The following is a 57,671-nucleotide window of genomic DNA, read 5'->3' as shown; positions in this document are numbered from 1 at the left end:
TCAGTTGTTGCCATTTTTCCACAACGGCGACAAATGTATCAATACATTCTCACATTCGGGCCTTGAAACCCATTAAGGGCCAGGCTATCGCCGTTGGTATCTGACGAGTTTGAAGCTGTCGCAGGGTGTCTCACTGATGGCGCCTTACGCGTCCTCCTCACCACCCTTCTGCCCACTTCCCTCCCCACGCATCATGCTTGAAGAAATTAGTACCTGTATGACTACCAATGCTAGCCGTACACAACCACTCTGCGATAACCTCATGCCATTTCATGAATATACGAAAACCGAAAGAGAGGTGCCATGAGTCTGGCCATTTTTGACCTGGATAATACGTTGCTGTCCACCGACAGTGATCACGCTTGGGGGGAGTTTCTGCTCGAACAAGGTGTTGTCGACTCGGTTGAGTATCACCAAGCCAACGAGCGCTTTATGGCCGATTACAATGCCGGCACGCTAGACATTAACGCCTTTCTTACCGTGGCATTAAAGCCGCTGGCAGAAAATACGCCTGAGCAGCTCGCCGCTTGGCACCAACAATTTATGGCCAGTAAAATTGAGCCCCATATTCTACCTAAAGCGGAAGAGTTGATCGCTCGTCACCGCACACGGGGCGATACGTTACTGATTATTACCGCAACCAACCGTTTCATCACCGGCCCCATCGCTGAGCGTTTGGGTATTGACCACTTGATTGCCGTTGAGCCCGAAATGGTGGATGGCCACTACACCGGCAAGGTGTCGGGTGTGCCGAGCTACCGCGAGGGCAAAGTCACGCGCTTAAAGGCATGGTTGGAAGATCAGGAAATCACACTGGACGGTGCTTGGTTTTACAGCGATTCCCACAACGACATTCCGCTTCTGGAAAAAATCGATAACCCAGTTGCGGTTGACCCCGATGACACGCTGCGAGAAGTCGCCGAAAAGCGCGATTGGCGAATTATGAGCCTACGGGAATAAGCCAGCGCGAACGCATTAGCTCTTAAACGTCTTAGCTTTAACGCAGAAAACCCCGCCGTGGCGGGGTTTTCACGTTTCGCGGCAAAACGCGACTGCTTAGCCAAGCAGGTGCTCAACCGCCGCACGCTCTTCGCGTAGCTCTTTCTCGGTGGCTTGCATCTTCTCTTTGCTGAAGTCGTCAAGCTCAAAGCCTTGCACGATTTCGTACTTACCGCCCTGACAACGGACCGGATAAGAATAAATGATGCCTTCCTCAATGCCGTAGCTGCCGTCGGACGGAATCGCCATGCTGACGATGCCGTCGCAACCCAGCGCCCAGTCGCGCATGTGATCAATCGCGGAAGACGCCGCCGACGCCGCTGAAGACGCACCGCGTGCTTTGATGATCGCCGCGCCGCGCTGCTGCACGGTGGGAATGAAGTCGTTTTCGTACCAGTCACGCTCAACCAGATCAAACGCCGCTTTGCCATCGACCTTACACTGGGCCAAATCCGGGTATTGAGTCGCGCTGTGATTGCCCCAGATGATCAAGCCTTCCACATCCGTAACGTGCTTGTCGGTTTTTTGTGCCAGCTGCGTCAAGGCACGGTTGTGATCCAAGCGCGTCATGGCGGTGAACTGGCCAACGTTAAGGTCCGGCGCGTTACAAGACGCGATCAGCGCATTGGTGTTGGCTGGGTTGCCAACCACCAGTACGCGCACATCACGGCTAGCGTGATCATTAAGCGCTTTACCTTGAACGGAGAAAATCGCCGCGTTAGCTTCGAGCAGATCTTTACGCTCCATCCCCGGGCCACGCGGACGCGCACCGACGAGAAGGGCAAAATCGGCATCTTTAAACGCCACGTTCGGGTCATCGGTTGCCACGATGTCCTGCACCAGCGGGAAGGCACAATCGTTGACTTCCATCACCACACCGCTCAGTGCGTCCATTGCCGGTGGGATTTCCAGCAACTGTAGAATCACGGGTTGATCCGGCCCCAGCATGTCGCCAGCGGCAATGCGGAAAATGAGTGAATAGCTAATCTGGCCAGCACCGCCAGTAATTGCAATACGTACGGGATCTTTCATCGTAACTCCTTGGTTGTTTGGACTCACTATGTTTAGTAAGCCAAGAGTAGGATGCCGCAGATAGCGCGGATTGCCATCGTCGACGCAACTCAAGACGTCAAGATGGTATGCGCGCCGCAACAAAAACTCAATCAGACATGCGGCTAGTCACGATCACAACAACGTTCACAACAACATACACAGCGACAAGCAACATGGCCAAGAGCGCCATATCATCGGCACTTGCATCGTGACAGTTCTTTAGCGCACGCTTAACCGCTAGATACGTCTAAGTAGCCGCAAGGTGCCTCTAAACGCGTCGACGGAAAGGAACTCACGCCCATGTGGCCAAAGCGATTCAATCGACAAACACTCCCCGCTTCCTATCTTTTAGCCAGTTGCCTGCTGTTGGCATTAGTGCTGTGGCTTGCCTTTGGCGACATGCAGCGTTTTCGCACGGAGGCACCCGACGCGACGGAAACGGCTGAGCAGCCACTGAGGGTCGAAGTCAGTGAGCGCAAGCGTCAACCCTATGTGCCACAGCTTGTGGCTCAAGGGCAGCTAGAAGCGGCGCAGGAGGTTGATCTTCGCACCAGCATCTCCGGGTTCGTGCAGGAAAAACCGGTGCGTTTAGGGCAAAGGGTTTCAGCGGGCGAGACGCTACTCATCCTCGATAACGACGCCCTACCCAAGCGCTTAGAACAAGCACGCGCCAATCTCGCGTTGGCTCAAGCGGAACTGGCCGGGGCGGAAAATTTGCGCCGCCGCGAGTTAATTTCACAACCTGAATACCTGCGTTTACAGGCGGAACTCAGCCGCAGCGTTGCGGAAGTTGCCGAGCTTTCGCGCCAGCTAGACGATACACGTCCGGCGGCCCCCTTTGACGGCACGCTTGACCGGCTCGACGTGGCGCTTGGCGAGCTGCTTCAGCCAGGGGAAGTGTGGGGGCGTCTTATCGATGACCGCACACTCACCGGCACCGCCTGGGTCTCACAGCTACAGGTAGGCAAGCTCAGCCCCGGTCTGCCGGTAACGGCTCGACTGCTGGGAGGCGCCACACTAGAGGGAAAGCTTAGCCATATCGCCAGCCGCGCGGAAGAAGAAACGCGCAGTTTTTACATTGAAGTAACGCTTGATAACCCTGAGCACCGGCGCCTTGCGGGTGGCAGCGCTGAGTTCACCGTTACCCTGCCCCCCGAACAAGTCCATACCCTGTCGCCCGCGCTATTAACGCTCAATGCGCAAAGCAATTTGTCAGTCAAGCACCTTGATGCCAACGACACGGTGTTACAAACCCCGGTTACGCTAGTCAGCGCCGACACTGAGCGTGCTTACGTTACCGGGCTACCTGAATTAGTGCGGCTTATTACCTTAGGCGGCGGGCTAGTCGACGTTGGCCAACAAGTTAACGCTGTGGCGGCTGAGGCTTCGCCTGACGAAGCGCCCAACGATGTTCAGGGAGAGCGTTAATGCGCGCGCTCATCAATGCTGCCATGACATATTCGCGCACAACGCTCATGCTACTGGTGGGGATATTTCTTGCCGGCTTGGCTGCGTGGCAGACTATTCCTAAAGAGGCCAACCCGGATGTCACTATTCCGCTGGTGTATGTCGCGCTCTCATTGGAAGGGGTTAGCCCTGAAGATGGCGAGCGGTTATTGGTTCGCCCGATGGAGCAAGAGCTTCGCGGTATAGAGGGGCTGCGTAAGTTCACGGCGCAATCAAGCGAAGGCCAAAGCTCAATCACGCTGGAATTTGATGCGGGCTTTGACCCTGACACAGCGCTTTCCGACGTGCGTGAACGGGTCGATATCGCCCGTAGCAGCCTCCCCAGCGAAGCCGATGAACCCCGCGTTAATGAGGTAAACGTCTCTGAGTTTCCGGTACTCACCATTGGCCTCTCCGGGCAGCTCGATACCCAAGAGCGCATGGCGATTGCCCGGCGAATGCAAGAAGAGATCGAAGGCATCGCGGATGTGCTGGAAGTCGATATTGCCGGCGAGCGCGAGAACCTTTTACAGATTATTGTCGACCCGTTAGTTATCAATAGCTACGGCGTTGATTTTGACGTGTTATTCAACTTGGTAAATAGCAACAATCGCTTAGTAGCCGCGGGCAGCTTGGATACCGGTGCTGGGCGCGCTGCGCTTAAAGTTCCCGGCATCATCGAATCGCTGGACGATGTGATGAACATGCCCGTCAAAGTCGACGGCGACCGCGTGGTAACGTTTGGTGATGTCGCCTGGATTCAGCCGACGTTCAAGGACCCAGAAGGCTATGCGCGCATCGACGGCCAGCCAGCGGTGGTGCTGGAAATCTCCAAACGCGCAGGCGCCAATATCATCGCCACCATTGATGCGGTGGAAGACCTATTTGCCCAAGCCAGTAGCCGCCTCCCTGAGGCGTTAAATATCACCACGATTCTCGATCAATCCACCAACGTTGAGGATATGTTGTCGGAGCTTCTCAACAACGTACTCACCGCTGTGTTACTGGTGTTGATCGTTGTGGTAGCCGTTATGGGCTGGCGTACTGCGTTGTTGGTCGGCCTGACCATTCCCGGTGCGTTTCTCGCCGGCATCATGCTGATATGGGCATTGGGATTTACCCTTAACGTCGTCGTGTTATTTGCGCTGATTCTGGTAGCAGGGATGCTGGTTGATGGCGCCATTGTGGTCAGCGAGCTGGCGGATCGCCACCTGCGCGAGGGACAAACCCCACACAGCGCCTGGCTAAATGCCGCCAGTCGCATGAGCTGGCCGGTCATTGCCTCAACCGCCACCACGCTGGTGGTATTTCTGCCACTGCTTTTCTGGCCAGGTGTGGTAGGGCAATTTATGAAGTACCTTCCCGCCACGGTAATACTTTGCTTGCTTGCCTCCCTGGCGATGGCCCTGCTATTTCTTCCGACATTGGGCCATCTTTTTACCCGCCGTGCCAGCACAGCGCCTGTCGAATCAGCACCCGCCTCTACCACGGCTCTCGGGCGCAGTTATCGCTCACTACTCGCGGGGCTTTTGCGCCACCCGGCGTGGGTGCTACTCATTTCAGTGCTATTAATGGCAGCCGTTTACACTGGCTACGCGCGCTTTAACCATGGGGTTAATTTTTTCCCAAGCGTTGAGCCGGATAGCGCTCAGGTGCTGGTGCGTGCCCGTGGCGATCTATCCGTGGAAGAAACGGATGCCATCGTCCAGCGCGTTGAGCGCACGTTTGCCGGCATGGGCGAAGTAGAGGCGCTCTACGCTCGTTCTTTTGCCACACCCAACGAGCAACTCGGCAATGACGTCATTGGTGTCGTACAGTTTCAGTTTATTGACTGGCATCAGCGCCGCCCTGCCAGCGTGATTCTGGATGAGATGGCCGAGCGTGGCAGCCGTATCCCTGGGATAATATTAGAGTTTCGCGAACAAGAAATGGGGCCAGGCGGTGGCAAGCCTATCATGCTGGAAGTGAGTGCCAGCGACCCCGATATCACCGATAGCACGGTTGATGCGCTTAAAGAGCAGATGCGCGCCCTCGGCGGCTTTGAAGATATTCAGGACAACCGCAGTCTACCCGGTGTGGAGTGGCGCATTCAGGTCGACCGTGAAGCCGCCACCCGAATGGGCGCCGATATCACCACCATCGGGAGTGTTGTGCAGCTACTCACTACGGGCCTACAGATTGCAGAGTACCGCCCCGCCGGCGTCAGCGACGAAGTCGATATCCGCGTGCGTCTGCCTGAGAATTCGCGTTCGCTGGATCAGCTAGAGCGCCTCACCATTAATACGCCGCGCGGCCAAGTGCCTATCACGAACTTTGTGGAGATTACACCAGCCCCTAAAGTCGGCACGCTGCACCGTATTGACGGTCGCCGCGCTATTACCGTGGAAGCTGACTTAGACTCGGGCTATCAGGCGACCGAGCGGCTTAATGCTCTGTGGGAAGCAACGGACGGCGAGATTCCTGAAGGCGCCACGATCAACGTCGCCGGCGAACAGGAAGATCAACAAGAATCCATGCAATTTCTGGCCACCGCTTTTGTCATTGCCATCGCCCTGATGGCCCTGATTCTGGTCACCCAGTTCAACAGCTTCTACCAAGCAGCCCTGGTGCTATCAGCGATTATTTTTTCTACCGCGGGGGTGCTGATCGGCCTACTCGTCAACGGCCAAGCGTTTGGCGTTGTCATGGTGGGCATGGGGATTATTGCGCTGGCGGGTATCGTGGTGAACAACAATATTGTTTTGATCGACACTTATAACGAATTAAGAAAAATCGACATGGCGCCGAAAGACGCCGCTCTGGAGGCAGGCTGTTTACGCTTACGCCCTGTACTGCTCACGGCTATCACCACGGTATTAGGCCTCATGCCCATGGTGCTAGGCATTAACGTCGATCTTTTTTCCCCCTCGCTGGGGATTAACGCCCCCTCGACACAGTGGTGGACCCAAATGTCGAGTGCCATTGCCGGTGGGCTAACCTTCGCCACGGCGCTCACCTTGTTGCTCACGCCATGCATGCTGGTGTTAAACCGCCGCGGGAACTGAATCGCTGCGGGGACTGAGTCACCAAGCAAAATACGCTTTCGCGCTTAAGCAGGCGTAGGCGTTTCTTTTTGCGGGCTATGCGCCGCATGCAGCCGGGCAATCAGCTGATCCTCTAGCATAAAACGCTCGTTCAACCCTTTGGCGAGGCGGTCGATCCATGCGGGAAGACGCGCTAGGTTCCGCTGGCAGCGTATTGGCGTGGCGAAATCGGTCTCAAATTCAAGTGCCAACTGGGTCGACATCTCCAGGCGTTCCAACAGCTTTGATGCAATGACTAATGCGGGTTCATCGCCGAAGGCTTTTGCTTCCTCTGCCAACTGCGGATATACCTCAAAATGGCCAGCGCTGACGTAATCCATCAACAGCTCACTAAAGGTGTCGACTGGTTTCTTGCTCACGGCTTCAAGCTCAGCATCGCAGGTTTCTTTGAGCTCAATAAAGCTCACCAACAGCGATTTACGCTGTTCGAGCCAGCGATCAATTAGCGTATGCACGCCACCCCAACGCTCCAGGGCGTTTTTGCAATCGTCAAGCATGGGACTTCTCCTTGCTGATCAGCACTGTCGATAAAGCTAGCGTCGCTTTTCCACCTCACCCTGTCAATCCTCACAAGCGTCACTTTGACGCATAACCACACTTACGACTGAGGAATGAAATTTTCATTTGCCTGCTAAAAATAATGTTGATATTAAGTAATTTTATAGAAATTTTTATGGCACGATTGCGTAACGTGTGATTACACTGAAGACGCTTAACGTGTTTTCGACGCTCTAGGCATTAACGACCATCAATAACATTAACGGTATGAAAGGTCCCATTATGAAGCTATCTGTATTCGTGAAAAGTGCTCTCGCTACCTCCGTCGCCGCTTCTGTGCTAGCCAGCCAAGTGGCTTACGCGGATACGGTACGCTTGCGCATGCATACGTTCTACGGCACCGAAGTAGACGCAATTGCCGAAGACCTGCAAGAGCGGGTCGAAGAAGCCAGCGATGGCTCTATCCAAATTCAATTCTTCCGCGGTGGCGCACTCGTCGATAGCGACCAGTTCGTTGAGGCTGTTGCCCGCGGCAGCATCGATCTTGCTCACGGCGTCGGCAGCTACTGGCCCGGCACAGTAGGTATCGGCACGATTGAAGGTGGCCTTCCGGGTGCCTGGGTCAATGTCGAGGAAGCACGCGATATCTTTGCCAACCAAGGACTGGATGAACTGGTCGCTGAAGCCTATGAGGAGAAAGGCGTTGAGCTGATCGGCCGCGGCTTTGGCAGCGATTACGGACTGGTAACGACCGAGCCGGTCAATAGTTTAGAAGACTTGCAGGATATGCGCATTCGCGCCACCAGCTCAATTGCCACGGTGCTGGAGAAATTCGATATCCCGACCGCCTTCATCCCGGGTGAAGAGCTTTATGTTGCGCTCTCAACCGGTGTCATTGATGGCGCCGTCTACGGTGGCCCGATCGAGTATGAACAGCTACGCATCAACGAAGTCGCGGGTTACTACACCGATATGAACCTGCTCAACCCAGGCTGGACGGAAAACATAATCGTTAATCCCAACACCTGGGAGAACATGAGCGAAGAGCAACAGGAAATTCTCACCGCAGAACTTGATCAATACCTGCTGGATGTTCACAACTGGCTTGAAGAAGGTAACCAACGCCTTATCGATGAAGGTGAATTATTTGAGTTTTCCACCCTGCCAGAAGAAGACTCCCTCCGTTTAGCCGAAGCGTCCCTCCCTATCTGGAAGGAAGAAGCTGAGCGCTCTGAGCGCAACGCCAGCGCGGTGGATATTTTAATCGAAAACGCCAAAGAGAAAGGACGTATCAGTGAGTAAGATTACCGATTATCTACGTTTTCAGGATGGGCTTTCCGATTGGGTCGGTAAAGCTACCTCCTGGCTGACGCTAGGTATCATCGGTGTGCTGCTCTATGAAGTATTTGCTCGCTATATCTTCAATGCCCCCACGGTGTGGGGGCACGAGCTGGCGACGATGTTCTTCGGCGCGCTGAGCATCCTAGCGGGAAGCTATACCTTACGCCATCAACAGCATGTGCGTAGTGACGTCATCTACCGCTTATTGCCATTTCGTGCACAGGCCTTCTGTGACGTGATCGTATTTGCACTAGGCATTTTCGTTTTGGCTATCTTTTTTAAATTGGCCGTAGAGTTCGCTTATCGCTCGTGGGCCATAGGCGAATACTCCAATAGCAGCATCTGGCGTCCAGCGCTATGGCCCATCAAATCGACTATCCCTATTGCTGTCGGATTTTTGATCCTGCAGTGCGTGGCTGAGTTTGTCCGCGCCGTCGTACGCTTGTTTGGTGTGCGATATAACGATCCGCGAGATGATATGAGCGGCGACAAATAATCAACGTGCCTCGCTAAGACAGAAAGAGCGATGACGCTCATCGCGGGGCAATAAGAAACACACTCCGGTATACCCTTGAAGGTATATCCGAGAAAGGGTTTTTCATGGCGAACTTAGATCCACTTACCACCACTGCCATCATGTTTATCTCCATGATTATTTTGATGGCAATGGGTGCTCCGTTGGCATGGGCACTCATGATATCAGGCATGGGCAGTGCCTATGTGATGTTCGGCCCTGGCGGGCTGGATTTTCTGCTCTCGTCGGCTTACAGCACCATGGACAACTTTCTCCTTGTAGCGCTGCCGCTGTTCATCTTTATGGGGTTAGTGCTTGAGCGATCAGGCATCACTGACAATCTGTTTGAGATGATACATAAATTGATGGGGCGACTGCCTGGTGGCCTTGGTGTCGGCACCATTTTGGTCTGTGCTCTTATCGCCGCGATGGCCGGTGTCTCGGGCGCAGCGACTGTCAGTCTAGGCATTATTGCCCTACCGGCGATGCTCAAGCGTGGCTATGACAAACGGCTGGTTACCGGCACCATCATGGCAGGCGGTGCACTCGGCTTTCTGATCCCCCCCAGCGTACTGATGATCGTCTATGCCTTCCTCGCACGGGAATCTGTGGGCAAGCTGTTCGCTGCTGGCTTAATGCCCGGCCTGATGTTGGCGGGCATTTACATGGTATATGTCCTGATACGTTGTCGGATAAACCCTGCACTCGGCCCCGCCGCCCCCGAAGAAGAGCGTTTTACTGCCAAAGAAAAGCTGATCTCACTGCGCCACATTATCGCGCCTGGCTTACTGGTCACGACCGTCCTGGGCTGCATCATTGGCGGTGTCACATCCCCCTCAGAAGCTTCTGCCATTGGGGCGTCGGGCGCGATGCTCATCGCCGGCTTGCGGGGCAGGCTCAACTGGGATTTGCTGCGCTACGTGATGTTCAGCACGACAAAAATCACCGGCATGTTGCTCTGGATTGCGATCGCCGCGGTATTTTTCAGCAAGATCTATATGGGATTGGGCGCCGGCATGATCGTCAGTGATCTCATTGATGACTTTGCCCTCTCACCTTATGTCGTCATCATCATCATGCTGGCTAGCTTTTTCCTGCTCGGCATGTTTTTGGATGATTTTGCCATCTTGTTCATCACCATCCCGCTGTACGTACCGATTGTGCGCGATTTAGGGTTCGATACGACTTGGTTTGCGGTGCTATTTATCCTCAGCATGCAATCCGCGTATTTAACGCCTCCCTTCGGCTATAACCTCTTCTACATGCGATCAGTCGCACCTAAATCCATCACCATTGTGGATATTTATTACTCGGCACTGCCTTACGTTGCGTTGCAGATTATCGGGCTGGCACTGATTGTCGCTTTTCCCAGTATTGCGCTATGGCTACCTGGCCTGCTGTTCCAGTAAGACGGTTCCAGCGACACCAAAGAGAATTGACACATCGCACGGCAAACACGCATTAGCCATCGGGAGGAACTTCGTCATCTCCCGATGGCTAATGCGTTATGCGATGCCTTGTTGCCGCATTACCGATGTAATGATCGGTACCGGCGTCATCAAATGTTCACGCATCATCTGCTCGGCGTCTTTTTTGCGATGCGACAAGGTAACCTCTACGAGAGCATCGTGTTCTTGACGCTTTTTATCTAACGCCTGCTCGGAAAAAACCGTTTCTTTAAGCCAAAAATGGCGGTAGCGCTGGACCTTATCAAAGAGCCCATCGCGCACCTTCATCAATTGCGGTGAACGGCAACCGCGAACCAAGGCCGTGTGAAACGCACTATGACGCGCATCCCAGATTTCCAACAGAGAGTGGGGAGTATTAGCGACGCTTACTTTGGACAGTTGATAAGACTTCGCCAAAATATCCGCCTCCCATGCGTCATCGCCACGTTCAATCGCCAAGCCCAGCAACATGGCTTCTAGCTGTGCTCGGGCATCATAGAGATCGTGAAGTTCCGCCAGCGACATCGGCGCCACACGATAACCTCGCTGGCTAATTGCCACCACTAAATGCTCGGCAACCAGTTGCGATAACGCCTCACGCAGTGGACCAATACCTAGGTCATAACGGTCTTTGAGAGCGCTCATACGCAGCTTTTCGTCAGGACGAAAAGCTCCCTTAATAATGTCGTTCTTTAACTGCTTGTAAGCACGGACCCCAAAGTTTTCTTTGACATCGGCTTGCTCGTCACTGTTCGCGGACGGCTCAGCGACATGTTCATTGACGATATTCATAAAAAGACCTGAAAGGAGAGCATATCCTGCGACTCGACAACGCGGGAAAACTCCTCGCATGAAGGCAATTCAGTCGATAACAAAAGCATAGCATAATTAGAAACACCTGTTTGAATGTGCCTTAGTCTAACGTCCCTCTAAGGCACAAAGAGCCGATGCAAAGTGAATTGCATCGGCTCGTGTGACTTGCCGCAAGCTTACGTTAAGGCTTAAGGCGTGTTAATGCGTAAGCTCCGCGAGAGACGCTTCCACAATGGCCAGGCCTTCTTCGAGCACCTCTTCTTCAATGCTAACCGGCATGAGAAAGCGGATCGTGTTGCCAAACAGACCACACGAAAGCAGAATCAAGCCTTTCTTACGGGCACGCTTACAAAGCGCAGCCGCCAGGTCGGCATCCGGCGTTTGATCGGCGGACACAATATCCAGCGCCGCCATGGCCCCCAGATGACGTACGTTTTCGACACACTCAAATCGCGCCTGCCATTGGGCAAAGCGCTTACCCAACGTTTCGCCCAGCGCTTGGCTTTTCGCGAGAATGTTTTCCTCTTCAAACACCTCAAGTACCGCCAATACGGCCGCGCACGAGGCCGGGCTACCGGAATACGTACCGCCAAGGGAGTTCGGGCCTGAGGCATCCATATGGGTGTCCGTGCCCACAATGGCGGAAATCGGCATACCGGCGGCCATGCTCTTGGCCATGGTGATCAAATCCGGCTCGACACCACTATGCTCAATGGCAAACATCTTACCGGTACGGCCAAAGCCAGACTGCACTTCATCGACGATCATCAGCATGCCGTGTTCATCGCAGATCTCGCGCACGGCTTTAAGGAAGCTCGCCGGGGCAGGATAGAAACCGCCCTCGCCCAGCACTGGCTCAATCACGATCGCCGCGGTATCGCGCGGGTTGGCATCGGTCTTGAGCGTCATTTTCAAGCCGCGAATCGCGTCTTCTTCGCTAACCCCATGAAACGGCACCGGATACGGCGCGCGAAACACGTTACCCGGCATACTGCCGAAATCCGCCGCATACGGCGCGACTTTGCCATTCATTGCCATGGTCATGAACGTGCGGCCGTGATAGCCGCCGTCAAAACAAATGACGTTGTTTTTGCCCGTCGCCGCGCGCGCAATCTTGACCGCGTTTTCCAGCGCCTCGGCGCCCGAATTCACCAGCATGACCTTGCCATGGCCGCGCACCGGGGAAATCTGGCTAAGCTTCTCGGCCACTTGCACGTAGCCTTCATAGGGCATGACGGTCTGACAGGTATGCATCACACGGCCCACTTGCTCTCTCACGGCCTCGACTACCTTTGGGTGGCAATGCCCGATATTGAGCACCCCAATACCGCCGGCGAAGTCGATGATGCGATTGCCATCTGCATCCCAAATCAGGGCGTTCTCCGCCCGATCGGCAAACTGCGTGGCGGGGCTGGCGGCACCGTTAGCCACATATTTCTGTTTCATTTCATTCAATTGCGCGTTATTCATTCACTCTTTCCTTACCTGTCTCTTTTACATACCCGTCAATAGCAACGCTTAAAGGCCGCCCACACAGACATATTTCAATTCGGTGAACTCGTCCAACCCGTGGCGAGACCCTTCACGCCCAAGACCCGACTCTTTCACGCCGCCAAAAGGCGCCAATTCGGTCGACAGAATGCCTTCATTGATGGCGACCATCCCGTATTCCAAGCCTTCCATAACGTGCCAAATACGCTGATAGTCACGCGCATAGAAGTAGGCTGCCAAGCCAAACTCGGTAGCATTCGCCATGGCGACTGCTTGCTCGTCGGTCTCAAAGCGAAACACCGGCGCCAGCGGGCCGAAGGTTTCTTCACGGGCAACGCGCATGTCATCCGAGACATCGGCGATAATCGTCGGCTCGAAAAAGGTACCGCCCATGGCATGAGGCTTGCCACCGCACATTAACCGTCCGCCCTTTTCGAGGGCATCGGCGATATGGGTTTCGACTTTTTCCACCGCCGCCTGATTGATCAACGGGCCTTGAGCGACCCCTTCTTCCAAGCCGCTACCCACTTTCAGCTGCTTGACGCGCGCGGCCAGCTTTTCCACAAACGTGTCATATACGCCCGACTGCACCAAAAAACGGTTGGTACAGACACACGTTTGCCCGGAGTTGCGGTACTTAGACGCAATGGCCCCTTCCACCGCCGCGTCGAGATCGGCGTCATCGAACACGATAAAGGGCGCGTTACCGCCGAGTTCCATCGAGGCTTTTTTGACGGTACCGGCGCACTGAGCCAGCAATTTCTTGCCCACCGGGGTCGAGCCGGTAAAGGAGAACTTGCGCACACGCGAGTCGGTGGTCAGCACCTCGCCAATGGCCGCCGGTTGGCTGGCCGTTACCACGTTAATCACGCCGGCGGGAAGTCCGGCAAGCTCGGCCAACCGTGCCACCGCCAGCGCCGTCAGCGGCGTGGCCTCGGCAGGTTTAATGACCACCGGGCAACCCGCGGCTAATGCTGGGGCACATTTACGCGTAATCATTGCCAGCGGGAAGTTCCAGGGCGTCACCGCCGCGACAACACCAATCGGTTCGCGAAAGACCAGAATGCGCTTATCAGCACCGTGGCTGGGCAAGGTTTCGCCTGCCATCCGTTTGGCTTCTTCGGCGTAAAACTCGACAAACGACGCGCCATAAGCAACCTCGCCCCGCGACTCGGCAATCGGCTTGCCCTGCTCTAGCGTCATCAGCCGGGCGAGCGCTTCTTGGTGATCCATGATGGCATCGAACCAGGCACGTAACAGGTTGGCGCGCTCTTTGGCCGTGCGTTTACGCCACGCGGGCCAAGCCCCTTCGGCTGCGGCGACCGCTTCGCGTGTCTCCTCGGCGCCTAAATCGGGTATTTGTGCCAACACATCGCCATTGGCGGGGTTAGTAACGGCAAAATGGGTTTTCGCATCTCGCCATTCACCGGCAATAAAGGCCTTGGGGATTAAAATATCGGGCAATGTTTCCATAGTCTTATCCTTTGTATTTTTCCCAGGCGATTACAGCTTTTGCTCAAGCTCTGGCAGCGCCTCAAAGAGATCCGCTACCAGACCATAATCGGCGATCTGGAAGATGGGGGCTTCTTCGTCTTTGTTGATCGCCACGATTACCTTGGCGTCTTTCATCCCCGCCAGGTGCTGAATAGCCCCTGAGATGCCCACGGCAATGTAGAGATCGGGCGCGACGATCTTGCCGGTCTGCCCCACCTGCATGTCGTTGGGGGCAAAACCTGCATCGACCGCGGCGCGCGAGGCGCCGATGGCAGCACCGAGTTTGTCGGCAATGCCATTGAGTAGCTTGAAGTTTTCTTCATTGCCCATGCCGCGGCCGCCGGAGATGACCACCTTGGCACCCCCCAGTTCGGGACGGTCGGACTTGGCCAGTTCTTCGCTGATAAAGGTGGACTGGGCGTTTTCAACGACCACCTCAACCGCTTCGACGGGGGCGCTGCCGCTTGCCGCGACGCCGTCGTAGGCGCTGGGGCGTACGGTGATGACTTTCAGTGCATCGTCGCTTTTGACCGTGGCGATGGCGTTACCGGCGTAGATCGGACGCTTGAAGGTATCCGCGCTCTCGACACTGATAATATCGGAAATCTGGCTAACGTCTTTGAGCGCAGCCAGGCGCGGCATGACGTTTTTGCCCGTCGTGGAGGCCGAGGCCAGCAGGTGGGTGTAGTCACCGACGAGCTCGGCCAGCAGTTTGCCCATGGGCTCGGCGAGTTGGTGGGCGTAAACGGCGTTATCCGCCACGCGCACTTTACTCACGCCGTCGAGCTTCGCGGCGGCCTCGGCGGCGGCTTGTACGTTTTCGCCCGCGATCAGGACGTCGATATCGCCGCCGCTGTCTTTAATAATTTGTTGCGCGGCGGCAACCACGCTCGCGGTGGCGCCGGCGAGTTGGCCTTCGTGGAGGTCAGCAAGTACCAGAATGCTCATGCGATCAGCTCCTCTTAAAGCACTTTGTTAAAGGGCTTTGTTAAAATACCTTGTTAAAGTACTTTGGCTTCGTTTTTCAGTTTGTCGATCAGCTCGTCCACGGAGCTGACTTTGATACCGCCTTGACGCTCGGCTGGCGGCTCGACGCTGACTAAGCTGACGTTGCTAGCAAAGGAGACACCGAGATCATCGGGAGACTTGACGTCCAGCGGCTTTTTCTTGGCCTTCATGATGTCGGGGAGCTTGGCGTAGCGCGGCTCATTGAGGCGTAAATCGGTGGTGATGATCGCGGGAAGCGAGAGTTCAAGGGTCTGCAGGCCGCCGTCAATTTCGCGGGTGACGGTGACTTTCTCGCCGTCGATGGCGACGTTCGAGGCAAACGTGCCTTGCGGCAGATCGGTGAGCGCCGCGAGCATCTGGCCGGTTTGGTTATTGTCGCTGTCAATCGCCTGCTTGCCGAGCAGGACTAAACCTGGCTGCTCGTCTGCCACCAGCTTGGCAAACGCCTTCGCGGCCCCCAGCGAGTCGACCTGTTCGTCGGTCTCAACGTGAATGGCGCGATCGGCGCCTAGGGCAAGGGCGGTGCGCAGTTGCTCTTGGGCTTGTTTCGGGCCGATGGTAACCGCCACGATCTCGGTGGCCACGCCCTTTTCTTTCAGGCGGACGGCTTCTTCCACGGCGATTTCACAGAAGGGGTTCATGGCCATTTTGACGTTGGTGAGATCTACGGCGCTGTTATCCGACTTGACCCGAATTTTGACGTTGTAGTCGATGACGCGTTTCACCGCGACGAGAATTTTCATTCAATCAACCTCTTTCAGTAATTATTTGATGACGCCAATGTGCTGTAACCAACCCATTCTACGCGCTAAACCACACCCTTTTTCTTGAGCGCTTCAATTTCGCTCGCCGGTTTTTTCAGCACGCGCTCAAGCACCGCAGCCGTATCTTCCCCTAGCATGGGCGGCGCCTTGTGATATTCCAGCGTGGTTTTCGAATATTTGATCGGGTTAGCCACACCCTTCACTGGCCCATGGGTGGAATCGAGTGTTACCTCCATGCCACGCGCCTGAACTTGCGGGTCATCAAACACTTGAGCGATATCCTGGATCGGACCGCAGGGAACGCCAATCTCGTTGAGCAACTCCGTCCACTGTTTGAGCGTGCGCGTTTTCGTCACACTCACTAACAACTCGATAAGCTCAACCCGGTGTTTTACCCGTTCAGCGTTGGTCGCAAACCGTATGTCATGCGCAAGCTCACCATGACCAATCGCCTCGCAGAAACGCTGAAACTGCCCATTATTACCGACAGCAATAATAATTTGCTCACCATCGGCGGTGGGAAACGGCTGATAGGGCACCAAGTTAGGGTGGTAATCGCCAGTACGCGCCGGCGGGTTTCCACTGCAAAAATAGTTCTGCGCCTGATTGGCGAGCCAACTCACCTGAACATCCAGTAATGCCATGTCGATATGCTGCCCTTCCCCAGTCTGGGTTCGGTGGTACAGCGCCCCTAAAATGGCAATCGTGGCGTTCATACCGGTGGTCAAGTCCGCCACTGCCACACCGACACGTTTCGGCCCAGCACCTGGCTCGCCATCCGCTGCCCCGGTAATGCTCATCAGCCCACCTTGGGCTTGAATAAGATAGTCGTAGCCCGCCATTTCGGCCATCGGCCCCGTGTGCCCAAAGCCCGTGATCGAGCAGTAGATCAACCCCGGGTTGAGTGCCGAGAGCGTTGCGTAGTCTAACCCTTTCTTTGCGAGGCCGCCGCTTTTAAAGTTTTCGACCAAGATGTCGCTTTGGCTGGCGATCTCACGAATCAAGTCTTGGCCTTCGGGCTGGCTAATATCGACGGTTAGCGAGTGCTTACCACGGTTGGCGGCGAGGTAATAAGCCGATTCGCGTGTCTCACTGCCGTCTTCCGCCTGAAACCAGGGCGGCCCCCATAGGCGCGTATCATCACCGCTGCCGGGGCGCTCAATCTTAATCACCTCGGCCCCCATATCCGCCAGAATCTGGGTACTCCAGGGACCCGCCAACACGCGGCTAAGGTCAAGTACACGCAACCTTTGTAAGGGACCTGCCATGGTTTACTCCTGCCGTGAGAACGAATTAGGCTCGCTGACTTTTCCGATAGCACTTAGAAATAGCACTTAGAAAAAGGCTTGGATTCCGGTTTGTGCCCGACCCAGAATTAACGCATGGATATCGTGCGTGCCTTCATAGGTGTTGACCGACTCCAAATTCACCATGTGGCGAATCACGCCGTACTCGTCTGATACGCCGTTACCGCCGTGCATGTCCCGTGCTACGCGAGCAATATCCAACGCCTTGCCGCAGTTGTTGCGCTTAATCAGCGAAATCATCTCCGGCGCCCAGTTGCCACTATCCATTAACCGGCCCACTTGAAGCGCGCTTTGCAGGCCCAAGGTGATCTCGGTCTGCATATCGGCGAGTTTTTTCTGAATCAACTGGTTAGCGGCGAGCGGACGACCAAACTGCTTACGATCCAGCGTGTACTGGCGCCCGGCGTGCCAACAGAATTCGGCGCTCCCCATGACGCCCCACGCAATGCCGTAGCGCGCCTTGTTCAAGCAGCCAAACGGGCCTTTTAGGCCGCTCACATTCGGCAGCAAGTTCTCTTCTGGCACAAAGGCGTTATCCAGCACGATCTCACCGGTGATCGACGCACGCAGAGAGACCTTGCCCTCGATTTTCGGGGCGCTGAAGCCTTCAGTGCCGCGCTCAACGATAAAACCTTTGATTTGGTTATTGTGAGCGGCTGATTTGGCCCATACCACGGCGACATCGGCAATCGGGCTGTTGGTGATCCAAATTTTGGCACCGGTAAGACGGTAGCCGCCGTCGACTTTTTCGGCGCGCGTGACCATCGAGCCAGGGTCGGAGCCGTGATCGGGTTCGGTTAGGCCAAAGCAGCCGACCATCTCACCGCTGGCAAGCTTAGGCAGGTATTTCTGCTTTTGCTCTTCTGAGCCATACGCTTCAATCGGGAACATCACCAGCGACGACTGTACGCTCATGGCCGAGCGATAACCGGAATCGACACGCTCGACTTCGCGAGCGATCAGCCCGTAAGCGACATGGTTAACGCCAGCACCGCCGTATTCCGGCGAGACCGTCGCGCCCAGAAGGCCAAGTTCGCCCATCTCGCTCATGATGTCGCGGTCAAAACGCTCTTCACGAAACGCCGACAACACACGCGGTTGCAGGTTTTCTTGGCAGTAGTCGTAGGCGGCGTCGCGAATCTGACGCTCTTCGTCGGTCAACTGCTGTTCCAGTAGTAACGGATCGTCCCAATTAAAACGGCTCATCGTCATAGCTCCCAAGATGTAGTGGCAACAGCTGTAGTGGCATTAGCTGTAGCGGCAATAGGTAATCGTTAAAGTACTCTACTAGAAAATATCTACATTTTGGCAAATCGTCAAAATATTTTTTATCCGGCGTGAACACATTCGACACCCGCACGTAATGTGCGGGCGCCGAACGAAGCGAAATAAACGCAAAAGCAGTTTAACGACGAGCGGTCACCGCGAGCCAAAGCAGCCGCAGTGGCGCTAAGGCCAAGAGCAAAAAGCCGATCAGCGTCCAGGCGGGAAGGGAAAGCCCCAGCAGAGTGAAATCAATGTCGGCGCACTCGCCGGAACCGGTGAGTACCTTCGCCACCACGTCCTGTAGCGGCAGCATGTCCATCATATAATCAAGATTGGGTCCGCAGCTCGGCACTTTATCGGCAGGCAATGACTGCAACCACACATGACGCCCGGCGACAAAAGCCCCGCTGGCAACGGTTATTAAGCCAAGCACACCGTAAAAAACACGCCCAATGCGGCCAGCAGGGTTATGCAATGCTGCCACCGCCAGCACAATGACAGTGGCAATCACCCCCACTCGCTGAAAAATACACAGCGGGCAAGGCGCAAGGCCTCCGATATGTTCAAGCGCGAGCGCAACGGCCATCATCAAAACGCCGAACGCGACCCCTGCCAGTGACACGGAGCGGGACGTTGCCAACATTAAGAAGACTCCTCGCGGTGAAGCGGCGTGAGCGCACGGTTTTCCCGTGCGCTGGCAAAGTAGTCGGCCAGAAACGCGTCAAAACTCTCTTGGTCGGCTTCTTCGATATCGTGTTGCTGTTGGTGCGACGTCTCCACTAGCTGATCTAGCAGTGATTCACGGGCGCGCATCATCGGCTGATGGCGCAACTGTTCGCCCTGTTCTTTGGCCAAGGAAAGCATTAACTCATTAAGCGACACGTTCTCTTGTTCAAGGCGTTTCAAAAGCTGCGCTGAGAGTGTCAACGACGAATCTTGCAGACTAGGTGCCAAGGCCGCAATGGCCTCAGCATGGGGAGAGCCGTCCTCCATCGCATCGAGCAACGTTGCCACTTCGGTCATCTCGGTAAAAATCTGCTCACCCCACTCGCGCACGCTAGTGGCTTTACCATCGCGCGTCAGAACCAGCGCCGGGTCGCGGCCGCGCTCGACGACAAAGCGACGATTATCATCCAGACGGTCGCACTCCTCATCAGAAATCCACGGACTTTCGCTAAGCAAGCACCACATGAGAAACGCATCAATAAAACGAATTTGGGTTTCGGTCACACCGAGCGGATCAAAAGGGTTTAAATCCAAACAGCGCACTTCGATGTATTCCACACCACGTGCTTCTAGCGCCTGGCTTGGTGTTTCGTTGTACTTAGCGACACGTTTTGGGCGAATATCGCTGTAGTACTCATTTTCAATTTGCAAAATATTGGCATTGAGCTGACGCCATTCACCGTCAACGTTCACCCCTAATTTTTCGTAATCAGGCCACGGCGAAGAAATAGCATGGCGCAACGTATTAACGTAATTGGACAGCGAGTTGAAACAGATTTTCAACTGCTCTTGCACCTTGTTTTGATAGCCCAGATCCGACATGCGCAATGTCGTGGCGTAAGGCGCATAATAGGTTTCATCGTCTAACGTTTTAAGCTTTTCCGGCACGTTACCGCTGGGCAGAAAGCTTTTGTCAATCGCCGGCGAAGCGCCGAAGAGATACAGCAAAAGCCAGCTATGGCGGCGAAAATTGCGAATCAAACCAAAGTAACGTGCCGAACGGTAGTCGTTCAGCGAGGTGCTTTCTTGCCCTTCAAACGCCTGTAGCACTTTCCACATCGAATCCGGCAGCGAGACATTATAGTGAACGCCGGCAATTGCTTGCATGATGCGTCCATAACGCACGTCTAACCCTTTGCGATAAACATGCTTCATGATGCCGGAATTGGAATTGCCGTAGTCAGCTATCACGACACTATCGTTGCCGTTTAAACGGGCAGGCATACTCGCCGGCCAGATCCACTCGTCGTCAAGATACCGGTAGCTAAACGCCTGCAGGTCCCCCAAAAAGGCCAGCGCTTCGCGCGGCTCGGAGTACACCGGCGTGATGTACTCCAAAAGCGCCTCGGAATAATCCGTCGTGATATGTGGGTGGGTTAACTTAGAGCCAAACGCATACGGGTGTGGTGTCTGGGCAATGCGGCCCTGGGCGTCGACACGAAGCCCCTCTTTTTCGATCCCCCGGCGTAGGTGGCCCAAGCGACCTTCGCGGGCGGCGGGCAGCAAACGCGCCACGTTGGCGGCTAAAAAAGACGGTACAGTGAGAGGCTCAGACAAGGTGAACACTCCTTGTTTAAAAGCCCGCCGCAGCGGGCGAGGTGAACTCAGCGAATGTCGCCACGGCAAACACATCAAGCGCAGGATATGGCGCCACTTAGGCAACAATCAAGATAACAGGCTAATTAACCCAGGCTATTATTTGGCGACTACTTATCGTGGCGCGCTTTGAGCAGTGCCGCACCAAGCGCTCCCACCGGCGCGCTTTCCTGTGCCGGTTTAGTGGATTTTCGTTTCCCACGATTAGGCTTTACGTCACCGGATTTAACCGCGTTTTGCGGGCTAGCGGCGCTATCCGTCTCTGGTTGATCATCCAGTCGCATGGACATGCCCACTCGTTTGCGCGGGATATCAACGCTCATTACCTTCACCGTGACAATGTCGCCGGCTTTCACCACGCTACGCGGGTCTTCGACAAAACGATCAGAGAGCGCGGAAATATGCACCAAGCCATCTTGATGCACGCCGATATCCACAAACGCGCCAAAATGGGTCACGTTAGTCACGGTTCCCTCCAGCACCATGCCGACCTTCAGGTCGTTCAGGGTCTCGACGCCCTCGCGGAACTCGGCGGCCTTAAACTCAGGGCGCGGGTCGCGGCCGGGTTTGTCCAGCTCGGCAATGATATCGGTCACCGTGGGCACACCAAACCGCTCATCGGCAAAATCGGCCGGTGTGAGCGCTTTCAGCGCGGCGCTATCACCGATCAGGCTTCGTAGCTCGCGCCCACTTTGCTTGGCGATGCGTTCCGCGAGTGGGTAAGCTTCCGGGTGAACGGCGCTGGCATCCAGCGGGTTTTTCGCCTGAGGAATGCGCAAGAAACCGGCGCACTGCTCGAAGGTTTTCGGCCCTAGCCGGCTGACATCTAAAAGTTCCTTGCGGCTGGCAAAAGCGCCTTTGGCATTGCGCTGGGTGACGATATTGTCGGCAAGCGTCGATGAGAGCCCCGCCACACGCGAGAGAAGCGCGCTAGAGGCGGTGTTCAAATCCACCCCCACGGCGTTAACACAGTCTTCGATGACCGTTTCTAGCGACCTTGAGAGCTGCACTTGGGAGACATCGTGCTGGTACTGCCCCACCCCGATGGACTTCGGCTCGATTTTGACCAGCTCAGCCAACGGGTCCTGCAGCCGACGGGCAATCGACACCGCGCCCCGCACCGTGACATCAAGATCAGGCAGCTCGCGAGAGGCGTATTCAGACGCTGAGTAAACCGATGCCCCGGCTTCGGAAACCATGACCTTGCTCAGCCGGAAATCAGGCGCCATGGCTTTGACGAGCTCGGCGGCCAGTTTGTCGGTTTCACGGCTGGCCGTACCGTTGCCTACCGCAATCAGCGAGACGTTATGCTTTTTCACCAAACGTGCCAGTTCAGCAAGCGATTCATCCCAACGCTTTTGCGGCGCATGAGGGTAGATCGTCGCTTGATCGACAAACTGGCCGGTGGCATCTACCACCGCGACTTTACAGCCGGTGCGCAGGCCAGGGTCAATCGCCAGCGTGACTTTCTGCCCGGCGGGCGCGGCCAGCAGCAAATCTTTCAAGTTCGCCGCAAATACCTCAATGGCGGTGAGCTCGGCTTGTTCGCGTAGCTGGCCCAGAAGCTCGGTTTCAAGCGCGGTATAGAGCTTGACCCGCCAGGTCCAGCGCACGACCTCAGACAGCCATTTATCGGCAGGGCGCCCTTCGTTACGCACCCCCACGTGCTTGGCTATCGCCACCTGAGCAGGGTGCACCTCGACCTCGTCTTCACCGGGCAAGCGAATCGCGAGACTCAGCGCACCCTCGTTACGCCCGCGGAACATTGCCAGCGCACGGTGAGACGGCACCCTCGCCAGCTTTTCATCGTGTTCAAAGTAGTCGGAGAACTTGGCGCCGTCCTGCGCTTTGCCCTCTAGCATGCGTGCCGAAAGCTCGCCTTCTTGCCACAGACGTTGACGCAGTTGCCCTACCAATTCCGGGTCTTCGGCAAAGCGCTCCATCAGTATCTGCTTGGCCCCGTCGAGCGCGGCTTTGGCATCCTCAATCGCAGGCGTTTCACCTTCCGCAGGGCGCAGATACTTGGCCGCTTCGGTTTCGGGAGTTCGCGTGGGGTCTGCCAGCAGCGCATCCGCTAGCGGCTCTAATCCCGCTTCGCGGGCAATCTGTGCTTTGGTGCGGCGCTTTTTCTTATACGGAAGGTATAAATCTTCCAGGCGCTGCTTGGTATCCGCCGCGTCGATCTTTCCCGCCAGCTCTGGGCTTAACTTGCCCTGCTCCTCAATGGCGGAAAGTACCGCCGCGCGGCGCTCTTCTAGCTCACGCAGGTAGCGCAAGCGCTCGTCGAGCTGGCGCAGTTGTATGTCATCCAGCGCACCGGTGACTTCTTTGCGGTAACGGGCAATGAAAGGCACCGTGGCGCCTTCATCTAGCAAGGCGACTGTGGCCGATACCTGTTGCGGACGAACGCTTAGCTCATCGGCTAAGCGCGTGAGAATACGCTGATTGACATCCATATATCGCAACTAACTCATGCAGCCTTTAGTAGAAGCGACAAGGTATCACAAAGCGGCTTTAACTGCCTCAGGCAGGCACGAAATGCAGTGCGGCACCGTTGTTGCACCAGCGCAGCCCGGTGGGTTCTGGCCCATCACCAAAAACATGCCCTTGATGCCCACCGCAGCGCGCGCAGTGATACTCAACCCGCGGCCAAATCATGCTGAAATCGAGCTGGCTAAGTAAATGCCCTTCGACATGCGTATAAAAACTCGGCCAGCCGGTACCAGACTCAAACTTCGTGTCGCTAGTAAACAACACCAAATCACACCCGGCGCAGCGATACTCGCCCTTGCGCTGCTCGGCATTCAGCGGGCTGGAAAACGCGGCTTCCGTGCCGTGTTGCCGCAGAACGTAAAAAGCTTTTGACGAGAGTTTCTCGCGCCATTCATCCTCGCTTAACGTCACACGCTCAAGTCCGTCAGCGGCTTCGAGTTTCACCCGTGGAAAGCCCATGGAAACGCCGGGTAGCAGCGCCGTTAAGCCGGTTAAACCCGACAAACCTAAAAAATGGCGTCGTTTCATCTACTTATCGCTCCTACGGCCACAAAGTAAAAATGTATACAACAACCTCACAATACACACATCGTGTAAAAGTATGGCTGAAATGTGACTACTCAGTGGACCAGAAGTTCGACGCTCAGGGCGTACCAACGATCAGCAACGTCGCGATATTGCACAAGGCCTTTATTGGCGCAGCGATTATTCGTCAAATTAAGGCAGGCTTGATGAGACAGGAAAGGGGTATCAAAGCCGTTGGTCGGGAGCAAAGTCGACTTCTGTTGCTCCAGTTACAAGGTCTGCAAAATTAGGGTGCCGAGGGTTTAAAAGGTAATTTGTTTCCCGGGGCACCACGACACTCGGTATGACCAACGCCAGGCTCGATTGACTTTTGAGCCAGCTATCGCCGATTACAGCTGTCGAAGAGGGCGCGGGCTCAACTCGCCAGTCGGCGGGCCATTCATCTTTTGGAAGTTGCATGAGGTCTTCGCCATTAAGCGAAACCTCAATCAGTGTGTACTTTTCCAACAGCGCATAATCTTCTATATGTACCATAACCTCTAGCATCGCCAGTGATTCAGAACTGGCTAAGTACACGCAGGCGTTTCCCTTACTGTTCCAGCGTCCCCCGTATAAGCGTGCACCTTCGCCGTCAAAGGCACTATGACGCCATTTCCGCTTAACCAATCGATAACCATACACTTGGCTCATGCAAACACCCCGTGCTCCAACCGCCCGATAAGGTCGAGCACGGCCTCTGCCCCGGCTGATGTTGAAATCATATCCGCTGGATGCTTCCCGCCAAGCCCTCGAACGGGGTTAAGAAGCCACTTGCGTGCCTGCTCTTTATCTCCTTCAAACAGATCAATGGCGCACTTATAAACCTCGGCAAAACGATATAGACGATCCCCTTCGTCCACTTTGAAGCGCCCTGCCTTTGCTCGGCGTTGTAACGTCGCAGGCGGGATGACCAGATATTTCGCTAGCTTCTTACTCTCCAGGCCAGAAATGGCCACCAGCTTGGTATAGACATGGAAAGGTATGCCTTGATGCAGCGTTTCGTGAAGGCTTGCACCCCGCGACGGAAGTCCAATCGAGAGCCAAAAGTCTTCCCCCTGAGCACTTTTGGGCACATGAAACTCGTTTATCTGGGTGTGCATAGCCAGCTCTCTATCAGATGATTTTATATTAATATATCAAATGATAGCCAAGCTTCACCTTTCTGCCAAGCTTACCATTGCCTAAACCACAAGCGGGGCAGTGCTTTTGCACTGCCCCGCTTGTCAGTATGCCGCTACCAAGCCATGTTGATTACGTTAAGCTTGGGCCTGCTTTAATGATGGCATTATCTACGCCTTCGAACTTCTTGAAGTTATCCACGAACTTGGTGGTCAGCTCGCGTAGGTGGCGATCGTAAGCTTCTTGGTCTTTCCACGTTTGACGCGGGTTCAGCAAGCTGGAGTCGACGCCGGGCACGGCGGTCGGTACCTGTAGATTCAAGCCGTCAATTTGCTGCGTTTCCACATCGCGCAGCACGCCAGACTGAATCGCGCTAATAATCGCGCGCGTCGTTGGAATAGAGAAGCGCGAGCCGCCTTCACCGTAAGAACCACCGGTCCAGCCGGTGTTGACCAAATAAACCTGAGCATCTTTCTGCTCAACACGCTTGATGAGCAGGTCGGCGTACTCTCGCGCCGGGCGCGGAAAGAACGGCGCACCAAAGCACGTTGAAAACGTTGCTTCCAACCCTTCAGAAGAGCCCATTTCGGTGGAGCCGACTTTGGCGGTGTAGCCAGAGAGGAAGTGATACGCCGCCGCTTCTTTAGACAGCACAGAAACCGGCGGTAAAACACCCGACATGTCGCAGGTTAAAAAGACAATCGCGTTGGGCTCACCGGCACGGTTTTCCGGCACGCGCTTGTCAATGTGCTCAAGTGGGTAAGCAGCGCGCGAGTTCTGCGTCAGGCTATCATCAGCGTAATCCGGCTCGCGGCGGTCATCGAGTACGACGTTTTCCAGCACGGTACCAAAGTGGATGGCGTTCCAGATTACTGGCTCGTTTTTCTCAGAGAGATCGATGCATTTCGCATAGCACCCGCCCTCCATGTTAAAGACAGTGCCATCACCCCAGCCGTGCTCATCATCACCAATCAGGTAGCGCGCTGGGTCAGCGGAAAGCGTGGTTTTACCGGTACCGGAAAGGCCGAAGAAAAGGCATGTTTCACCATCTTCACCCACATTGGCAGAGCAATGCATAGGCAGTACGCCGGATTCCGGCAACAAGAAATTCTGCACCGAGAACATGGCTTTTTTCATTTCACCAGCGTAGCGCATGCCCGCAATGAGCACTTTCTTTTCGGCGAAATTGATAATCACACAGCCGTCAGAATTGGTGCCATCACGGCTAGGCACACACTCAAAGTGCGGCGCATTGAGAATCTGCCATGCCTCTTTGGTGTTCGGGTTGTACACCTCCGGGCGGACAAACATCGTGCGGCCGAATAAATTGTGCCACGCGGTTTCGGCGGCCACTCGTACCGGCAGGTAATGAACCGGGTCACTGCCCACATGCAGCTCGGAGACAAAATGCTCTCCACTTTCCAGGTAATCGCTGACGCGTGCCCACAAAGCCCCAAACTTATCGGCGTCAAACGGGCGGTTAACGATTCCCCAATCAATGCTATCGCGAGTCGAGGCTTCATCGACGATGAAGCGGTCTTTCGGTGAGCGGCCGGTACGTTCGCCGGTGTTTACCACCAGAGCGCCGTTAGCCGACAGACGGCCTTCACCACGGGCCACGGCGCGCTCGATCAGTTCGGCACTGGTCAGGTTCACGTGGGCTTGAGGGGCAGCTTGAGTCGTGGTCATGTCGATTCCTGGGCCTTGTGGCCAATTATCTCATTTACCCGGCGTCACCGACGCCTGAAAAGTCATCCCAACCGCATAGTTACGCGGGCAGGCACGCTGAAAACGGGCGCATTATGACAAAAAGAACGTCCCCGGGAAATGGGGGCATAAGGCAAATATTTTGTAGTTAAGCTACAACACAACCACTACATTTTGTGTTGCACCGCAAAATTTCAGTAAAACGAGCGTTTACTCGTGGCACCAATCTTATTGATTCTGCTGTTTGTTATTTTTTCTTAGCCCGTAACACTGACTTTCCCGACTCGACTACACCATCAATGAATTGTCGGGGCTGAGGCGTCCGGGTTAACCAAAAGAGAGTCTATTTCGGCCGCTGTGTAGTGGTATCGTGAATGGCAAAAGTGGCATTGGGTATCTATCCCCCCTTGTTCGGCCACGATATCACGAAGCTCATCAGCGCCTAAGGTCAGTAGTCCCTTGGCCATACGCTCGCGTGAGCAAGTACAACCGAAATACAGCGCCTTGGGCTCAAAAACGCGTACCGTCTCTTCGTGATAGAGCCGATAGAGCACTTCACGCTGTTCCAAGCCTAAAAGCTCTTCGCGTTTGATGGTGTCCGCTAGCTGTACGCTACGCGCCCACGCATCCACATCTTGATTTTGCGCTTCATGGGGCAAGCGCTGCAGTAGCAACCCGCCAGCACGCTGGCCGTCTGCGGCAAGCCACAGCCGTGTGGGTAGCTGTTCTGATTGTCCAAAATACGCTTCTAAACATCCTGCCAGCGTATCGTGATCCAACGCCACAATCCCTTGATACCGATGCCCTCCTTTCGGGTCGAGCGTAATCACAATCTGCCCGTCACCTACCAGCTCACCAAAGGTAGCGGCTTCATTCGGCAGCGCCGTTTCTTCCGTCAGGCGAGCAATCGCGCGCAATTCTCCCCCAGGATTAGATTCGGCCATCAAAAGCGAAAGCGCGCCTTGGCCGCGCACCTCAATACTCAAGGTACCATCAAGCTTAACGGTATCCGTCAGCAGCGCGACAGCGGCTAAAAGCTCACCGAGTAGTGCGTTCACCGCCGGTGGGTAGGCGTGGCGTTCCAGCACTTCTTGGTAAGCTCGTTCGAGCGTGACAATCTCGCCACGCACATTGGTTTGGTCAAACAAAAAACGTTGGATCTGGTCGGTCATCGTATTACTCATTTTCACCCTGCTGACGCTGGAAGCGCTGGATCTCGCGACGCTGCTTTTTATCCGGGCGTTTCAGCGGGTGTTGCATTACCTGATTGTTTAAACGGCGCGCTTCGGCTTCACGCTCGCGACGCTCACGGCTTTCTTCTGTTTCTGCGTAAAGCATGCGAGCTTCCGGTGCGCCGCGGCGCTGGCCGGAGACACCGGTGACTTCGACATCATAGACATCCCACCCCTGCGGGACACGGATGATCGCACCCAATTCCACGTTCTTACTGGTTTTGGCCCGTGCGCCATCGTATTGAACTTTGCCGCCTTCGATCGCCTTTTTCGCCAGCGCGCGGGTTTTGAAAAAGCGTGCGGCCCAAAGCCATTTATCTAACCGTACATTTTCGCTCATTTAGGCTCCTCATGCGGCATATCGCGAGGTAACAGCTGGGCAAAACGGTCCAAAGCGACAAACTCCTGAAGCACTTTCTCCGGCCGCTGGCTATTGGGCTGTTTTATGCCAAGTAGATGCTTAATGCCAAATTCGCGGGCACTTTCCAACACGCGAGGGTTATCGTCAATAAACAGCGTGCGCGCCGGGTCAAATGGCTCAATCTCTTGTAGCGCGAACCAGAAAGCTTGCTCTTCTTTTGCCGCTCCCACATCTTCTGAAGAGACGATAGCATCCAGATACGCTTCCAGCCCGGTTAAAGGCAGTTTGAGCGCTAAGCTTGCCCGGTCAGCATTGGTGGCGAGTACCACGCGTGGATGTTCTGTTTGTAGCCACGTAAGAAAATCAAGCGCATCGCCACGCAGACCAATGAGGTGCTGCACTTCACGCTTGAGAGCGACGATATCCACGCCCAACTCACGACTCCAATACGCCAGGCTGTACCAATTGAGTGTCCCCTGCTCACTGATAATCCGGGCTTGGAGTGCTGCTTGTGACGCCTCATCAAGCTGATGCAACTCGACATAGCGGCGCGGCAAGTGTTCTAACCAGAAATGGCTATCGAAATGTAAATCCAGTAGCGTGCCATCCATATCCAACAGCACGGTATCTATGGCCTGCCAGTTGATCATGCGCCACTCCAGACAGTCAGGGAAAGCATGGTATTGTAGCGCAATCGCTTTTACCCAGCACGCTTACCCCCTGAGACGGCTTAACCACGGAGGCACCGATGTCATCATCTGATACGCAACCCGCTCACGCGTCAAAGTCCGAGGGCAACACGCCAACGTACCTGCAAAAACCCCAGATTTTAACGCGGGAAAGCGTGGCAAAAAGCCGCTTGTTTCACGTTGAATCGCTTGGGCTTCGCTTTTCCAACGGCGAGGAGCGCACTTTCGAGCGGCTAACCGGTGCCGACCGTGGTGCGGTAATGATTGTCGCCATGCCAGACCCGGAACACGTGCTCTTAATTCGCGAGTATGCCGCGGGGTTTGAGGATTACGTACTTACGCTACCTAAAGGGCTAGTAGACCCTGGGGAAGATTTCGTCACCGCCGCTAACCGCGAACTGATGGAAGAGTGCGGTTTTGGTGCACACCGAGTTGAGCCGCTCGTTGAGCTTTCACTTGCGCCCAACTACATGCGCCACCGCATGCAAGTGTTAATCGCCACTGACCTTTACCCCAAGCGTCTACCCGGTGATGAGCCTGAGCCTTTGATCGTTGAGACGCATGCCCTCGAAGAGCTGCCGATGCTACTCATGCGTGAGGACTTCCATGAAGCCCGCGCCATTGCCGCTCTCTACATCGCCCGCGACAAACTTCGTGCCGCGCGCCAGGAAGAGAGCGGGTTTATTTAACCAAAAGCGCTCAAGTCTTGTTAAACCGTCAACTGCGATAGCGCTGCCTGGCGATGCGATGAGGGCTCCAACCGCGCTAATGCCGCTTCAATATTTTCTTCATGACCGCCTTCCAGACGGAAGGCGGCAATAACGTTCGCCAACTCGTGGGCTTCATGCGTTAGCTGATTAGCCGACTCGGCAATGGATTGCACGCGGCTGGCGTTTTGCTGCGTCACTTGGTCCATTTCCGACACTGCGGAGTTGATCTGGGCGATGCCGCTGCTCTGCTCTTCTGAAGCATGCGAGATTTCCTCCATCAGATCGCTGACTTTCATTACCTGCGCTACCACATCTTCAATGGACGTTTCCGCGGCCTTGGCGTCGCGGCGGCCTCCTTGAATCTCGCTGTCGGAGGCATCAATCAGCTCACGTATTTCCTGTGCCGCCGTCGCACTACGCCCTGCTAGCTGGCGCACTTCACTGGCCACTACCGCGAAACCACGCCCGGCTTCACCGGCACGCGCCGCCTCAACCGAGGCATTCAGGGCCAAAATATTGGTTTGAAACGCGATGCCATCGATCACACTGATAATATCGGTCATTTTTGAAGAGCGATCCGAGATCCGCTCCATCCGCTCGACTAGCTTCTGCATCTGCTCGCCCGTCTCACGAGTGGCTTCGGCATTTTTCATGGCGAGCTGATTCGCCTGTCGCGCATTGTCGGTATTTTGCTGCACCGTGGCGGTCATTTGATCCATACTAGAGGCGGTTTGTTGCAGGGACGATGCCTGTTGCTCGGTACGAGACGCTAGGTCTTCGTTCTCATTGGCAATGCGCTGCGCCGCCGGGGTTACCGCCTGAATACGCTCATCGACTTCCCCCACGATGTTCGAGAGCGAGGCCCGCATCATACGGATCGAGTTCAGCAGGTCACCAAGCTCATCCTGGCGTTGCTGATTAACCCGCGTTGCCAAATTACCTGCCGCGATTTGAAAAGTGACGCGCCGGGCGTCATTAAGCGAGCTTACCAGCGACTTCAAAATCAACACGCTTAACAGCACCATGGTCGCGATGCCGATAATCAGCACCCCCGCTTGAGCCGTCACCATTTGCGTTTGCCCGGCTTGGGCGGCGCCCATTAATTCAGATGCCAGCTCGCGTTCGCTCGCAACAAGAGCATCAGCCGAGGCTTGTAGCGCGGCTAACGTGGGTTCGACGCCATCGTTGAAAGATTCAAACGCCTGAAACCCTTGACCGTCATCCAATGCGGCATAGGTGGCGCTAATCGCCTCCTGAATGGTAGTTAGCTGGGCATAAAAATCAGCAACGTCTTGGCGTTCGGTCTGATCCGCATTGCTGTACTGCTCCCAACGGTCATTCATCCGCGCTTTGCTTTCTTCCCAGGTCGAGATGAGCGCTGGAAGGTCCACCCCCCGGGGATTGCGCACCGCCGGCGCCAAAGCGTTAACTTCCTGGTTGAGCAGTCGTTCAATGGCTTGCAGGGTCGCCACGTCTTCCAACCCGGCTTGATTCAACCGCGCTAAACGCTCTCCCGATACCATCAGCCCGTATACACCCAAGCCACCGGCAACGGTAAGCAGAATGACGGCAACCAGCACCATCCCCATCAGCTTTGCCTGCATGCTGCTGAAGCTAAAGCGCCCGACCCATCCCGCAAGCCCTGTGCGTTTGATGGCACCACGCTGAATCTTGTACCCGCGCGAGCTACCTTTACGACGAATCGTGGCATAAACACGTTCCGCACGCTGAATCGCCTTTGGTGTCGCCCGGCGACGCACTGAGGTATAGCCCACCACGCGGTCACCGTCGCGTAAAGCAGACACGGTGGCTTGCACCCAGTAATGATCACCATTTTTACGCCGATTTTTCAGCGTACCTTGCCAGGTATGCCCCGCTTTTAGCGTTTGCCAAAAATCGTTAAACACTTCCGGTGGTATATCGGGATGACGTAACAGGTTATGCGGGGAACCAATGAGTTCATCGAGCGTATAACCACTCACTTCGATAAAATCGGAGTTAGCGTAGGTGATGTTTCCGTCTATATCAGACCGGGAAATCAATACGTCGTCATCTTCCAACGCATACTCTTTATCGGTTACCGGCTGGTTTTCGCGCATCGCTACCTCTCCTGCTCGCCTTCGACATCAGTAGAAAGTCTTAAACATATAGAGGATAGCGTTGACACACAACGACTTAGGTATAAGAAAATCAACGCCGCGCTGACCGCGCGGCGTTGATTAGTAACGAGATTAGAGGAAAAGTGACGGAAGCAATTTAAGAAGCGTCTCGACATCCTTCAGCCGAACACCACCTTAGCCACGTCCTGGTAGCGATCGGCAAAGTGAACCGTGACCCCTTCTGTCAGGTAATCCGGCAATTCTTCATAATCGCGACGGTTAGCTTCAGGCAGAATGACCTCGAAGATATCGCTGCGCCGGGCGGCAATCACTTTTTCGCGGATACCACCAACCGGCAGCACCTGGCCGGTCAGCGTTAACTCACCGGTCATGGCCAAGGGCCGGTTGATCGCTTTGTGCTTCGCCAACGAGAGCAGCGCCGTGGTCATTGAGACCCCAGCCGATGGGCCGTCTTTGGGGGTCGCCCCTTCGGGCACGTGTAGGTGCACAAATGCCGAATCAAAGAAATCCGCATCGGCGCCGTATTCTTTCAGATGGCCCAAGGTGTAACTGTAGGCAATATTGGCCGACTCTTGCATCACGTCGCCAAGCTTGCCAGTCAGTTTAAAGCCACGATCCAGCGCGTGTACCTTAGATGCTTCAATCGGTAACGTGGCGCCCCCCATGGTGGTCCAGGCAAGCCCCGTTACCACACCTTCGCCCTTAAGCACTTTCTCTTTGCGGAAGATCGGTTTACCCAAAAACTCTTCTAAGTTATTGACCGACACCTTGACCGTTTCTTGATCATTTTCCAGCATTTTCACGGTAGCTTTACGCACAATACGGTGCAGCTGTTTTTCTAACTGACGTACACCCGCTTCACGGGCATAGCCTTCGATGACCTGCTTCAGCGCGGCATCTGTCAGGTTGATACGCTTTTTACTCAAGTTGTCGCGCTTCAACAATTTCGGCCATAGGTGATGCTTGGCAATCGCGACTTTTTCCTCGGCAATATAGCCGGCGAGGCGAATCTGTTCCATGCGGTCAAGAAGCGGCCCTGGAATCGAATCCAGCGTGTTCGCCGTACAAACGAACAACACCTTCGAAAGGTCCATGCGCACGTCTAGGTAGTGATCCAGGAAATCAACGTTCTGCTCAGGGTCAAGCACCTCAAGCAGCGCCGAGGCAGGATCACCCTGAAACGACTGCCCTAACTTATCAATCTCATCGAGCATGATCACCGGATTTTGGACTTCCACTTCCTTAAATGCCTGCACCAGCTTGCCAGGCATGGCACCGATATAGGTGCGGCGATGGCCTTTGATTTCAGCCTCGTCACGCATGCCGCCCACCGAAAAGCGGTAGAACTTGCGCCCCAGCGCTTCGGCAATCGAGCGGCCAACCGAGGTTTTACCGACCCCCGGCGGGCCAACCAGCAACACAATCGAGCCACCCACGTCGCCTTTGAACGTGCCCTCGGCCAGAAACTCAATGATGCGCTCTTTCACGTCTTTTAAGCCATCGTGGTCACGATCAAGCACTTTACGTGCGTGGGCCAAATCCAGCTTATCGTCGCTGGTGATACCCCACGGCAAGCAGGTGAGCCAGTCCAGGTAGTTGCGAGTGGTGCCGTATTCTGGCGAACCCGTTTCCAGTACGCCGAGCTTATTTAGCTCTTCATCGATGCGCGTCTGCACGCGCTCGGGCACGGTTAAGTTTTCTAAGCGCGCGCGGAAGGTATCAACATCGTTTTCGCGGTCATCCTTGGAAATACCCAGCTCGCGCTGAATGACTTTCAGCTGCTCGCGTAAAAAGAATTCGCGCTGACGCTCCTGCATCTGCGCGTTAACTTGCTCGCTAATTTCGCTTTGCAGCTGCGCCACGTCGATCTCTTTGCGCAACAGCGGCAACACCTTCTGCATGCGCTCGGCCACCGGGAGAGTCGCGAGCACATCTTGAAGTGCTGGGCCTTTGGCCGAGGTGATCGCCGCCGCGAAATCGGCCAACGGCCCCGGCTGATTGGGGCTGAAGCGATTCAAGTAGTGCTTGAGTTCTTCGCCATACAGCGGGTTTATCGGCAACAGCTCCTTGATGCCGTTGATAATCGCCATGGCATAAGCACGGGTCTCTTCATTTTCCGCGTCAACCGGCTCTTTGGGGTAAGTGACTTCGACTAAATAAGGTGGCTCTTTCGACAGCCAGCGCTTAATTTTAAAGCGCTGCAACCCCTGGGCAATAAACTGAATCTGCTGATCTTCGCTTTTGAGCTTATGCACCTTCACGGCGGTGCCGATCTCAGGAAAGCTGTCGCCACTAAGCGCATCAACCCCGGCTTCACCGACAAACGCCACGCCAATCGTGTGATGCGGCGTATTACCCAACCGGCGCATGGTCTCTTCCCAACGTTCACGGTTGATCACCAGCGGCTGCACTTGGGCGGGAAAGAAAGGGCGATTATGAATCGGTAACAGGTAAATACGCTCTGGCAGCATATCGCGTGCCGACACGATAGAGTGCACCTTTTCCCCATCGGAGCGGTACTCCTGTTCGTCAAAGGCGTCGTCGCTATGCTCTTGCTCGTACGCGGAGGCCTCGTCTTCCGCTACCCATGTCGGGGCTTCGTTTTCACTATCCACGTCGTTATCACTATCAACGTCGTTATCAAATTCGTTGTCAAAATCTTGGTCGCTCATGCGCCCTCCCTTGGAATCAGTGGCGACGTAGGCGTCACCAAGCATTGCCTAAGGAATGCGGGCAGTGGCGGCAAACTTCAAGGCCCAAGGGCATGTGCGAAACGCCTAGAAATCGGGAAGCGGGCGACCGTTAACCCGCCACTTTCCTTGAATAAGATCAAACGTAAGTGAGTGCGTACTTAGCGGGAGCCCTAACCACAGCGCGGCGACAGGCGGTGCATTATGCCAGGTGATATCGCCTTCGAGGCGCGAACGCCAACGGGATGACGTCGGCTCACGCAGCGCGTCAATTAAGCTAAGTTCCTCTAAGCGTCGAGGATCAAAAAATAGCGCGCCATTGGCGTCAATATCGATCCCCAGAAGCGGGCTTTTCATATCGATGGCGTGAATATCCAAGCGTGGTGACTCTTTCAGCGTTTGCAGAAGATTCGGCTCAAGACGCGCTAACAGCCCCTCTTCCACCGGCATCTCAACGCTTCCCCGCGCCGCTTCCTGGCGCAGCTGGACAATCACATCACGCACGGCGTCTGCATCAATACGCGAAAGCTCAGCCGCTATCCGGCCACGCAGTATCGGCGCTTGCGGGGCCTGATCGGTCAAGATGGCATCGCCAACAACGAGCTCGCTAGCAATGCGCAACTCCTGTTCGTCGAGCACCATATCGCTACGAAGCTCAAGCGGCGTTACCGTCAGATTAAGCTCAGGATGCGTTAGCGACACCGATTCGACCCGCAAATGATCATGCTGGTTAAAATGATAAGCGCCCTGCGTGTAGGTATAGCGACTCTCTAGCACGCTAGGCCCGAGCACCAAACGGGCGTCACGATCTTTCAACACCAACTCATTGAGCAAACCACGCAGACGCCAATCACCAAACACGCCCTCCAACCGCACACGCGCCCCACGCACTTCCAGGTAACGACCATCTTGTTCGATCACCAGCGGCGCCAGTGCCAGGCGCAATTCCGTGTGCCCACTTAAGGTGTGATAGCGCCCCTGCCATCGGGGCGCGGAAGGTACCGACACATCGCCGACCGCTCGCTGCAGTGCCGTATCCAACCGCGGCATGAGCGTCCCTTCAATATCGGTATTCAAAACACCATGACGAGCGCGGTAGGAAACTTCCAACCGCCACGGGCGGCCTAACAAGGGAGAAAGAATGATCTTGCCGTGAGAAGAAAGCCATCCAGGATCGCTTTCGGTGCGCTGTACACGCCACTCACCGCGGGCTTTTAGGTCCTCAAGCGCCTGGCGCATACTGCGCTCAAACAAAACGCTTGATAGTAACTGAGCCACCATCCACACCACGGCCACAACCGCAATGACCGGGACAATAAGTCGTTCCTTGCGCATGGTGTTACTCCCTGACGCACACCCCTAAAAACACGGCCTGAGCGGAAAAGCGATCAATACAGCAGAACCATCAAGACAACGGACTACCAGAACAACAGGACTATCAATGCAGCCAGAACCATAGATGCATGGTACTCCAAGCGTATAACCCTGCCATGACATCATCAATCATGATGCCAAAACCGCCCGCGACACGGCGGTCGGCCCAGCGAATCGGCCAAGGCTTGAACACATCAAATACACGGAATACCACAAAGCCCCATAGCGCGGCTTCCCACGAGAACGGCACCGCTGCCATGGTAATCCAATAACCAACAAACTCATCCCAAACGATCCCGGAGTGGTCGTGCACGCCCAGATCGTGAGAGGTTTTATCGCACAGCCAAACGCCCACCACAAAGGCGGCAAACACGATACCCAGGTACCAGTTGAGCGGCAAATCCGCCATTAACCAGAAAAACGGGATCGCAGCCAACGTACCAAAGGTTCCCGGCGCAAAGGGCACGGCCCCGCTGCCTAACCCAAAGGCAAAAAAGTGCGTAGGGCGTCGCCAAACGCTAGACGGCGATTTATTCATGGCGATTCTCCCCTACGGTTCCCCGACGGATCACTGCCTGATGGCGTTTGCTCGACAAAGTGCTGCCATCCGGTTTCGCCCTCAGGGGGCACTCCCCTTACCCCAGGCTCTTCCTCGCACCGCCCGATCGCGGTAAGCGCAATACCCAGTGGCTTAAGAGCGGCCGCCGCTTGCGCCCAATGTGCCTGAGGGATCGTGACCAGCAGTTCATAATCATCGCCACCTGACAGCGCCGCCTTTAGTGCTCGCTGTGGGCCTAAGGAATCGACCAGCCCCTCGGCAAGAGGGATAGCGTCTACCTCAAGCGTGGCGCCCACACCAGAGGCCTGACGAAGGTGACCCAGATCCGCAATCAAGCCATCAGAAATGTCCAGCGCACTCGACGCAAGACCCCGTAGCGCGCGCCCGGCGGCAAGGCGTGGCATCGGCAGCAAGTAGCGCGCAATTAACGGATGCGCAAGGTCGCGTTCACCTTGCTGCCATAGCGCTAAGCCACCACCTCCGCCGCCAAGCGCGCCGGTCACCGCGATGATATCGCCTGCTTGCGCGCCACGGCGTGTGAGCGCGCCACCGCTAGGCACTTCGCCCATCACGGTGACGCCTATCGACAGGTTCCCTAACGTGACATCGCCACCGACCAGCGTCGTCTCGTGCTGTTCGCACAGAGTGAGAAACCCTTGGGCATACGCCTGCAACCAAACGCTAACCGCTTGGTCATCATCTAGCTTGTGACCACCTAAGCTCTGTTGATCAAGCGTGAGCGCCATTAAGCACCAACGCGACGTTGCTCCCATCGCCGCCAGATCAGACAGCGCCACTGCCAAGGCGCGATGACCTATCGCCTTGGCGGGTGCGTCTGAGGGAAAGTGAACGTTCACAACGGACGTATCAACACTTACCACCAGCTGCTGCCCAGCGGTGGGTGTCAATAGTGTGGCATCGTCACCCACTCCCAAGGCCACACCATGGCCTTGGGTTGAGGACGTAAAGTAACGCTGAATTAGTTCGAATTCGCCAAGCACACAGGCCCCTTAACGCGATAGGTAGCCGTCACGGACGCCCTCAATGGCGGCGCGCGACGACCTCGGCACTGCGCAAGCGGTTCGCTAGCTTATCCAGAATGCCGTTCACGTATTTATGCCCATCGGTGGCGCCAAACGACTTGGCCAGCTCCACGCCTTCATTGATTACCACACGGTAAGGCACCTCTAAGCGGCGCGAAAGCTCGTAGGCGCCCAAGCGCAGAATCGCCAACTCCACGGCGTCCAAGTCTTCCAAGCGGCGATCAAGCAGCGGCGCAATATCACGGTCAAGCTCATCCTTGAAACGCGCCACGTTGTGCAAAAGCTCGTGGAACAGCGCCTTATCGGCGATCTCCATCACCTTGGCCCAATTTTCGTAGTCTTCCAGGTCATCGTCGGGCTTCTGGCTACGAAATTCTGCTTCAATGGCGGTCATGGATTTATGCGTCATTTGCCACTGATAAAGCCCTTGAACGGCAAGCTCACGCGCGGCGTGACGGCTTTCTTGCGCCGCAGAAGGCTTACGCTGCTGACTCATTGCTCCGCCTCCGGAGAAAGGGCGCGCAGCAATGACACCATTTCCATTGCCGCCATCGCCGCTTCGGTTCCTTTATTGCCTGCTTTGGTGCCCGCGCGCTCAATGGCTTGCTCAATCGACTCGACCGTTAGCACGCCATTGGCGACCGGTGTATCAAACTCAAGCTGGAGGTTATTCATCGCCGAATTACACCCACCGGCGACGTATTCAAAGTGCGGGGTGCCACCGCGAATCACGGCCCCTAGCGCGATGACCGCATCGGGACGGCTCACTTTCAGCACTTTTTTCACTGCCAAGGGCAGCTCCCACGCACCAGGAACATGCACGATTTGAATCAGCTCGGAGTCAACGCCGTGGCGCACCAGGCTATCCACGGCACCTTCTACCAGGCTATCAACCACGTGGTGGTTAAAGCGCCCGACCACGAGGACATAGCGACCGTTAACGTCGAAAAAGTTACCTTCTACTTGAGAGAGGGGTTCCATCAATCTGTTCCTGCTGAAATTGAGTGCTGCTGAGAAGTCGGCTGACCGGTGGCATCCGCTGGGCTTAGTCGCTCCACGACTTCCAAATCAAACCCTGAAAGCGCGGAGAACTTCCACGGCGAACTCAATAGCCGCATTTTACCCACACCCAAGTGGCGCAAAATCTGCGAGCCCGTACCAATGGTCAAATAGTTACCGGCGCCATCAGAGTCGCTTGTTCGCGGTTGACGCACGCGGTCTAAGAAAATATCTAGCTGATCTTTTAGATCCTGATGCGGGCGCGCATCGTCAATCAAGACAAATACGCCGGACTCGGCACTGGCAATTTCCGCCAGCGCACGCTGCGCATCCCAACGATGCTTACCGTCTCTTAACAGCCCCATCACATCGTGCAACGTATCCGCTAAGTGCACACGGACGGTCGTCGGCTGGTCAGCGGTAGGCTGGCCGTTCACAAGCGCCAAATGGTGCGCCCCTTGAATACGATCACGAAAAACGTGCAGCATCATATCGCCATGGGCGGTACTTTGCGGCAGCGCCTCGACGTGATCCACGGTCTGCTCGTTAATGATGCGGTAGTGGATCAGATCAGCAATGGTACCCATCTTAATGCCGTGCTCTTTGGCAAAGGCCTCAAGCTCAGGGCGGCGCGCCATGCTGCCATCGTCGTTCATAATCTCGCAGATCACACCGCTTGGGTCACAGCCGGCAAGCGCCGCCAAATCACACGCGGCTTCGGTGTGCCCCGCCCGGCGCAACACGCCACCCGGCTCTGCCATCAGCGGGAAAATATGCCCTGGCTGAACAATATCGTCAGCCGTGGCATTCGCGGCAACAGCCGCTTGCACGGTGCGGGCGCGGTCAGCGGCGGAAATGCCGGTGGTGACACCGGTTGTCGCTTCAATAGACAGCGTGAATTTGGTTCCAAACCCCGAGCCGTTATCGCTCACCATTAGCGGCAGGTTAAGCTGCTCACAGCGGTGACGCGTCATTGGCAAGCAAATAAGCCCGCGGGCATGACGTGCCATGAAGTTGATATGTTCGGCCTGGACTTTCTCCGCGGCCATGATGATATCACCTTCGTTTTCTCGATCCTCATCGTCCATGAGGATCACCATTTTGCCTTGGCGAATGTCGTCTACCAAGTCAGCGATGGGGGCCAGACCCCCAAGGGAGGAGTGCGCCATGGAATCTCCAAGTCTGTGTCGCATTACGTGCGATTTCGCGCGTCAGGGTACCTTGCTATGGCTGACGGCGCTAGTCACGAACCGGGGAGGCGACAATTCGCCAGTCCTGCCCCACCGCGCGAATATCGTGAATGGTCAGCCGACGCTGGTCGGCCATTTTACTTAAACCCGGTAGGGCAAATAACGGCCGCGCTTCTCCACCTAAAAGCGTGGGTGCGACAAAAAGCTGCATCTCGTCCACCACGTCAGCGGCCAGCATGGCCCCGGCGAGCGTGGCACCGGTTTCCACCAGCAACTCATTAATTTGCTCGTTTTCCGCCAACCAATGAAGCAATTGAGGCAGATCGATACGCCCCCCTTCCGCCGCTGGCAGCTCCTGCACGTCGGCACCTGCTTGTTCGAGCTTGGCGCGCTTTACTGGCGCGTGAGCGGGCGTGGTGATGATTAACGTTCGCCCAGGGGCAGACAAACAGGCGGCGGCGAGCGGTAAGCGCAAGCGCGTATCCAAAATCACCCGCAACGGTTGGCGCTTTACAATCTTGTCAGCGTTAGGCAACTGAAGCTGCTCGGCGCGCAGTGTTAAACGTGAATCGTCCATAATGACAGACTCCACGCCGCTTAACACCGCACTTGAGCGGGCACGTAAACGCTGCACGTGACAGCGGGCCTCGGGGCCGGTGATCCACTGAGATTCGCCGGAGCCCATCGCCGTGCGGCCATCCAGGCTCATCGCCATTTTCAGCCGCACAAAGGGACGTTGGTACGCCATACGCGCGATAAAGCCTGGGTTAAGCTTACGCGCATCGTCCTCTAGTAACCCGACCTGAACTTGAATGCCAGCCTCTTCCAGCAAGCGAACGCCGCGCCCGCTGACCTGCGGATTCGGATCCACCATCGCCACCACCACGCGGGCAACCTTCGCCTCTACCAGCGCCAATGCACAAGGGCCAGTCCGCCCGGTGTGGGAACAAGGCTCTAACGTTACATACGCGGTAGCCCCCTCGGCGTTTATGCCCGCCGCTACAAGGGCGTGTATTTCCGCATGGGGCTCACCCGCGCGCGCATGATAGCCTTCGCCAACCACTTCACCATGACGCACGATCACACAGCCCACCCGAGGGTTCGGGTCGGTGGTATAAAGACCGCGCTCGGCTAAATGCAGCGCACGCGCCATATAGTGATGGTCATCGTAAGTAAATGGCATCGGCGAAAGCGCTCTTGGGGTTAAGGTTCTTACGGTCAGGGTTCTTGCGAAAGGCGGTCAATTTCAGCACGAAATTCGTCCAAATCCTGAAACTTGCGATATACCGAGGCAAAGCGGATATACGCCACTTGATCCAACTGTTTGAGCGCCTGCATCACCGACTCGCCGATTTCCCGCGCGTTGATTTCCCGGTCACCACGGGCGCGCAACGTTTGGCGGATACGCTCAACCGCGGTTTCGATGGCTTCGGCGCTGACCGGGCGTTTTTCCAGGGCGCGCAAAATGCCTGCGCGCAATTTCTGTTCGTCAAACGACTCACGCGAACCGTCGGATTTTACCACCCGCGGCATGATCAGCTCGGCCGTTTCATAGGTGGTAAAACGCTCATGGCAGGCCGCGCACTGGCGGCGACGGCGCACTTGATCGCCGTCTGCCACTAAGCGAGAGTCTGTCACTCGGGTATCGTTAGCACCACAAAAGGGGCAATGCATTGGGTCGACCTGTTGTCAGGCGTGTTAAAAAGCATACGCTACAGTTTTATCGCTAACGCATTGTAGCGACTTCAGCGGCAATATTCATAGAAACGCGGCCAAAAGCATTACGCAAACATTTGCGCGATAACGCCAAGGGTTAAACGCCACAAATGTGGTGCATGCGGTTTTTTTTCCACCATTTACTGACCCGAAGCATGCATTGTCATATTGCGGCCATTACTCTTAGCACGATAGAGCGCACCATCAGCGCGACCAAGAAGTTGCTCAACCGACTCTCCTGGCATCACTTCGGCAACCCCAAGTGATAGCGTTACTCGACCTACTTCGTCGTCTTCTAACACTGAAACCGCGTTGCGCAGGCGCTCAGCAAGGTTCACCGCCGTCACTTGGGGCGCATGAATCACCACCATAAACTCCTCACCACCCCAGCGAATCACGGGATCCCCCGGGCGCACCTGCTCTTTTAGCGCTTTGGCAATGTGCTGTATAACCCGGTCACCCGCCAGGTGCCCATAGGTATCGTTAACGTGCTTAAAATGATCAATATCGCAAATGATAATGCTGAGCGGGCAATGTTCGTCACGCCAGCGGCGATAAGCCGTTGCTAATGCTTCATCACCTGCGCGACGGTTTAAAAGTCCCGTCAACTTATCCTCGGAGGCCATGGCATAGAGAACTTTTTCACGCTCGACGATGTCATCGACCTGCCAAGATGTGCTTATGTAGTGCGTGCAGCGACCGTGCTCATCTTGCACCGGAGCGATACTCTGCTCGACGTAGTAACGGCTGCCATCCTTACGGCGATTAATAAAGCGCGCCTGGAATGGCTGATTTTTTTCCAGGCTTTGCCAAAGATTGCGATAGAACGCCGCGTCTTGTTCACCGGAGTTAAGAATAGCCGGTGTCTGCCCCAGCACTTCCTCCTTGTGATACCCCGTTAGCTTTTCAAACGCAGCATTCACAAACACGATGTGCTCTTTTTCGTCAGTGATAACAACCGGATCGTTCGCTTGATTAAGCGCTTTTATGAGGGTTTCACGCTCCTTTTCTGCCTTGACATGAGACGTGATATCTTGCTGAACAGAAACGAAATTCGTGAGTTCATTATTTTCATTAAACACGGGAGAAACGTTCCAGTTCACGACATAGGCTTGCCCGTCATTACGATAATTGATGGTACTGCCTTCCCAAAAGGTGCGTTGCGTTAGCGCTTGTTTCAGCGACGCAATAACTTCCATGTCAGTGTCGGGGCCTTGGAGTATTTTGGGTGGACGACCTATAAGCGCTTCACGGGTATAGCCCGTCATCTGGCAAAATGCCGGGTTGCAGTGAACAATAAAGGGTCCACCTCCATCAAAGTCAGCATCCGTAATCAGTACGGCGTTGTATGCCTGCTCCGAGGCCAACGCAATCAGTCGATTTTTCTCAGCATTTTCTTGCGCCACGTTGGCAGTTCCTATGGTTTCGAGACGAATGAAGCTATATGGCGGAGATATTAGCAAAACAAAGACACTTAAATAAGAGACGCTAAAAGCAATGGCATATCCACTAATTGCCCCCTAATTCATGCCTGAGATAATCCGATCAACACATCCTTAACACCTCCTGAAAGACGAGTAACTTAATGCCACGATTTCTGACCCTTAGCGCCGCTCTTACGGCCGCTTTTCTAGCCAGCGTAAGCACGCACATTTTAGCGCAAGAAAAACTTCCCGCCCCCGTCACCGCCCTGAAAAACCAAGGCATTGACATCCACGGCCAATTTAGCGCCCCCGGCGGGTTACGAGGCTTTGGGGCCAGCGTACAAGGCCGGGAAATGGCGATCTACTTAACCCCTGATGGCGAACACGCCATTGTCGGCACGCTCATGGACAGCGATGGCAATGACCTCACCGAACCACAGCTTGATGAGCACGTTCGCGCCCCACTAGAAGCGCAAACCTGGGCATTGCTCGAAGAAAGCCATTGGATTCAAGATGGCGACCGCGACGCGCCTCGGGTGGTTTACACCTTCACTGACGCTAACTGCCCGTACTGCCAACAACTGTGGGAAGCCGCACGCCCATGGGTAGAAGCCGGCAAGGTGCAGATGCGCCATATTATGGTGGGCATCCTCGCCGCCGACAGCCCCGGGAAAGCCGCCGCCATGTTAGGCGCTGACGACCCAGCGGCGGCTTTACGCGCCCACAAACGCGGCGACGGCATTGAGGCCAGCGCCCAACCCCGTCATATCGAAGAGCAAGTGTATGCCAACAACCAGCTTTTTGAAGAACTCGGGCTCTACGCCACTCCCACCAGCGCCTTTCAGCGTGAAACCGACAACGGCAGCGTGCGCATCGAGCGCATCGAAGGCATGCCCAACGAAGAGCGCCTGATTGAGATGATGGGAAGTAAAACGCCTGCTGAGTGACGGATTATCCCCTACAAAGGATAAAAGCCTGCCTATCCTTCATAGGGGATAAAACGCAAAACCCCGCCTGGCAACATGACCGGGCGGGGTTTTAGTGTGACCCTCAAGACGCTTTAGTCTTCTAGATCTTCAAAACGCGGCACGCCAACGTTCCAAGGAATGACCTCTTCGCCTTTCTCACCCCAGTTAGCGTGATCGGCTAAGCGGTGATCATCGTGTTCACGCACCTGGCCGTAGCTTGAGTGTTTGTGGAAGGTCGGGCCAAACTGCTCCAACATGTCATCAACCGTTTCCGCAATACGATAGCGCGGATCCTGCGGGCGTTCTTGCTGCGTCATGTAATACGCCACGTCCCATGCTTCTTGGTCGGATAGCGACAGCGGCTGACCCAGCGGCATGTTGTTTTTGATAAAGCCAGCCGCCGTGTGCGTGCGCACAATACCGGCGCCCCAATTGTTGGAACCGTCACCCCAGAGCGGAGGAAAGACATACTCGCCATCCTCATAGTGACCCGAACCGTCTTCCTGGTGACAGATCGCGCACTGCTCCTGATAAACCGCCTCACCTTGTGCGTAGCTAAGCGCTTCCGGGCGGTCGGGCGGCGGGAAGCCCCGGCCGTAAATCGGCTGATCCGGGTAGACCGGCGCACCGGTGGCAAGCCAACGGTGGTACGCCGACAGCGCCAACATATCGTCGCTGCCATACTCAGGCGGCGTGCCGTTCATTGAATACGCGAAACAGCCCGCGATACGCTCTTCCAAGTTATTGACGTGCTGGTTTTTGCCGCGAAAGTTCGGCAAGGTGACCGCCGCGGGCCACACCGGTGCACTAAACGGCTGGCGGCCTTCCCCTAAGTGACAGCTTGAGCAGTTCATGTCGTTAAAGACATGCTCACCCCGTAACTGCTGAGTATCAGTGAACAGGTCATAACCACGACGAATGACTTTCTTGAGTTCAGGATGCAAATCCGCCTCATCAAGATCGGCCATGGTCGGCGGCACATGTACCAACTCATTGTCTTGCGGCGCCGGGTAACCCATCTCGGCCAGGTTTTGATAGGGCGTCTCAGCGCTCTGTTCGTTGTCACTTTGCGCGTTGGCAGTCACGACGCCTGCCACGGCGATAGAAGCACCGACGACGGTCAGCGCAAAACTTTTTTTACCCATGCTCATGATTATTCCTCCCCTTCTGCGCTGACCGTTTGACTGGCGTACCAGGCCGATACCGCTTCGATATCGTCATCGCTCATGCGCTTGGCAATCGACCCCATTAAGTTCTGCGGGTCGTTGGCACGCTCATCATCTTTCCAGGCATGCAGCTGGGTACTGATATATGCCCCATGCTGGCTAGCAATACCGGGGAAATCACTCCCAACACCTTTGCCGCCTGGGCCGTGACAGCTTTTGCACGAGACGATGTAGTTATCCCAATCACCACGGTTAGCAAGCTGCTCTCCCCGGGTGAGCAGCGCCTCAGACGCGTCCTCACCGCCGCCAGCGGAGGTAATCTCCAGTTGGCTAAAATAGGCCGCTACGTCCACTATCTGCTGATCATTTAGCATGTTGGCGAAGGGCATCATGCTGGCATTCTGACGACGCCCTGCTTGAAAATCATGCAGCTGCTTTTCGATGTAGCCCGCGTTTAAGCCGGCGAGTCGTGGCCACGACTCGCCATCCGGCACATTCATACCACTGCCGTCAGCTTGGTGACACGCAACGCAGGTCGCGGCTGCCGCTTGGCCGCGCTCCGGGTCGCCCGGCTCAACAGCGAGCACGTTACCCGTCGACAAACCGGCCCCTAGCAGCAGGCCCAGCCCGCCTAAAATCCTCTTGCTCATCACGGTTTCCCCTTTATGTTGTGGTTTCCCTTAAGCGTGAATAAGACCGCTCAAGGTGGTTGGCTGCCCCGCCTCTTGGTATTACTCAGAGGCGGTGGCTGGCACAATGAATTCAACGGACAGGCCTTCCCCTGCGTGGCTTGAAAATGCCACGCGCCCGCCAAAACGCTCGGCAATGGCGACGACAATCGCGAGCCCAAGCCCGCTTCCCTGCTCTTTACTAGCGCGCCAGAACCGCTGGGGAAGCTGTTTGAGCACCTCCGACGAGACGCCCGCCCCTTGATCCTGTACACAAAAGGCCACGGATTGTTCGGTTTCAAGCCAGTATGCACTCAGTGTGACGGGCTTATTCTCCGGACCGTGGCGCAACGCGTTATCAAGCAGGTTACGCAGCGCGGTAATCGCCAACTCGCGTGGCATGTGTAATATCGCCTGCGGCCAGCGCTCGGGCAATACAAACCGTTGGTTCGCATCCACGTTGGTGTCGCCAATCGCGCAGGTGGCAATATCGGCGACATCGCTTTCTTCGCCATCGTCAAAACGTAAATGTCCCTCGACCCGCGCTAACGTCAGCAGCTGATTGAGCGTGCGGCTTAACCGTACCACGCCCTCTTCGGCCTGTTTTACTGATGCGATCGCGGCTTGCCCTTCAACCCGCTTGGCCACTTGCAGATGCGTTTTAATCGCGGTCAGCGGGGTGCGTAACTCGTGGGCAGCATCATTGGTGAAGCGTTGTTCGCGCACAATCGTCTGTTGTACTCGCGACAGCAAGCCGTTCAACGTATCAATCAACGGGCGGATTTCCCTCGGCATACCATAAGTAGTGACTGGGGCCAGAGCATCTGGGTGGCGACGTGAGAGCGACTCGCGCAGCCGCGTTAATGGTGCTAACCCACGCCAAAGCACCAGCCACACCACACCAAGACTACCAACTAAGGCCACGATAAAGGGCACCACCGCCACGCGAATCACATCGCCCAGCAAAATGTCGCGCTCGTCCATCCGGTCGGCGGTGGTAATGGTCAGCCCGCCGCGTTCATAAGTGAACACTCGCCATGTCATCCCTCCTTCCTCCCGATACGCATGGCCTCGCTCACCCGGCATTAATACCTGCTCCATGTCCGTGTGCGTACGGGCCATGATTTCGCCGCGTGGAGAGTGGACTTGACAGGCAAGCCCCTCAATCGGCGGAATGGAAAGCGCACGTTGATCCGCCTGCTCCCACACCTCGGGGGGCAGTTGCAGCATCAAGCCGGCGACCATGCGCGCCGACTGTGCTAGCCGCTGATCCAACGTTTCGACCACTTTATTTTCCAAATCCTGCATCAGCCACGCCGCCGCACTGCCCCACAAAAGCGATAGCGTTAGCCCTAGAGTCAACAGCAGGCGAAGGCGCAAACTCATGGTTTTAGCGTCATGCTATCTTCTGGACGCATCACCGCCTCAGGCTTACCCAAGCGGTATCCCAGGCCGCGCACGGTATCGATAATGCCGCTACCAAGCTTACGTCGCAGGTGATGGATATGCACGTTTAGCGCATTGCTTTCGACGTCTTCGTTCATGCCATAAAGGCTGTCTTTGAGCTGATCGGCGTTTAACACGCTGCGCGGGGCGTATAAAAAGGCCTCCAAGAGCACGAGTTCTCGCCGCGAAAGCGGTATCACAGCGTCATCGATGCTAACTTGTCGCGAGACCGGGTCCAGGGTGAGCGTGCCGTGCGTAATCACACCGCTGCTACGCCCCGACGCACGTCGCAGCAGGGCATAAAGCCGCGCAACCAATTCATCAAGATCAAACGGTTTAACCAAGTAATCGTCTGCGCCGCCTTGCAAGCCATCGACGCGATCGCGCACGGCATCCCGCGCGGTGAGTATCAGCACTGGCGTTTCTACGCCTTGCTGGCGCCATTCCTCCAAGAGCAACAGGCCATCACCATCGGGCATACCGCGATCAAGGATGACAGCGTCTGTGGTCACGGCCTCCAGCGCTTGGCTGGCTGCTTGCAATGTAGAGACGTGATCCACAACAAAATCGTAGGTCATTAACCCTGCACGAATGCCAGAAGCCACTAACGCATCATCTTCTACCAGCAATATATGCATAACGGTTCCTTTACGAATATACGCAGCATGACAAGCCAGGATTAACCGAAGGTTAAAATTTTCCATGCAACGCGTGATAAAGACAAAAAAACCCCTGCCAGCCGGGCTGACAAGGGGAAACATAAAACGAAGGTCTAACCGTTAACGCGTTAGCGTTCGGGCCGTAAACCAGCCCACCACCATGGCAATCAACATCGCGGCAAGTGGAATCGTCAGACCGCCAACAGAGGCAATGGCAGGCCCTGGGCAATAACCCGATAACCCCCAGCCAATACCAAAGAGCGCCGCGCCCCCCAAAAGCTTGGCGTCAACATCCTGCTTGGTGGGTAGCTGAAAGCGTTCACCGAATAACGGTCCTGCACGCTTAAACACGAGACGATAACCAATAAAGCTCGTGACGACCGCCCCACCCAACACAAACATCAGCGTCGGGTCCCAGGCACCCGAAATATCTAAAAAGCCAATAACGCGCGCGGGATCCGTCATACCTGATACGGCAAGACCAAGGCCGAACAGCAAGCCGGCAATGTAGCCCATCACCATCTTCATGCCCCACCTCCTATCACATGACGCACCACATAGACGGTGACGATGGCGGTGATCAAAAACATCACCGTTGCGACAATGGATCGTGTCGACAGGCGCGAAATGCCGCAAACACCATGGCCACTGGTACAACCGCTACCAAGCCCGGTTCCAAGTCCCACTAAAAGCCCCGCAAGCAGCATCAGCGAGACTCCTCCCGCAGGTTCACCGATAACGGCGCCCGTGGTATTGGCAACGTTCCCAAGACCACCGCCCAACGCCATGATAAGCAGTGGGCCGCTGATTAAGCCTAGTACAAAGGTCACGCGCCAAGCGCTGTCGCCTTTTGGGCGCTGGGTAATCAAATTACCCACAATGCCACTTATTCCAGCGATACGTCCCATGGTGCCCATCAGCCAAACCGCTGAGAGCCCAATCAGAACGCCGCCCACCAGCCCTTGCAGGCTTACCATCCAATCCACGCTGTTCTCCTTTTTTAACTGGCGCTAATGACTACTTCGATACCTGCGACGACGGTTACTGCGATTACGACTTCGTCTTACAGGTGTTAACGCCGATCAGCGAATAAAGCGGGCAGAAATTAAACAAGCCTGTGGCGAGCGGTACGACCCCAATCCAGCCCCATGCACCAATGGTGCCGATCAAGGCCAGAAGAATTAGCAAAGCTCCTACCACAATGCGGGCAATTTTATCGATACCACCTACGTTCGTTTTCATCGTGTATCTCCTAAGAAGATTGTTGCTCAGTTTTGGGTGAAAATGACGACGCTGGCGCGATTGCAAGCGATCCCTCAGGGAGATCGTGCGCCAACGTCAATGCTTGTGCGTTAGAACAAGCAGACTGCTCAGGGTATATCGCGTTGGAAGGCTGCGTCAGCGCCACCCATGCGCTATAAGTGCTCAGATGAACAAAACCGGTTAATTCCTCACAGAACGTTGTGCTCTTCAAGCGGTCCATCACCGGCCCCTTCACTTCAGCCAAGTGCAACACCACGCCAGCATCATCCAAACGGTGGTTGATGGTTTCCAAACTTTCAAGCGCTGAGGCATCGATCACGTTGACCGCTTGGCAGGCCAATACGACGTGCTTGACGTCGGGCCGACGGCTCACCTCATCCATCACCGTATCTTCAAGATAGCGCGCATTGGCGAAATAGAGACTTTCATCCACACGTAAAATGCACAGATGAGGCACGGTTTCGACCTGGTGGCGCTCAACGTTGCGAAAGTGCTCGCTGCCGGGCACCCGGCCAATCACGGCGCTATGCGGGCGGCTGGTGCGGTAGAGATGCAACGCCAACGAAAGCCCGACACCGGCTAAAATACCGCTTTCCACCCCGCTGACCAGCGTAACGACAATAGTTGCCAACATGGCAGCAAAATCACTGCGTGAATAACGCCACGTACGCACAATGGCGGGGAAATCCACTAAGCTCAGCACCGCAATAATGATCGTCGCGGCCAGTGTCGCCACGGGTAAATACGCAATCAAGGGAGTTAATACCAAGGCCGCCACGCCAATGCCCACAGCGGTGAAGGCACCAGCCGCCGGGGTTTGCGCGCCAGCATCAAAATTAACCACCGAACGGGAAAAACCACCGGTGACCGGCATCCCACCGGAAAAAGAGGCTGCCAAATTAGCGCTACCTAACCCGATCAACTCCTGATTCGGATCGATGCGCTGGCGACGTTTGGCGGCCAACGTCTGCCCCACGGACACCGATTCCACAAACCCTACGATACTGATCAGCAGCGCAGCCATTAACAAATCGCGCCACAGTCCCAATTCAAACCCTGGCAGCGTAATGGGCGGCAACCCCGCCGGAATGTCACCCACTACCGCCACACCACGCTGGTCTAACCCCAAATGCCAGGTAATCAGCGTGGTTGCCGCAACCGCGACGATAGGCGCCGCTTTGGTTAACATGTCGGCCACGCCAGACGCCACGCCCACGTTCAACAACCCCTTTTTCAGCCAGCGCCGCGCTGAATAAAGAAACACCAAACTGCCGCCACCGAGCAGCAGCGTGGCCACATGAACATTGCCTAGCTCGCTCAAAATACCGGTAAGAAGCATCACCATGTTATGGCCACTTGCTTCCACACCCAGCAGATGGCGCAGTTGCCCCGCCGCAATGATCAAGCCAGAGGCGGTAATAAAACCGGAAATCACCGGATGACTGAGAAAGTTGGCCAAAAAACCCAGCCGGGCCAGCCCCATTAACGTCAAAATTAGCCCCGAGAGCAGTGCTAATATTAGCGCGGCGCCCACGTATTCGGCACTACCCGGCGCGGCGATGTTGCCTAATGCTGCCGCCGTCATCAGCGACACCACTGCCACGGGCCCCACGGCTAGCGTCCGGCTAGTGCCAAATATTGCATAAGCCACTAGCGGCAACACGCTGGCATAGAGCCCCACTTCTGCCGGTAGCCCCGCTAACATGGCATACGCCAGCGACTGCGGGATCAGCATGATCGTCACAATCACCGCGGCCAGCAGGTCGCGTGTCAGGGTGCTGCGCTGATAATGCGGCAACCACTGAAAAATAGGCAGATAGCGTTTAAGGTTCACTGCATTGCCTCGGCATCGTCGGGTTTAACATCCACCGGTAAAAAAAATGGCGTAAAGCGTATTTAGGCTCAAAACTTGTTGATCGGCACTTTCAGATACACCTGGCCGTTATCGTCGGCAGGCGGCATTTCACCCGCGCGCATATTGACCTGGACCGACGGAATAATAAGCCGCGGCATCCCCAAGGTAGCGTCGCGCTCTGAGCGCATTTTGACGAAGGCCTCTTCACTCACCCCATCACGCACATGCACGTTGGCCGCACGCTGCTCCGCGACGGTGGTTTGGTGCTGGTAGGTGTCACGCTCGGGTGCCTTGTAGTCGTGGCACATAAACAAACGAGTAGACCCCGGCAACGCGAGCACTTTCTGGATTGAACGATAAAGCGCTCGTGCATCTCCACCAGGGAAATCGCAGCGCGCTGTGCCAAAGTCCGGCATGAACAGAGTATCGCCGACAAAAGCAGCATCACCGATCACATAGGTTAAGCAGGCGGGTGTATGGCCCGGGGTGTGTAGCACGCGCCCTTCAAGGCCACCAATGTGAAAGGTATCGCCCTCTTTAAATAGGGCATCAAACTGGCTGCCGTCACGAGCAAATTCGGTACCCGCGTTAAACGCTTTACCGAACACGTCCTGTACGACGGTGATGTTGGCGCCAATACCGGTCTTGCCGCCGAGTTTTTCATGGAGGTAAGGCGCTGCCGAGAGATGGTCAGCGTGTACGTGCGTTTCCAAAATCCACTCAACATCGAGGTTATGCTCACGCACAAACGCAATGATTTCATCGGCGGAACGCACATCCGTGCGGCCAGCGGCGTAGTCAAAATCGAGCACCGAATCTAATATCGCGCAAGCCTGACTGTTGGGGTCTTGAACTACGTAACTGAACGTATTGGTCGGTTCATCAAAAAAGTAAGTAACCAGTGGAGCGGTCATGATCGCCTCCGAATAAACATTTAAATGCACAAGGCATTGTGAACTGTCATGAGTATAACGCAAATAACGTTATATATTTATATTTTTTTCGTCTATAAAATCGAATGCATAAAACAACACCGCTCAGCCAAGGCCGAACGGTGTTATGAATCGAGCGTTACGTATTAAATGGCTTAGAAGCTATACACCGGGATTGACGGGTCACGCATCATCTCCGCCATCGGGCCAGGCGCCGCAACGCCTACTCCTTCATGCAGGTCATCTTCAGAATAGTCCGAGTTCGGCAGGTAGATAGCGCAAACGTCAACCCCGACGCCTTCGCCCATCATCATCTGCATTAACCCTTCAGGCTTAATCTGGCCGGCCGGGTTACTGGGCGGTGTGTTGACGGCTTCTTCACTTTCAAAGCCTTCAACTGCCAGGTCCCCTGCTGCATCGCAGAGCAGAATGTGCAGATCTGTTCCTTGCTGGCGCATGGCATTGCCCAAGATCATCGCCATGCTTTGGGTTTGTACTTGATCGCTTGTCACAATCATCAAGGCGCGATCATCAGATTCACCATGATTATCAGCGGTCGCAAGCGTCGGCAGTGTGAAAGCGGCGACGCTTAATGCTGCTGCAGCAAATGTCGTGCAAGAAAGTGTGTTACGCATAATAAAAATCCTTCTGATTCATCAATGAAATACATCTCACCCAACTAACGGCTCACTAGATATTGCGCGTTTAGTAGGTAATGTTGATGTAACCGTTCTTCGTATTAATCGTCGTACTGATTAATCTTCGTACTTGCCTTCATACCACGCAACATCGAGATCAATTGTATATCCCCACGGTAACCCGGCATTACGCCAGCCATTACGGGCACGCACGCCAGCCGAATCGCCTTCTGCTAATTGCCCACCCTCAAAGCCGTCACTCACTGAATACACTTCGGAGTAACCCATTTCCGCCACAACATCGACGGCAGGCGCACTACGCGTAGCCCCAGAGCGGCACATCATGATGATCGGGGTATCGGCTTCAACACCCAACGCTTCAAGCTCAGCGCGTATCTGCTCTTCGAAGTCTGGGTTTCGGGCAATGGGCCATGTTTGCGCTTCATCATCGAACTTCGTGCGATCCGCGAGCACCCACGGCACATGAATGTCGGTAGGCTCTGCAAAGCCGGTGAATTTAATTTCGATGGGATCGCGCACGTCAATCAGCACCGCGTCGCTTTCTTCCTGCATTAGCTCATACGCTTCTTGGGCGGTGACATAAAGCCCAAGCTGGGTTTCGCGATACGCCGGGGCATCCTCTTGTGCCTGCGCCATACTGCCCCAGGTTAAGGCAGCCGCTGCGATAGCGACCGATAAAGAACCACGTGCGAGAGATCGAACCTGCATTGCTTTGCTGCCATTCATAACAAAATACTATAAGTTAATAACTTCATATATAGCAGCATAGCCAAAAATACCGCGATCATCCTGTGGCGGTTTGTCGCAAGACCAAAGAAGGGAGGCAGCACAACGCTATGGAATAATCAAAAAAGCGTGGAAAAAGAGAGTGAATAAGGAGGGAGTTTCAGCAGGCGGGGTAACACAATAAAAAAAATTGCTTGAACACTTGGATTCAGGCAAAAAATAGCTATACTCAAATTGTACCCGCTGGCATCCCTGTACACCCCTCCCCCAGCCAGCGGGCTGCAGTGAGCCAAGCCCTTTCTGCCCGCCCTCCCCCGGCGGGCTTTTTTTTGACGCCTCAAAAGCCATGCCTCAGATAAACTGGCTATTCGACGTGAATCACGACCTCGACGCGGCGATTGCGCGCGCGCCCCTGTGCGGTATCGTTATCAGCGAGCGGCTCCGTTGCAGCCAACCCCACCGCGCGTAGACGGTTGGAATCCACTCCGGCGTCTTCCAGTACTTCCACAATCGCAATTGCCCGCGCGCTAGAAAGCGCCCAATTAGAGGGGTATTCCGGCGTGCTAATTGACCGGCTATCTGAGTGTCCTTCTACCGATACTTTACCGTCATAGCGCTGGATGGTTTCCACAAGGCTTGCCACTACCGCTTGCCCATCCACGGTTAAGTCGGCGGTCGAACTGGGGAAAAGCAATTGATCCTGAACACGAAGATTAATCCCTTCCGATACCCGGGATACTTCCACGCCGTCTAAATCCGGCAGATACAGCGAGCTTTCCACCCGCTGAGCAAGCGATTGGTTAAGCGCTAGCGCACCGGACACCGCATCGTCATCGACCTCCACTACGTTACTCGGCGGGCGATCGGTGAGCACCACCATAAACTCAGCCAGCGGTCGAGTTAAATCAAATCCAGAAGGCATCATCAATTGCGGTAATTCTGGCGCGGGTAACCGCACAGACTCGGCTTCAACGCTTGGCCTAGCTAACAACCGAGGGGGCGCGGGTACACGCGGCGGCAACCCCGCCACCCCTAAAGCCGCGCTGAGCGCTGACGGGCTTAGCTCGCCTGGCGCGACCGATGGCAGTTGTTGCGTTGCTCTACGAAGATCCGCTAACGGCGCTGGCAACGGCACCTCTAAACGCGGCACTGGGCGTATTTCTTCCACCTCAGGCGCACGGGAGCCCACCAACCAACCCGGGTTAGCCGCTTCCGCTGCCACAATAATAATCACAAACAGCGCCACCAACAGCGTCATGACATCGATATAACTCACCATCCAGGCGCTATCACTATCGTCATCTTGGTGCACTGTTAACAGAGAGTCGTGGCGCGGCCCGCTGCGGTGGTCTTCAAGCATTCGTGTTATCGCTCATTCAAGTTTTTAACTCCATAGCCGATCTTGGTTAAGCATGGCAAACTAGTCTATCAAACGCCGTTTTATCGCGAGAAGGAACTGCCGGTGCCGTCTTATTTAACGACTCATTTACCTATTTATTGTCTACCTACTTATTGCCTGCCTACGTATTATCAGCCTACGACGCGTCAAGCACAGATCAGCGCCTTACGCTGGTTACGCCTTGTCGCCATAGGCGCGGTGGCCGTAACGCTCAGTGGCTGTTTTTATGCCAACACCTCACAAGCGCCGATAGCGACCACCTACCCCTATACCGAACAGCAGCGCATGCAGGCAGCACACCACTGGGATGTGCTCGCACAACACGAGGCCGACGGCATTCTACGCAACAGCCGCGTGCGTTTTCGCGACTTGTATATTCGCCCCGATGATCAGGCGCCACTAAATGAAAACCTCGGCGGCGAGTTTGGCCGCGGGTTTCACGACTTACTCACCAGCCAGTTAGTTGCACGCGGCGCCAATGTCACCACCGCCCCCAGCGCGCAAAGCGCCACGGTAAGATTTAACGTGGAAGTCGTGCATCACCGCGACCGTGATTATATCCGCCCCCCGCGAGGCGCTTTTACCGCCCTCGCGGGAGGCGTTGCTGTCGCCACTCATCCCTTCAATCACTGGAGTGAGCCGGCCCTTGCGCTTATCCCTGCGGCCATCGCCGCCGATATCACCAGCGGCAGCTGGACCCACACGGGTGATGAAGAGATCATCGTGACCACACAAATTGTCGATGACGAGCGCATTCTCTACTCCTCATCGAATATTTACTACACCAACCAAGGCGACCGACGCCACTACGCACCTCACAGAGTTCCGCAGCCGCCCGTCACTCCCACTGTTTCTGTCACTGATACTTGGTAACTTTTATGCCGTTGACTCACGTTTCCTTGGTGCCCTTTTCGTTGATGCGGTCACGCACGCTTCGCCTGATCGCCATCAGTTTTTTTATGCTATCGCTGAGCGCATGCACCCTATTTAGTCACGAGAGTGCTGCCACTCCAGCACCCAAGCCAGACCTTTCAGAGTTGGCACACCAGGCGGCGGAGCGCATTGTCGCAGGTAACCCCGACATCACCCGTTACAGCCCGATGATTGCCGCCACCTTTGTGGATATCGATAACCTCAGTCAGTCTTCCACCTTTGGCCGTATCAGCTCGGAAATCATGGCATCCGCGCTTGCGCGCCAAGGCATGCAAGTACGTGAAGTCAAAATGCGCGACAGTATGTTCATCGAAGAGAGCGTGGGCGAGCTCATTTTATCACGCCAAGTGCAGCGCCTAAGCGCCCAGCACGACGCCCGCTCAATTTTGATGGGCACCTACGCCCAAGGGCAAGATTATGTCTACGTCAGCGCGAGGGTCGTACGCTCTGGTGATGCCATGGTGCTAGGCACCGCCGATTTTCGCCTGCCGCTGAACAACAACACCCGCAGCTTGCTTAATGGGGGTGGCTGGTAAACGGAAGGAAGAAAAAGTTGGACTCGTTATGCTGAACGACCCTTCGGCGCGTTCAGCATAACTAGGTCAGATTGGGATATATTAATAGCAAACCTTCAACAGGCTTATGGCGAACATTATTCTGCCTATTCGACGTTTAAAAGCGACTCAAGGCGGGCTAGCTGATTTGGCGATAACGGCATGTCTGCCTGTTTGGCAGCGGCAATGTCGTCAGGCAGTGCATGCAAACGCAACGCATGGCTAACACGCTTCACCGTTGTCACCCAGGCGGCTTTTCCAGGCGCGTTAACCGTAGCGATACCCACCACACCCACGCCCAACATATACACGGCCAATGTTGCCCCTAACGGGCACCCCTTGTCTGACACATCATCGGTAAGCCTCAGCTCGCGCTTGTGCTGTTCCCGCCACTGCTCGGCGCGAAGGCGTGGCAGAAAGTGCCAGCGCACATAGGGCTTTACCGAGGCCTTAAACGCCATCCAATACTGATATCGCGCCGTGCGATAAATCGCCAAACGTGCTTCTAGCTCATGTTCTTTGTGGCACGCCTGTTGCCACTGTTGATAACTCTGACGCGCTTTTGTCGAGAGGCTATCCCATGTGTAGTGATTACCCTCAACCTCAACGGTAGAGGGTATCAATGGAGTTAGGTTGCTCACTAACAATCTCAGTGCTTTTTCGGCAGTTCTTCAGCCAACGCGTTGGCATACGCCTTGCGCGCCGTCTGTGTAATCGCTAACTGCTGCTGCAAGCGGCTAATTTCTTGATCAGTGACACGCAAATTCATGACCTGGTTGCGTGCATTTTCAGAAAGATCTGAAAGGTTATACTCAGCACCATCGATAGTAACTTTTTGCTTCTGTTCTGCCATGTTCAACTCCTAATTTACTTAAAGACTCTCTTAGATACGTTTTTGTTTAAAAACATAGTGAGTAGCATTATACGCAACTTTAGCGTTTGTGCAGCCTACACATGAGAGAGCCTGCGGCTTAACCGCCAAAATCAAAATTTAAATCTTCATCCTCATCGAAAAGCGATTCCAGATCGACTTTTTTACCGCTATTCGGGTGCTCTGTCCGCTTAGCGAGATCACTCAGGCGGGCTTGACTAAGAAGCTGCATGTAGGCCACGGTCAGCGCACCGCTTTTTGCTAGCGCACTTAATGTATCGCCCGCTAAGTGGCGCAAACCCCCTCTGTCAGCCTTGTTGTCCGGTTGGCGATATCGCCTAAATTCAATCCAGGGGGAGCGGTATGGAATTCATGTGCCACGTTATTCTGAAGAGCGTAAAGCAGCTATCCTGAAGAAGTTGTTGCCGCCCCACAATCGCAGTGTGGCATCGGTTGCAACGGAAGAAGGCATCTCCAACGCGACGCTGTATAGTTGGTTAAAACAGTGTCGAGAAAAAGGAGTGCCTGTGCCGGGTCACACCGAGGGCGACAACGAATGGCCACCTGACGCCAAGCTAGCCGTTGTCATCGAAACCGCGACGATGTCAGAGACAGAGCTTGGCGCTTACTGCCGAGAAAAAGGCCTTTATCCTGAGCAAATCCAGCAATGGAAAGCCGCTTGTCTCCAAGGGGCTGGCCAGCAAGAAGAGCAGGCAAAAGCGGCGCAAAAGCAGC

56 protein-coding genes are annotated in these 57,671 nt (G+C 55.3%); 11 read left to right on the top strand and 45 right to left on the bottom strand.

What is annotated here, in order from left to right:
* Positions 1-303 precede the first annotated feature (303 nt).
* Positions 304-960: a histidinol-phosphatase gene (locus QC823_RS11505; protein ID WP_309656491.1), complete on the top strand. Its 657-nt coding sequence runs from the start codon at positions 304-306 to the stop codon at positions 958-960.
* A gap of 96 nt (positions 961-1,056) precedes the next feature.
* Here the strand turns inward: QC823_RS11505 and QC823_RS11500 are convergent, their stop codons facing one another.
* Positions 1,057-2,031, bottom strand: coding sequence for a malate dehydrogenase (locus QC823_RS11500; protein WP_309656490.1), 975 nt, complete (start codon positions 2,029-2,031; stop codon positions 1,057-1,059).
* A 321-nt stretch (positions 2,032-2,352) separates the two neighbouring features.
* On the opposite strand from QC823_RS11500, the gene QC823_RS11495 reads away from it, so the two are divergent.
* Both QC823_RS11495 and QC823_RS11490 read left to right on the top strand, forming a co-directional pair.
* On the top strand, positions 2,353-3,480 hold the full coding sequence (locus QC823_RS11495) for an efflux RND transporter periplasmic adaptor subunit (RefSeq protein WP_309656489.1): 1,128 nt from the start codon (positions 2,353-2,355) through the stop codon (positions 3,478-3,480).
* Positions 3,480-6,542 (top strand): efflux RND transporter permease subunit, encoded by a 3,063-nt coding sequence (locus tag QC823_RS11490; protein WP_309656488.1) that lies wholly within the window; start codon positions 3,480-3,482, stop codon positions 6,540-6,542. The genes QC823_RS11495 and QC823_RS11490 overlap by 1 nt, the downstream gene beginning before the upstream one ends.
* Before the next feature lie 44 nt (positions 6,543-6,586).
* On the opposite strand, the gene rsd is transcribed toward QC823_RS11490, so the two are convergent.
* Positions 6,587-7,078, bottom strand: coding sequence for a sigma D regulator (rsd, locus tag QC823_RS11485; RefSeq protein WP_309656487.1), 492 nt, complete (start codon positions 7,076-7,078; stop codon positions 6,587-6,589).
* A 283-nt stretch (positions 7,079-7,361) separates the two neighbouring features.
* On the opposite strand from rsd, the gene dctP reads away from it, so the two are divergent.
* The 3 genes from dctP (at position 7,362) to QC823_RS11470 (ending at position 10,343) form a co-directional block, all read left to right on the top strand.
* Positions 7,362-8,381 carry a TRAP transporter substrate-binding protein DctP gene (dctP, locus tag QC823_RS11480; protein WP_309656486.1) on the top strand — a complete coding sequence of 340 codons (1,020 nt, stop codon included), beginning with the start codon at positions 7,362-7,364 and terminating at the stop codon, positions 8,379-8,381.
* The gene (locus QC823_RS11475; RefSeq protein WP_309656485.1) at positions 8,374-8,916 is read left to right on the top strand and encodes a TRAP transporter small permease subunit; all 543 of its coding nucleotides are present in this window, start codon (positions 8,374-8,376) and stop codon (positions 8,914-8,916) included. The genes dctP and QC823_RS11475 overlap by 8 nt, the downstream gene beginning before the upstream one ends.
* A gap of 104 nt (positions 8,917-9,020) precedes the next feature.
* Positions 9,021-10,343: a TRAP transporter large permease gene (locus tag QC823_RS11470; RefSeq protein WP_309656484.1), complete on the top strand. Its 1,323-nt coding sequence runs from the start codon at positions 9,021-9,023 to the stop codon at positions 10,341-10,343.
* Positions 10,344-10,439: 96 nt separating this feature from the next.
* Here the strand turns inward: QC823_RS11470 and csiR are convergent, their stop codons facing one another.
* The 17 genes from csiR to yrfG form a co-directional block, all read right to left on the bottom strand.
* Complete coding sequence (gene csiR, locus QC823_RS11465; RefSeq protein ID WP_309656483.1) at positions 10,440-11,174, bottom strand: DNA-binding transcriptional regulator CsiR; 735 nt, start codon at positions 11,172-11,174, stop codon at positions 10,440-10,442.
* 219 nt (positions 11,175-11,393) lie between these two features.
* Positions 11,394-12,665 (bottom strand): 4-aminobutyrate--2-oxoglutarate transaminase, encoded by a 1,272-nt coding sequence (gabT, locus tag QC823_RS11460; RefSeq protein ID WP_309656482.1) that lies wholly within the window; start codon positions 12,663-12,665, stop codon positions 11,394-11,396.
* 48 nt (positions 12,666-12,713) lie between these two features.
* The gene (locus QC823_RS11455) at positions 12,714-14,159 is read right to left on the bottom strand and encodes an NAD-dependent succinate-semialdehyde dehydrogenase (RefSeq protein ID WP_309656481.1); all 1,446 of its coding nucleotides are present in this window, start codon (positions 14,157-14,159) and stop codon (positions 12,714-12,716) included.
* A gap of 30 nt (positions 14,160-14,189) precedes the next feature.
* Positions 14,190-15,128 (bottom strand): electron transfer flavoprotein subunit alpha/FixB family protein, encoded by a 939-nt coding sequence (locus tag QC823_RS11450; protein ID WP_309656480.1) that lies wholly within the window; start codon positions 15,126-15,128, stop codon positions 14,190-14,192.
* A 53-nt stretch (positions 15,129-15,181) separates the two neighbouring features.
* Positions 15,182-15,931 (bottom strand): electron transfer flavoprotein subunit beta/FixA family protein, encoded by a 750-nt coding sequence (locus QC823_RS11445; protein ID WP_309656479.1) that lies wholly within the window; start codon positions 15,929-15,931, stop codon positions 15,182-15,184.
* Between the two features lie 65 nt (positions 15,932-15,996).
* Positions 15,997-17,220, bottom strand: a complete 1,224-nt coding sequence (locus QC823_RS11440) for a CaiB/BaiF CoA transferase family protein (RefSeq protein WP_309656478.1) — start codon at positions 17,218-17,220, stop codon at positions 15,997-15,999.
* Positions 17,221-17,286: 66 nt separating this feature from the next.
* Entirely contained in the window at positions 17,287-18,465 is a 1,179-nt protein-coding gene (locus tag QC823_RS11435) for an acyl-CoA dehydrogenase (protein WP_309656477.1), read from the bottom strand.
* Between the two features lie 199 nt (positions 18,466-18,664).
* Positions 18,665-19,168, bottom strand: coding sequence for a disulfide bond formation protein B (locus QC823_RS11430; protein WP_309656476.1), 504 nt, complete (start codon positions 19,166-19,168; stop codon positions 18,665-18,667).
* Positions 19,168-20,808, bottom strand: a complete 1,641-nt coding sequence (gene gshA / locus QC823_RS11425) for a glutamate--cysteine ligase (RefSeq protein ID WP_309656475.1) — start codon at positions 20,806-20,808, stop codon at positions 19,168-19,170. Before gshA ends, QC823_RS11430 begins: the two co-directional genes overlap by 1 nt.
* A 149-nt stretch (positions 20,809-20,957) precedes the next feature.
* On the bottom strand, positions 20,958-23,303 hold the full coding sequence (locus QC823_RS11420) for a Tex family protein (RefSeq protein ID WP_309656474.1): 2,346 nt from the start codon (positions 23,301-23,303) through the stop codon (positions 20,958-20,960).
* 67 nt (positions 23,304-23,370) lie between these two features.
* Positions 23,371-23,868 carry a peptide-methionine (R)-S-oxide reductase MsrB gene (gene msrB / locus QC823_RS11415; protein WP_309656473.1) on the bottom strand — a complete coding sequence of 166 codons (498 nt, stop codon included), beginning with the start codon at positions 23,866-23,868 and terminating at the stop codon, positions 23,371-23,373.
* 222 nt (positions 23,869-24,090) lie between these two features.
* Positions 24,091-24,555 (bottom strand): RES family NAD+ phosphorylase, encoded by a 465-nt coding sequence (locus QC823_RS11410; protein WP_309656472.1) that lies wholly within the window; start codon positions 24,553-24,555, stop codon positions 24,091-24,093.
* Positions 24,552-25,004: a type II RES/Xre toxin-antitoxin system antitoxin gene (parS, locus tag QC823_RS11405; protein WP_309656471.1), complete on the bottom strand. Its 453-nt coding sequence runs from the start codon at positions 25,002-25,004 to the stop codon at positions 24,552-24,554. The genes QC823_RS11410 and parS overlap by 4 nt, the downstream gene beginning before the upstream one ends.
* A 151-nt stretch (positions 25,005-25,155) precedes the next feature.
* Positions 25,156-26,712, bottom strand: a complete 1,557-nt coding sequence (locus QC823_RS11400) for a phosphoenolpyruvate carboxykinase (protein ID WP_309656470.1) — start codon at positions 26,710-26,712, stop codon at positions 25,156-25,158.
* Positions 26,713-27,026: 314 nt separating this feature from the next.
* A complete protein-coding gene (hslO, locus tag QC823_RS11395) occupies positions 27,027-27,902 on the bottom strand; it encodes an Hsp33 family molecular chaperone HslO (RefSeq protein ID WP_309656469.1) in 876 nt (291 codons plus the stop codon).
* Positions 27,903-27,906: 4 nt separating this feature from the next.
* Positions 27,907-28,302 carry a ribosome-associated heat shock protein Hsp15 gene (gene hslR / locus QC823_RS11390; protein WP_309656468.1) on the bottom strand — a complete coding sequence of 132 codons (396 nt, stop codon included), beginning with the start codon at positions 28,300-28,302 and terminating at the stop codon, positions 27,907-27,909.
* Positions 28,299-28,973, bottom strand: coding sequence for a GMP/IMP nucleotidase (yrfG, locus tag QC823_RS11385; RefSeq protein ID WP_309656467.1), 675 nt, complete (start codon positions 28,971-28,973; stop codon positions 28,299-28,301). Before yrfG ends, hslR begins: the two co-directional genes overlap by 4 nt.
* A 98-nt stretch (positions 28,974-29,071) precedes the next feature.
* Here yrfG and nudE point away from each other — a divergent pair, with 98 nt between their 5' ends.
* The gene (gene nudE / locus QC823_RS11380; RefSeq protein WP_309656466.1) at positions 29,072-29,701 is read left to right on the top strand and encodes an ADP compounds hydrolase NudE; all 630 of its coding nucleotides are present in this window, start codon (positions 29,072-29,074) and stop codon (positions 29,699-29,701) included.
* Positions 29,702-29,721: 20 nt separating this feature from the next.
* Here the strand turns inward: nudE and QC823_RS11375 are convergent, their stop codons facing one another.
* The 11 genes from QC823_RS11375 to QC823_RS11325 form a co-directional block, all read right to left on the bottom strand.
* Positions 29,722-31,821 (bottom strand): methyl-accepting chemotaxis protein, encoded by a 2,100-nt coding sequence (locus QC823_RS11375; RefSeq protein ID WP_309656465.1) that lies wholly within the window; start codon positions 31,819-31,821, stop codon positions 29,722-29,724.
* A gap of 179 nt (positions 31,822-32,000) precedes the next feature.
* The gene (lon, locus tag QC823_RS11370) at positions 32,001-34,514 is read right to left on the bottom strand and encodes an endopeptidase La (protein ID WP_309656464.1); all 2,514 of its coding nucleotides are present in this window, start codon (positions 34,512-34,514) and stop codon (positions 32,001-32,003) included.
* 105 nt (positions 34,515-34,619) lie between these two features.
* The gene (locus tag QC823_RS11365; RefSeq protein ID WP_309656463.1) at positions 34,620-35,867 is read right to left on the bottom strand and encodes a DUF945 family protein; all 1,248 of its coding nucleotides are present in this window, start codon (positions 35,865-35,867) and stop codon (positions 34,620-34,622) included.
* A gap of 103 nt (positions 35,868-35,970) precedes the next feature.
* Positions 35,971-36,444: a phosphatidylglycerophosphatase A family protein gene (locus QC823_RS11360; protein ID WP_309656462.1), complete on the bottom strand. Its 474-nt coding sequence runs from the start codon at positions 36,442-36,444 to the stop codon at positions 35,971-35,973.
* Entirely contained in the window at positions 36,441-37,466 is a 1,026-nt protein-coding gene (gene thiL, locus QC823_RS11355; RefSeq protein ID WP_309656461.1) for a thiamine-phosphate kinase, read from the bottom strand. Before thiL ends, QC823_RS11360 begins: the two co-directional genes overlap by 4 nt.
* A gap of 40 nt (positions 37,467-37,506) precedes the next feature.
* A complete protein-coding gene (gene nusB, locus QC823_RS11350; RefSeq protein ID WP_309656460.1) occupies positions 37,507-38,004 on the bottom strand; it encodes a transcription antitermination factor NusB in 498 nt (165 codons plus the stop codon).
* Positions 38,001-38,489, bottom strand: a complete 489-nt coding sequence (gene ribH / locus QC823_RS11345) for a 6,7-dimethyl-8-ribityllumazine synthase (RefSeq protein WP_309656459.1) — start codon at positions 38,487-38,489, stop codon at positions 38,001-38,003. The genes nusB and ribH overlap by 4 nt, the downstream gene beginning before the upstream one ends.
* Entirely contained in the window at positions 38,489-39,676 is a 1,188-nt protein-coding gene (gene ribBA / locus QC823_RS11340) for a bifunctional 3,4-dihydroxy-2-butanone-4-phosphate synthase/GTP cyclohydrolase II (protein WP_309656458.1), read from the bottom strand. Before ribBA ends, ribH begins: the two co-directional genes overlap by 1 nt.
* Positions 39,677-39,746: 70 nt before the next feature.
* Positions 39,747-40,880 (bottom strand): bifunctional diaminohydroxyphosphoribosylaminopyrimidine deaminase/5-amino-6-(5-phosphoribosylamino)uracil reductase RibD, encoded by a 1,134-nt coding sequence (gene ribD, locus QC823_RS11335; protein ID WP_309656457.1) that lies wholly within the window; start codon positions 40,878-40,880, stop codon positions 39,747-39,749.
* 35 nt (positions 40,881-40,915) lie between these two features.
* Positions 40,916-41,371: a transcriptional regulator NrdR gene (nrdR, locus tag QC823_RS11330; RefSeq protein ID WP_309656456.1), complete on the bottom strand. Its 456-nt coding sequence runs from the start codon at positions 41,369-41,371 to the stop codon at positions 40,916-40,918.
* A 182-nt stretch (positions 41,372-41,553) separates the two neighbouring features.
* Entirely contained in the window at positions 41,554-42,819 is a 1,266-nt protein-coding gene (locus tag QC823_RS11325) for a sensor domain-containing diguanylate cyclase (RefSeq protein WP_309656455.1), read from the bottom strand.
* Positions 42,820-42,998: 179 nt separating this feature from the next.
* On the opposite strand from QC823_RS11325, the gene dsbG reads away from it, so the two are divergent.
* Positions 42,999-43,784, top strand: a complete 786-nt coding sequence (dsbG, locus tag QC823_RS11320) for a thiol:disulfide interchange protein DsbG (RefSeq protein WP_309656454.1) — start codon at positions 42,999-43,001, stop codon at positions 43,782-43,784.
* Positions 43,785-43,897: 113 nt separating this feature from the next.
* On the opposite strand, the gene QC823_RS11315 is transcribed toward dsbG, so the two are convergent.
* From QC823_RS11315 to QC823_RS11260, 12 genes are all read right to left on the bottom strand, one after another.
* Positions 43,898-44,956, bottom strand: a complete 1,059-nt coding sequence (locus QC823_RS11315; protein ID WP_309656453.1) for a c-type cytochrome — start codon at positions 44,954-44,956, stop codon at positions 43,898-43,900.
* A gap of 2 nt (positions 44,957-44,958) precedes the next feature.
* Positions 44,959-45,621, bottom strand: a complete 663-nt coding sequence (locus tag QC823_RS11310; protein WP_309656452.1) for a c-type cytochrome — start codon at positions 45,619-45,621, stop codon at positions 44,959-44,961.
* A gap of 81 nt (positions 45,622-45,702) precedes the next feature.
* Positions 45,703-47,025: an ATP-binding protein gene (locus QC823_RS11305; RefSeq protein ID WP_309656451.1), complete on the bottom strand. Its 1,323-nt coding sequence runs from the start codon at positions 47,023-47,025 to the stop codon at positions 45,703-45,705.
* The gene (locus tag QC823_RS11300; RefSeq protein ID WP_309656450.1) at positions 47,022-47,723 is read right to left on the bottom strand and encodes a response regulator; all 702 of its coding nucleotides are present in this window, start codon (positions 47,721-47,723) and stop codon (positions 47,022-47,024) included. Before QC823_RS11300 ends, QC823_RS11305 begins: the two co-directional genes overlap by 4 nt.
* A gap of 141 nt (positions 47,724-47,864) precedes the next feature.
* Positions 47,865-48,272 carry a DUF6691 family protein gene (locus QC823_RS11295; protein WP_309656449.1) on the bottom strand — a complete coding sequence of 136 codons (408 nt, stop codon included), beginning with the start codon at positions 48,270-48,272 and terminating at the stop codon, positions 47,865-47,867.
* Entirely contained in the window at positions 48,269-48,730 is a 462-nt protein-coding gene (locus QC823_RS11290; protein ID WP_309656448.1) for a YeeE/YedE family protein, read from the bottom strand. The genes QC823_RS11295 and QC823_RS11290 overlap by 4 nt, the downstream gene beginning before the upstream one ends.
* Positions 48,731-48,794: 64 nt before the next feature.
* On the bottom strand, positions 48,795-48,986 hold the full coding sequence (locus tag QC823_RS11285; RefSeq protein ID WP_309656447.1) for a YgaP family membrane protein: 192 nt from the start codon (positions 48,984-48,986) through the stop codon (positions 48,795-48,797).
* A 10-nt stretch (positions 48,987-48,996) separates the two neighbouring features.
* Positions 48,997-50,841, bottom strand: a complete 1,845-nt coding sequence (locus QC823_RS11280) for a SulP family inorganic anion transporter (protein WP_309656446.1) — start codon at positions 50,839-50,841, stop codon at positions 48,997-48,999.
* 68 nt (positions 50,842-50,909) lie between these two features.
* Positions 50,910-51,776 (bottom strand): MBL fold metallo-hydrolase, encoded by an 867-nt coding sequence (locus QC823_RS11275; protein WP_309656445.1) that lies wholly within the window; start codon positions 51,774-51,776, stop codon positions 50,910-50,912.
* 173 nt (positions 51,777-51,949) lie between these two features.
* Positions 51,950-52,429 carry a DsrE family protein gene (locus QC823_RS11270; RefSeq protein WP_309656444.1) on the bottom strand — a complete coding sequence of 160 codons (480 nt, stop codon included), beginning with the start codon at positions 52,427-52,429 and terminating at the stop codon, positions 51,950-51,952.
* Positions 52,430-52,549: 120 nt separating this feature from the next.
* On the bottom strand, positions 52,550-53,161 hold the full coding sequence (locus QC823_RS11265; protein ID WP_309656443.1) for a rhodanese-like domain-containing protein: 612 nt from the start codon (positions 53,159-53,161) through the stop codon (positions 52,550-52,552).
* A 382-nt stretch (positions 53,162-53,543) separates the two neighbouring features.
* A complete protein-coding gene (locus QC823_RS11260; RefSeq protein WP_309656442.1) occupies positions 53,544-54,539 on the bottom strand; it encodes an OmpA family protein in 996 nt (331 codons plus the stop codon).
* 195 nt (positions 54,540-54,734) lie between these two features.
* Between QC823_RS11260 and QC823_RS11255 the strand changes: the two genes are divergently transcribed.
* The gene (locus tag QC823_RS11255) at positions 54,735-55,451 is read left to right on the top strand and encodes a hypothetical protein (RefSeq protein ID WP_422823649.1); all 717 of its coding nucleotides are present in this window, start codon (positions 54,735-54,737) and stop codon (positions 55,449-55,451) included.
* Positions 55,452-55,456: 5 nt separating this feature from the next.
* On the top strand, positions 55,457-56,047 hold the full coding sequence (locus QC823_RS11250; RefSeq protein ID WP_309656441.1) for a FlgO family outer membrane protein: 591 nt from the start codon (positions 55,457-55,459) through the stop codon (positions 56,045-56,047).
* Between the two features lie 125 nt (positions 56,048-56,172).
* Here QC823_RS11250 and QC823_RS11245 read toward each other — a convergent pair whose 3' ends face one another.
* The 3 genes from QC823_RS11245 to QC823_RS11235 all read right to left on the bottom strand — a co-directional run bounded on the left by QC823_RS11245 (position 56,173) and on the right by QC823_RS11235 (position 57,234).
* The gene (locus QC823_RS11245; RefSeq protein ID WP_309656440.1) at positions 56,173-56,706 is read right to left on the bottom strand and encodes a hypothetical protein; all 534 of its coding nucleotides are present in this window, start codon (positions 56,704-56,706) and stop codon (positions 56,173-56,175) included.
* Between the two features lie 8 nt (positions 56,707-56,714).
* Positions 56,715-56,918 carry a DUF6447 family protein gene (locus tag QC823_RS11240; protein ID WP_309656439.1) on the bottom strand — a complete coding sequence of 68 codons (204 nt, stop codon included), beginning with the start codon at positions 56,916-56,918 and terminating at the stop codon, positions 56,715-56,717.
* Positions 56,919-57,036: 118 nt separating this feature from the next.
* A complete protein-coding gene (locus tag QC823_RS11235; protein WP_309656438.1) occupies positions 57,037-57,234 on the bottom strand; it encodes a hypothetical protein in 198 nt (65 codons plus the stop codon).
* 76 nt (positions 57,235-57,310) lie between these two features.
* On the opposite strand from QC823_RS11235, the gene QC823_RS11230 reads away from it, so the two are divergent.
* A partial coding sequence (locus QC823_RS11230; RefSeq protein ID WP_309656437.1) for a transposase occupies positions 57,311-57,671 on the top strand: 361 nt, incomplete at its 3' end.

It is taken from the genome of Vreelandella vilamensis (assembly GCF_031451755.1).
GTDB classification, from domain to species: Bacteria; Pseudomonadota; Gammaproteobacteria; order Pseudomonadales; family Halomonadaceae; genus Vreelandella; species Vreelandella vilamensis.
This window is presented reverse-complemented; position numbering and strand designations above follow the sequence as displayed.

Excerpts from the sequence above, each read along its gene's own strand:
- QC823_RS11410 (WP_309656472.1), bottom strand. The coding sequence starts at position 24,555 with ATGAGCCAAGTGTATGGTTATCGATTGGTTAAGCGGAAATGGCGTCAT.
- QC823_RS11365 (WP_309656463.1), bottom strand. The coding sequence starts at position 35,867 with ATGCGCAAGGAACGACTTATTGTCCCGGTCATTGCGGTTGTGGCCGTG.
- gabT (WP_309656482.1), bottom strand. The coding sequence starts at position 12,665 with ATGAATAACGCGCAATTGAATGAAATGAAACAGAAATATGTGGCTAAC.
- QC823_RS11375 (WP_309656465.1), bottom strand. The coding sequence starts at position 31,821 with ATGCGCGAAAACCAGCCGGTAACCGATAAAGAGTATGCGTTGGAAGAT.
- QC823_RS11265 (WP_309656443.1), bottom strand. The coding sequence starts at position 53,161 with ATGCAGGTTCGATCTCTCGCACGTGGTTCTTTATCGGTCGCTATCGCA.
- ribBA (WP_309656458.1), bottom strand. The coding sequence starts at position 39,676 with ATGGCGCACTCCTCCCTTGGGGGTCTGGCCCCCATCGCTGACTTGGTA.
- QC823_RS11440 (WP_309656478.1), bottom strand. The coding sequence starts at position 17,220 with ATGGCAGGTCCCTTACAAAGGTTGCGTGTACTTGACCTTAGCCGCGTG.
- QC823_RS11300 (WP_309656450.1), bottom strand. The coding sequence starts at position 47,723 with ATGCATATATTGCTGGTAGAAGATGATGCGTTAGTGGCTTCTGGCATT.
- QC823_RS11470 (WP_309656484.1), top strand. The coding sequence starts at position 9,021 with ATGGCGAACTTAGATCCACTTACCACCACTGCCATCATGTTTATCTCC.
- QC823_RS11285 (WP_309656447.1), bottom strand. The coding sequence starts at position 48,986 with ATGAAAACGAACGTAGGTGGTATCGATAAAATTGCCCGCATTGTGGTA.
- QC823_RS11505 (WP_309656491.1), top strand. The coding sequence starts at position 304 with ATGAGTCTGGCCATTTTTGACCTGGATAATACGTTGCTGTCCACCGAC.
- QC823_RS11360 (WP_309656462.1), bottom strand. The coding sequence starts at position 36,444 with ATGAATAAATCGCCGTCTAGCGTTTGGCGACGCCCTACGCACTTTTTT.
- nrdR (WP_309656456.1), bottom strand. The coding sequence starts at position 41,371 with ATGCATTGCCCCTTTTGTGGTGCTAACGATACCCGAGTGACAGACTCT.
- ribH (WP_309656459.1), bottom strand. The coding sequence starts at position 38,489 with ATGGAACCCCTCTCTCAAGTAGAAGGTAACTTTTTCGACGTTAACGGT.
- QC823_RS11420 (WP_309656474.1), bottom strand. The coding sequence starts at position 23,303 with ATGGATGTCAATCAGCGTATTCTCACGCGCTTAGCCGATGAGCTAAGC.
- QC823_RS11500 (WP_309656490.1), bottom strand. The coding sequence starts at position 2,031 with ATGAAAGATCCCGTACGTATTGCAATTACTGGCGGTGCTGGCCAGATT.
- QC823_RS11495 (WP_309656489.1), top strand. The coding sequence starts at position 2,353 with ATGTGGCCAAAGCGATTCAATCGACAAACACTCCCCGCTTCCTATCTT.
- QC823_RS11250 (WP_309656441.1), top strand. The coding sequence starts at position 55,457 with ATGCCGTTGACTCACGTTTCCTTGGTGCCCTTTTCGTTGATGCGGTCA.
- lon (WP_309656464.1), bottom strand. The coding sequence starts at position 34,514 with ATGAGCGACCAAGATTTTGACAACGAATTTGATAACGACGTTGATAGT.
- QC823_RS11400 (WP_309656470.1), bottom strand. The coding sequence starts at position 26,712 with ATGACCACGACTCAAGCTGCCCCTCAAGCCCACGTGAACCTGACCAGT.
- msrB (WP_309656473.1), bottom strand. The coding sequence starts at position 23,868 with ATGAAACGACGCCATTTTTTAGGTTTGTCGGGTTTAACCGGCTTAACG.
- hslO (WP_309656469.1), bottom strand. The coding sequence starts at position 27,902 with ATGACCGACCAGATCCAACGTTTTTTGTTTGACCAAACCAATGTGCGT.
- QC823_RS11310 (WP_309656452.1), bottom strand. The coding sequence starts at position 45,621 with ATGAGCAAGAGGATTTTAGGCGGGCTGGGCCTGCTGCTAGGGGCCGGT.
- QC823_RS11270 (WP_309656444.1), bottom strand. The coding sequence starts at position 52,429 with ATGCGTAACACACTTTCTTGCACGACATTTGCTGCAGCAGCATTAAGC.
- QC823_RS11450 (WP_309656480.1), bottom strand. The coding sequence starts at position 15,128 with ATGAGCATTCTGGTACTTGCTGACCTCCACGAAGGCCAACTCGCCGGC.
- rsd (WP_309656487.1), bottom strand. The coding sequence starts at position 7,078 with ATGCTTGACGATTGCAAAAACGCCCTGGAGCGTTGGGGTGGCGTGCAT.
- parS (WP_309656471.1), bottom strand. The coding sequence starts at position 25,004 with ATGCACACCCAGATAAACGAGTTTCATGTGCCCAAAAGTGCTCAGGGG.
- QC823_RS11435 (WP_309656477.1), bottom strand. The coding sequence starts at position 18,465 with ATGAGCCGTTTTAATTGGGACGATCCGTTACTACTGGAACAGCAGTTG.
- ribD (WP_309656457.1), bottom strand. The coding sequence starts at position 40,880 with ATGCCATTTACTTACGATGACCATCACTATATGGCGCGTGCGCTGCAT.
- dsbG (WP_309656454.1), top strand. The coding sequence starts at position 42,999 with ATGCCACGATTTCTGACCCTTAGCGCCGCTCTTACGGCCGCTTTTCTA.
- QC823_RS11305 (WP_309656451.1), bottom strand. The coding sequence starts at position 47,025 with ATGAGTTTGCGCCTTCGCCTGCTGTTGACTCTAGGGCTAACGCTATCG.
- csiR (WP_309656483.1), bottom strand. The coding sequence starts at position 11,174 with ATGAATATCGTCAATGAACATGTCGCTGAGCCGTCCGCGAACAGTGAC.
- QC823_RS11315 (WP_309656453.1), bottom strand. The coding sequence starts at position 44,956 with ATGAGCATGGGTAAAAAAAGTTTTGCGCTGACCGTCGTCGGTGCTTCT.
- QC823_RS11275 (WP_309656445.1), bottom strand. The coding sequence starts at position 51,776 with ATGACCGCTCCACTGGTTACTTACTTTTTTGATGAACCGACCAATACG.
- yrfG (WP_309656467.1), bottom strand. The coding sequence starts at position 28,973 with ATGATCAACTGGCAGGCCATAGATACCGTGCTGTTGGATATGGATGGC.
- hslR (WP_309656468.1), bottom strand. The coding sequence starts at position 28,302 with ATGAGCGAAAATGTACGGTTAGATAAATGGCTTTGGGCCGCACGCTTT.
- QC823_RS11295 (WP_309656449.1), bottom strand. The coding sequence starts at position 48,272 with ATGAAGATGGTGATGGGCTACATTGCCGGCTTGCTGTTCGGCCTTGGT.
- QC823_RS11260 (WP_309656442.1), bottom strand. The coding sequence starts at position 54,539 with ATGCTTGAAGACCACCGCAGCGGGCCGCGCCACGACTCTCTGTTAACA.
- QC823_RS11455 (WP_309656481.1), bottom strand. The coding sequence starts at position 14,159 with ATGGAAACATTGCCCGATATTTTAATCCCCAAGGCCTTTATTGCCGGT.
- QC823_RS11445 (WP_309656479.1), bottom strand. The coding sequence starts at position 15,931 with ATGAAAATTCTCGTCGCGGTGAAACGCGTCATCGACTACAACGTCAAA.
- nudE (WP_309656466.1), top strand. The coding sequence starts at position 29,072 with ATGTCATCATCTGATACGCAACCCGCTCACGCGTCAAAGTCCGAGGGC.
- nusB (WP_309656460.1), bottom strand. The coding sequence starts at position 38,004 with ATGAGTCAGCAGCGTAAGCCTTCTGCGGCGCAAGAAAGCCGTCACGCC.
- QC823_RS11430 (WP_309656476.1), bottom strand. The coding sequence starts at position 19,168 with ATGTTGGCAACGTCCCGCTCCGTGTCACTGGCAGGGGTCGCGTTCGGC.
- QC823_RS11240 (WP_309656439.1), bottom strand. The coding sequence starts at position 56,918 with ATGGCAGAACAGAAGCAAAAAGTTACTATCGATGGTGCTGAGTATAAC.
- QC823_RS11490 (WP_309656488.1), top strand. The coding sequence starts at position 3,480 with ATGCGCGCGCTCATCAATGCTGCCATGACATATTCGCGCACAACGCTC.
- dctP (WP_309656486.1), top strand. The coding sequence starts at position 7,362 with ATGAAGCTATCTGTATTCGTGAAAAGTGCTCTCGCTACCTCCGTCGCC.